48 protein-coding genes and 3 tRNA genes (2 of these 51 running past the window's edge) are annotated in these 57,671 nt (G+C 41.5%); 27 read left to right on the top strand and 24 right to left on the bottom strand.

Features of this window, described 5'->3' with window-relative positions; genetic code table 11:
* The 6 genes from N477_RS11590 to N477_RS11560 form a co-directional block, all read right to left on the bottom strand.
* Nucleotides 1–992, bottom strand: the 5' portion of a protein-coding gene (locus N477_RS11590) for an efflux RND transporter periplasmic adaptor subunit (RefSeq protein ID WP_155731869.1). It extends 187 nt beyond the left edge of the window; 992 of the gene's 1,179 nt are visible here — the first part of the coding sequence; it begins with the start codon at nucleotides 990–992; the stop codon falls past the left edge of the window.
* A 263-nt stretch (nucleotides 993–1,255) separates the two neighbouring features.
* A complete protein-coding gene (locus N477_RS11585; protein WP_155731868.1) occupies nucleotides 1,256–1,609 on the bottom strand; it encodes a hypothetical protein in 354 nt (117 codons plus the stop codon).
* A gap of 567 nt (nucleotides 1,610–2,176) precedes the next feature.
* Nucleotides 2,177–2,662: a GNAT family N-acetyltransferase gene (locus N477_RS11575; RefSeq protein WP_063360604.1), complete on the bottom strand. Its 486-nt coding sequence runs from the start codon at nucleotides 2,660–2,662 to the stop codon at nucleotides 2,177–2,179.
* Between the two features lie 18 nt (nucleotides 2,663–2,680).
* Nucleotides 2,681–3,163, bottom strand: a complete 483-nt coding sequence (locus N477_RS11570) for a GNAT family N-acetyltransferase (RefSeq protein WP_063360605.1) — start codon at nucleotides 3,161–3,163, stop codon at nucleotides 2,681–2,683.
* A 156-nt stretch (nucleotides 3,164–3,319) separates the two neighbouring features.
* Nucleotides 3,320–3,772 carry a YaiI/YqxD family protein gene (locus tag N477_RS11565; protein ID WP_063360606.1) on the bottom strand — a complete coding sequence of 151 codons (453 nt, stop codon included), beginning with the start codon at nucleotides 3,770–3,772 and terminating at the stop codon, nucleotides 3,320–3,322.
* An 81-nt stretch (nucleotides 3,773–3,853) separates the two neighbouring features.
* Nucleotides 3,854–5,737 (bottom strand): methyl-accepting chemotaxis protein, encoded by a 1,884-nt coding sequence (locus N477_RS11560; RefSeq protein ID WP_063360607.1) that lies wholly within the window; start codon nucleotides 5,735–5,737, stop codon nucleotides 3,854–3,856.
* Nucleotides 5,738–5,821: 84 nt separating this feature from the next.
* On the opposite strand from N477_RS11560, the gene N477_RS11555 reads away from it, so the two are divergent.
* Both N477_RS11555 and nfi read left to right on the top strand, forming a co-directional pair.
* A complete protein-coding gene (locus tag N477_RS11555) occupies nucleotides 5,822–6,991 on the top strand; it encodes a porin (protein ID WP_063360608.1) in 1,170 nt (389 codons plus the stop codon).
* Between the two features lie 138 nt (nucleotides 6,992–7,129).
* Nucleotides 7,130–7,801 carry a deoxyribonuclease V gene (gene nfi, locus N477_RS11550; RefSeq protein ID WP_063360609.1) on the top strand — a complete coding sequence of 224 codons (672 nt, stop codon included), beginning with the start codon at nucleotides 7,130–7,132 and terminating at the stop codon, nucleotides 7,799–7,801.
* 19 nt (nucleotides 7,802–7,820) lie between these two features.
* Here nfi and N477_RS11545 read toward each other — a convergent pair whose 3' ends face one another.
* Nucleotides 7,821–8,606: an AraC family transcriptional regulator gene (locus N477_RS11545; protein ID WP_063360610.1), complete on the bottom strand. Its 786-nt coding sequence runs from the start codon at nucleotides 8,604–8,606 to the stop codon at nucleotides 7,821–7,823.
* 126 nt (nucleotides 8,607–8,732) lie between these two features.
* Between N477_RS11545 and N477_RS11540 the strand changes: the two genes are divergently transcribed.
* The 3 genes from N477_RS11540 (at nucleotide 8,733) to N477_RS11530 (ending at nucleotide 14,024) form a co-directional block, all read left to right on the top strand.
* Nucleotides 8,733–9,137, top strand: a complete 405-nt coding sequence (locus N477_RS11540) for a hypothetical protein (protein WP_231098053.1) — start codon at nucleotides 8,733–8,735, stop codon at nucleotides 9,135–9,137.
* An 85-nt stretch (nucleotides 9,138–9,222) separates the two neighbouring features.
* Nucleotides 9,223–9,732, top strand: coding sequence for a GNAT family N-acetyltransferase (locus tag N477_RS11535; RefSeq protein ID WP_063360611.1), 510 nt, complete (start codon nucleotides 9,223–9,225; stop codon nucleotides 9,730–9,732).
* Nucleotides 9,733–9,806: 74 nt separating this feature from the next.
* Nucleotides 9,807–14,024 (top strand): DEAD/DEAH box helicase, encoded by a 4,218-nt coding sequence (locus N477_RS11530; RefSeq protein WP_063360612.1) that lies wholly within the window; start codon nucleotides 9,807–9,809, stop codon nucleotides 14,022–14,024.
* Between the two features lie 56 nt (nucleotides 14,025–14,080).
* Here the strand turns inward: N477_RS11530 and N477_RS11525 are convergent, their stop codons facing one another.
* Complete coding sequence (locus N477_RS11525; RefSeq protein ID WP_063360613.1) at nucleotides 14,081–15,262, bottom strand: hypothetical protein; 1,182 nt, start codon at nucleotides 15,260–15,262, stop codon at nucleotides 14,081–14,083.
* A 444-nt stretch (nucleotides 15,263–15,706) separates the two neighbouring features.
* On the opposite strand from N477_RS11525, the gene N477_RS11520 reads away from it, so the two are divergent.
* Genes N477_RS11520 through N477_RS11510 form a run of 3 tightly spaced genes read left to right on the top strand, consistent with a single transcriptional unit; the run spans nucleotide 15,707 to nucleotide 17,868 of the window.
* Nucleotides 15,707–16,027, top strand: coding sequence for a hypothetical protein (locus N477_RS11520; protein ID WP_063360614.1), 321 nt, complete (start codon nucleotides 15,707–15,709; stop codon nucleotides 16,025–16,027).
* Nucleotides 16,017–16,265 (top strand): hypothetical protein, encoded by a 249-nt coding sequence (locus N477_RS11515; protein WP_063360615.1) that lies wholly within the window; start codon nucleotides 16,017–16,019, stop codon nucleotides 16,263–16,265. The genes N477_RS11520 and N477_RS11515 overlap by 11 nt, the downstream gene beginning before the upstream one ends.
* Nucleotides 16,266–16,269: 4 nt before the next feature.
* Complete coding sequence (locus N477_RS11510; protein ID WP_063360616.1) at nucleotides 16,270–17,868, top strand: PepSY-associated TM helix domain-containing protein; 1,599 nt, start codon at nucleotides 16,270–16,272, stop codon at nucleotides 17,866–17,868.
* Between the two features lie 64 nt (nucleotides 17,869–17,932).
* On the opposite strand, the gene N477_RS11505 is transcribed toward N477_RS11510, so the two are convergent.
* Nucleotides 17,933–18,472, bottom strand: a complete 540-nt coding sequence (locus tag N477_RS11505; RefSeq protein WP_063360617.1) for a hypothetical protein — start codon at nucleotides 18,470–18,472, stop codon at nucleotides 17,933–17,935.
* Nucleotides 18,473–18,619: 147 nt separating this feature from the next.
* Nucleotides 18,620–20,440, bottom strand: a complete 1,821-nt coding sequence (locus tag N477_RS11500) for a cytochrome c peroxidase (protein ID WP_063360618.1) — start codon at nucleotides 20,438–20,440, stop codon at nucleotides 18,620–18,622.
* A gap of 340 nt (nucleotides 20,441–20,780) precedes the next feature.
* Here N477_RS11500 and N477_RS11495 point away from each other — a divergent pair, with 340 nt between their 5' ends.
* Nucleotides 20,781–21,146, top strand: a complete 366-nt coding sequence (locus N477_RS11495) for a hypothetical protein (protein ID WP_063360619.1) — start codon at nucleotides 20,781–20,783, stop codon at nucleotides 21,144–21,146.
* 35 nt (nucleotides 21,147–21,181) lie between these two features.
* Here the strand turns inward: N477_RS11495 and N477_RS11490 are convergent, their stop codons facing one another.
* Nucleotides 21,182–22,567, bottom strand: coding sequence for a hypothetical protein (locus tag N477_RS11490; RefSeq protein ID WP_063360620.1), 1,386 nt, complete (start codon nucleotides 22,565–22,567; stop codon nucleotides 21,182–21,184).
* 300 nt (nucleotides 22,568–22,867) lie between these two features.
* Between N477_RS11490 and N477_RS11485 the strand changes: the two genes are divergently transcribed.
* The 7 genes from N477_RS11485 to N477_RS11455 are packed head-to-tail and all read left to right on the top strand — an operon-like array spanning nucleotide 22,868 to nucleotide 31,284.
* On the top strand, nucleotides 22,868–24,136 hold the full coding sequence (locus N477_RS11485; protein WP_063360621.1) for an efflux RND transporter periplasmic adaptor subunit: 1,269 nt from the start codon (nucleotides 22,868–22,870) through the stop codon (nucleotides 24,134–24,136).
* Nucleotides 24,137–24,154: 18 nt separating this feature from the next.
* A complete protein-coding gene (locus N477_RS11480) occupies nucleotides 24,155–24,850 on the top strand; it encodes an ABC transporter ATP-binding protein (RefSeq protein ID WP_039608773.1) in 696 nt (231 codons plus the stop codon).
* Nucleotides 24,851–24,858: 8 nt separating this feature from the next.
* A complete protein-coding gene (locus N477_RS11475; RefSeq protein ID WP_063360622.1) occupies nucleotides 24,859–26,226 on the top strand; it encodes an ABC transporter permease in 1,368 nt (455 codons plus the stop codon).
* A gap of 4 nt (nucleotides 26,227–26,230) precedes the next feature.
* Complete coding sequence (locus N477_RS11470) at nucleotides 26,231–27,454, top strand: ABC transporter permease (RefSeq protein WP_063360623.1); 1,224 nt, start codon at nucleotides 26,231–26,233, stop codon at nucleotides 27,452–27,454.
* A gap of 44 nt (nucleotides 27,455–27,498) precedes the next feature.
* Nucleotides 27,499–28,833, top strand: a complete 1,335-nt coding sequence (locus N477_RS11465) for a sigma-54-dependent transcriptional regulator (protein WP_063360624.1) — start codon at nucleotides 27,499–27,501, stop codon at nucleotides 28,831–28,833.
* Nucleotides 28,833–30,182 carry a sensor histidine kinase gene (locus tag N477_RS11460; protein WP_063360625.1) on the top strand — a complete coding sequence of 450 codons (1,350 nt, stop codon included), beginning with the start codon at nucleotides 28,833–28,835 and terminating at the stop codon, nucleotides 30,180–30,182. Before N477_RS11465 ends, N477_RS11460 begins: the two co-directional genes overlap by 1 nt.
* 28 nt (nucleotides 30,183–30,210) lie before the next feature.
* The gene (locus N477_RS11455) at nucleotides 30,211–31,284 is read left to right on the top strand and encodes a hypothetical protein (RefSeq protein ID WP_063360626.1); all 1,074 of its coding nucleotides are present in this window, start codon (nucleotides 30,211–30,213) and stop codon (nucleotides 31,282–31,284) included.
* Nucleotides 31,285–31,334: 50 nt separating this feature from the next.
* Here the strand turns inward: N477_RS11455 and N477_RS11450 are convergent, their stop codons facing one another.
* Entirely contained in the window at nucleotides 31,335–33,209 is a 1,875-nt protein-coding gene (locus tag N477_RS11450; RefSeq protein WP_063360627.1) for a S8 family peptidase, read from the bottom strand.
* A 720-nt stretch (nucleotides 33,210–33,929) separates the two neighbouring features.
* On the opposite strand from N477_RS11450, the gene N477_RS11445 reads away from it, so the two are divergent.
* The 3 genes from N477_RS11445 to N477_RS11435 all read left to right on the top strand — a co-directional run bounded on the left by N477_RS11445 (nucleotide 33,930) and on the right by N477_RS11435 (nucleotide 38,972).
* Nucleotides 33,930–37,487 (top strand): hypothetical protein, encoded by a 3,558-nt coding sequence (locus N477_RS11445; RefSeq protein ID WP_063360628.1) that lies wholly within the window; start codon nucleotides 33,930–33,932, stop codon nucleotides 37,485–37,487.
* Nucleotides 37,488–37,605: 118 nt separating this feature from the next.
* Complete coding sequence (locus tag N477_RS11440; RefSeq protein WP_155731867.1) at nucleotides 37,606–38,409, top strand: hypothetical protein; 804 nt, start codon at nucleotides 37,606–37,608, stop codon at nucleotides 38,407–38,409.
* A complete protein-coding gene (locus tag N477_RS11435; protein ID WP_063360630.1) occupies nucleotides 38,406–38,972 on the top strand; it encodes a hypothetical protein in 567 nt (188 codons plus the stop codon). Before N477_RS11440 ends, N477_RS11435 begins: the two co-directional genes overlap by 4 nt.
* Nucleotides 38,973–39,213: 241 nt before the next feature.
* Here N477_RS11435 and N477_RS11430 read toward each other — a convergent pair.
* The 7 genes from N477_RS11430 to N477_RS11400 all read right to left on the bottom strand — a co-directional run bounded on the left by N477_RS11430 (nucleotide 39,214) and on the right by N477_RS11400 (nucleotide 44,046).
* Nucleotides 39,214–39,300, bottom strand: a tRNA-Leu gene (locus tag N477_RS11430).
* A 37-nt stretch (nucleotides 39,301–39,337) separates the two neighbouring features.
* Nucleotides 39,338–39,411 (bottom strand) — tRNA-Cys (locus N477_RS11425).
* 20 nt (nucleotides 39,412–39,431) lie between these two features.
* Nucleotides 39,432–39,507 (bottom strand) — tRNA-Gly (locus N477_RS11420).
* Between the two features lie 174 nt (nucleotides 39,508–39,681).
* The gene (gene pgsA, locus N477_RS11415) at nucleotides 39,682–40,227 is read right to left on the bottom strand and encodes a CDP-diacylglycerol--glycerol-3-phosphate 3-phosphatidyltransferase (RefSeq protein ID WP_063360631.1); all 546 of its coding nucleotides are present in this window, start codon (nucleotides 40,225–40,227) and stop codon (nucleotides 39,682–39,684) included.
* Between the two features lie 42 nt (nucleotides 40,228–40,269).
* The gene (gene uvrC, locus N477_RS11410; RefSeq protein WP_063360632.1) at nucleotides 40,270–42,093 is read right to left on the bottom strand and encodes an excinuclease ABC subunit UvrC; all 1,824 of its coding nucleotides are present in this window, start codon (nucleotides 42,091–42,093) and stop codon (nucleotides 40,270–40,272) included.
* A gap of 14 nt (nucleotides 42,094–42,107) precedes the next feature.
* Nucleotides 42,108–42,758 carry a UvrY/SirA/GacA family response regulator transcription factor gene (uvrY, locus tag N477_RS11405; RefSeq protein ID WP_023398753.1) on the bottom strand — a complete coding sequence of 217 codons (651 nt, stop codon included), beginning with the start codon at nucleotides 42,756–42,758 and terminating at the stop codon, nucleotides 42,108–42,110.
* A gap of 139 nt (nucleotides 42,759–42,897) precedes the next feature.
* On the bottom strand, nucleotides 42,898–44,046 hold the full coding sequence (locus N477_RS11400; RefSeq protein WP_063360633.1) for a dicarboxylate/amino acid:cation symporter: 1,149 nt from the start codon (nucleotides 44,044–44,046) through the stop codon (nucleotides 42,898–42,900).
* Nucleotides 44,047–44,244: 198 nt separating this feature from the next.
* Here N477_RS11400 and N477_RS11395 point away from each other — a divergent pair, with 198 nt between their 5' ends.
* The 3 genes from N477_RS11395 (at nucleotide 44,245) to N477_RS11385 (ending at nucleotide 48,866) form a co-directional block, all read left to right on the top strand.
* On the top strand, nucleotides 44,245–46,545 hold the full coding sequence (locus tag N477_RS11395; RefSeq protein ID WP_063360634.1) for a carbohydrate binding family 9 domain-containing protein: 2,301 nt from the start codon (nucleotides 44,245–44,247) through the stop codon (nucleotides 46,543–46,545).
* 177 nt (nucleotides 46,546–46,722) lie between these two features.
* Nucleotides 46,723–47,691 carry a cysteine synthase A gene (gene cysK, locus N477_RS11390; RefSeq protein WP_063360635.1) on the top strand — a complete coding sequence of 323 codons (969 nt, stop codon included), beginning with the start codon at nucleotides 46,723–46,725 and terminating at the stop codon, nucleotides 47,689–47,691.
* Between the two features lie 284 nt (nucleotides 47,692–47,975).
* Nucleotides 47,976–48,866, top strand: coding sequence for a substrate-binding periplasmic protein (locus tag N477_RS11385; RefSeq protein ID WP_155731872.1), 891 nt, complete (start codon nucleotides 47,976–47,978; stop codon nucleotides 48,864–48,866).
* Between the two features lie 67 nt (nucleotides 48,867–48,933).
* On the opposite strand, the gene queE is transcribed toward N477_RS11385, so the two are convergent.
* A complete protein-coding gene (gene queE, locus N477_RS11380) occupies nucleotides 48,934–49,599 on the bottom strand; it encodes a 7-carboxy-7-deazaguanine synthase QueE (protein WP_063360636.1) in 666 nt (221 codons plus the stop codon).
* A gap of 146 nt (nucleotides 49,600–49,745) precedes the next feature.
* Here queE and queC point away from each other — a divergent pair, with 146 nt between their 5' ends.
* Complete coding sequence (gene queC / locus N477_RS11375) at nucleotides 49,746–50,402, top strand: 7-cyano-7-deazaguanine synthase QueC (RefSeq protein WP_063360637.1); 657 nt, start codon at nucleotides 49,746–49,748, stop codon at nucleotides 50,400–50,402.
* Between the two features lie 150 nt (nucleotides 50,403–50,552).
* The gene (locus tag N477_RS11370) at nucleotides 50,553–50,783 is read left to right on the top strand and encodes a hypothetical protein (RefSeq protein ID WP_063360638.1); all 231 of its coding nucleotides are present in this window, start codon (nucleotides 50,553–50,555) and stop codon (nucleotides 50,781–50,783) included.
* Between the two features lie 40 nt (nucleotides 50,784–50,823).
* On the opposite strand, the gene N477_RS11365 is transcribed toward N477_RS11370, so the two are convergent.
* On the bottom strand, nucleotides 50,824–51,993 hold the full coding sequence (locus N477_RS11365; protein ID WP_063360639.1) for an acyltransferase family protein: 1,170 nt from the start codon (nucleotides 51,991–51,993) through the stop codon (nucleotides 50,824–50,826).
* A gap of 117 nt (nucleotides 51,994–52,110) precedes the next feature.
* Here N477_RS11365 and N477_RS11360 point away from each other — a divergent pair, with 117 nt between their 5' ends.
* From N477_RS11360 to N477_RS11350, 3 genes are all read left to right on the top strand, one after another.
* Nucleotides 52,111–52,950, top strand: coding sequence for a LytR/AlgR family response regulator transcription factor (locus N477_RS11360; protein ID WP_063360640.1), 840 nt, complete (start codon nucleotides 52,111–52,113; stop codon nucleotides 52,948–52,950).
* Nucleotides 52,951–53,221: 271 nt separating this feature from the next.
* Nucleotides 53,222–55,741, top strand: coding sequence for a TonB-dependent receptor plug domain-containing protein (locus tag N477_RS11355; protein WP_063360641.1), 2,520 nt, complete (start codon nucleotides 53,222–53,224; stop codon nucleotides 55,739–55,741).
* Between the two features lie 223 nt (nucleotides 55,742–55,964).
* The gene (locus N477_RS11350) at nucleotides 55,965–56,147 is read left to right on the top strand and encodes a hypothetical protein (RefSeq protein WP_063360642.1); all 183 of its coding nucleotides are present in this window, start codon (nucleotides 55,965–55,967) and stop codon (nucleotides 56,145–56,147) included.
* 77 nt (nucleotides 56,148–56,224) lie between these two features.
* On the opposite strand, the gene N477_RS11345 is transcribed toward N477_RS11350, so the two are convergent.
* The 3 genes from N477_RS11345 to N477_RS11335 form a co-directional block, all read right to left on the bottom strand.
* Nucleotides 56,225–56,452 (bottom strand): hypothetical protein, encoded by a 228-nt coding sequence (locus tag N477_RS11345; RefSeq protein ID WP_063360643.1) that lies wholly within the window; start codon nucleotides 56,450–56,452, stop codon nucleotides 56,225–56,227.
* A 117-nt stretch (nucleotides 56,453–56,569) separates the two neighbouring features.
* On the bottom strand, nucleotides 56,570–57,307 hold the full coding sequence (locus N477_RS11340; protein ID WP_063360644.1) for a hypothetical protein: 738 nt from the start codon (nucleotides 57,305–57,307) through the stop codon (nucleotides 56,570–56,572).
* Nucleotides 57,308–57,669: 362 nt separating this feature from the next.
* Nucleotides 57,670–57,671, bottom strand: partial view of a UvrD-helicase domain-containing protein gene (locus tag N477_RS11335; RefSeq protein WP_063360645.1) — a 2-nt sliver only. The gene runs 1,972 nt beyond the window's last position; just 2 of its 1,974 coding nucleotides fall inside the window; its start codon lies beyond the right edge, outside the window — the gene reads right to left on this strand; the stop codon is cut by the window's right edge — 2 of its three bases fall inside, at nucleotides 57,670–57,671.

Here is a 57,671-nt window from a genome sequence, read left to right as displayed (position 1 = left end):
TGTGCTTGGTCTCTGACCACCGCAGACTCTGGCACCAGCATAGCTTGCTCTGTCGAGTGCATTGTTAACTGCACCTCAACAAACATACCCGCATGTAACACATCACCTTTGTTATCTACTGATAATCGGATCACCTTGGTACGAGTAATGGGGTCGATTGTATGAGTTTGCTGGATCACCTCGGCAGCGTACTTTCTGTCTTTAAACACCACTTCAGCTTGGTCTATATTGTGTGGCTCTATATCAGCCTGAACGGGTAACTTAGCCTCCACCCACAGTGTACTTTCATCCGCTAGCATCATCAGCGCATACCCTGCTTCAACTCGTTGCCCTTGTGAAAAGTCGTCATCGAGCACCACCCCAACTTGCTGCGCAATCAAGGTGTATTCTCCCAAGGTCTCATTCGCTAAACTATGTAAGCGTTTAATCGCAGAATCACTTAACCCTAGAGCAATAAGCTGACCATAGGCTGCATCAAAGCGGGTTTTTCCTGCTAGCTTTTCACTTTCACTAACAGCGGTTCCTGTCAATTTCGCCATTCTCAACCACTCACTTCTCGCCAACCGATATTCAGCTTGCGCGCTGGCCACCTCTTGACTAAATAAAGTCACCAATTTTTGACCTTGTGATACTTTATCTCCCAATGTGACATGGCGATTTACCACAACAGAATCAGTTCTAGGAGAGACTATGTAACTGGTATAGCCGTTTGCTTTCACTTCAGCAGACGCAGATTGAGTTAATTGGTAGTTTGTTTTTTTGACTTCAGCAATTTCAATACCCACGATACGACGCTGTGCTTCATTGAGTACCGCATATTCATTTGTATGTTGATGAGTGTCATCTTTACCTCGGTTTACATCGACGTGATGAGAATGCTCATCCTCTTGATGGTCATGGTCATGAGCTGCAGTTAATGCACTCGCAGAAAAACTAAAAAATCCGCTCAGAATTACCACGACTAATACATATCTTGTATTTAAAAAGTTCATAATTTAAACCTCCAACTATCCTCCAATACGCTCAACTCACTCTGGTATTGGATGATAAAAGCCACGCACCAGTTCGCTGCTTACCTACCAAACAGGTATACATACTGATGTGAGGCATAACGCAACACGCTGTTTGCGTTAAAACTATGTTTGTCATTTGTACACATGTCACAATGCTCAGCAAACATGTGCTATGAACAAACGCCTAATTAATGGCTCACTAAACACGCTCTAAATTTAAAGCGAATGAGTGAAAAAAGGATTTAAGAATAGATTGGAGGTTTATATTTTGATTCCGCCCTTCTGCGGATGCGTGTATCAGGTGTATTCACCACAACCAGTGAAGTCATGAGTGTGGCATCCTCTTGCCAGTGTCGGCTAAGCCAAGAGGTATGACTGCCAGAGCAATGACCACAGTGATGGCAATCCTGAATGGCATGACCATGCTCATCGAGCTCTACTGTATTGGTCACTTGCAGATCATGTTGATGAGAATGTGTAGACTGGAGGTGCTTTACATCAACTAAATGTACATCGGATAGAGATGCCACAAAAGACACCGACTGCAATGCAATCACGGTCACGAACACCCAGTAAGCCAACATCCGACAATTCAAATCTAGCACCTTAGCATGATAAATGAGCCGTCAATATAATCATTGGCCGAATTAAAGTCAATCAAGTCAAGACCAAAAAAACAACCTAAACCATTGTTATGTAATAACATTATTAATTTTAATTGTGATTAATCGGACAATATTGACTGTTAAATGAAGTTGTTCAAAGTTCGTTGTACCACACGACCCCTTGATATGGCTTGGCTTTTAAACTACCAAGACGACTTTGCAATGACCCCACACGATACCCATCTGAGTCAAGAATATAAAGCGACTCATCTTCGCTGCGGTTCTCTAGCCAAGTATTTATATTAAGCGCTTATAATTTATGACCGAAGTTCGTTAGCTCAACTTGCGCTACAATCAAAGCCATATAGTAATAGTCACTTTTAGCACTAAAAGGGCTATGCAGTTTGTCACACTAAGATAAACATAGCCACAAATCGTCCGGTGATAAATAGACACCATTTTCCCAACGTACATGAGCCTTAGCGCCGAGAAAACGATAGAATTCAATCGATGAAATAAGATCTGGTAATGACAAAGTAATATAGTTTACACCCGTTATCATACCGGCAAACTCAGTGATTTTTTCATCACAAGCACATGATAGCCCTTTGAATGTGTCTCAAACATTGGTTCAAAGCCCAATTGACGATATAAACCGCCATCTAATCGCTCTGTTTGCAAGTAGAGCGTGTTTATCTGCGCTAATTTCGCTTGCGACACCACATAAGACATCAGCATTTTACCAATCTGCATGCCTCTCATTTGCGCGTCCACATACACTCCACCAACCCAATGTTCATATTGTGGGTAGTCATCCATTTCACGAATTTTTAGCTCCGCAGCCGCCACCAACTGGCTACCCATCATCGCGATAACAACTTTGGGTAACGCGTTTCGATTTAATGAATTGTGTAGTTTTTCGGTTATCTGCGCTAATGTGTAGCGACCACTTTGCTCACACCACTCTGAGTAATACCAACGAGCTACTGTCGAGAGGTATTCAGGTTTATCTGCTAAATAATAAAACACTAATTCCTTGTTCAAGGTTTACTCCTTCTATTTTTATGCAAGCCACTTATACATGATGTAACTATCAACAAACCCCAATTGAGGGTGACGATAAGCGTTCGGAATAGTACCGATGATCTCATACCCCAACTTTTTCCAAAGCGAAACCGCAATTTCATTACTCGAAACAACTGAGTTAAATTGCATCGCCTTAAACCCAAGCGCCAAAGCTTGTACCTGTGAGTGCTCACATAATTTTCTTGCTAACCCCTTACCACGCGCTTTCGGTGAAACCATATAACCACAATTGCAAATATGGTCACTGGGGCCCATCGCATTGGACTTAATATAATACGTCCCTAATACTTGTTCATTTTCAACATACGCAAACGCTTTTAATGGCTGCGCACACCAAATTTGGTAAGCTTCTTCTTGTGACATATTAGGATGATATGCATAGGTTTCTTGTTGTAATATAACCTCTTTAAACACAGGCCAAAATGCCACAAAGTCTTGCTGTGTCATCTCTCTTATCATATTACTCTCCTTCGATAGACTATGTGCCCTTTATTGGTTGGACATCTTACTTTACAAAAAGTGAACCGAAGATCAATACAAGTATGGGGATTAAAGAGGGTGGATGGATGGATAAGAAGAGTAAGCCTGCATCATCAGCAGGCTATAAAGCGAATTTTACTGTGTTTTGTGTTGCTGCAGCCACCGGTCTAAACAATTTGCAAATTGCTGTTTCTCACTTTGGCTCAAAGGCGGCGGCCCACCGGTTTGAACACCACTACTTCTCATCGTATCCATAAAGTCACGTATATTTAAACGCGCACGAATATTTTCAGTGGTATACATTTCACCTCGAGTGCTTAGCGCAAGCCCGCCCTTTTCTATGACTTCTGCCGCGAGAGGGATATCACTGGTGATCACCAAGTCACCTGCGTTCATACGCTTTACGATTTCATTATCTGCAACGTCAAAACCCGCACTCACCTGCAGCTTGCAAATATAAGGAGACGGTGGCGTTTTCAAATATTGATTTGCCACCAAAGTGACCGTCACCTGAGTGCGCACCGCTGCACGAAACAAAATCTCTCGAATTACGACAGGGCACGCGTCTGCATCTACCCATATGGCCATGATTTGCTCCTACAATCACTGACTATTTCAACTGAGCAAAATCATACGTGCTTTTGCTTCAGCTGAAAACATCTCACCACACTATAAAGTAAATTTAGACAGGAGTACCTCTTGCTCATGTGATTGCTCAGCCAGCTCTTGGCTCGCTTCATATTGCTGACTAGAGAAATTATCAACCTCAACGCTAATATCATTGATATTCGCAGTGTTTTTATTTATCTCTTCAATGACAACGCTTTGCTCTTCAATCGCAGTCGCAATTTGAATATTACGATCCATGATGTCTTTTACCGACTCAGAAATTTCATTCAGCATTTGCGTCGCATGCTCTGTTTGCTCAACACATAACAAAGTTTTATCTCGACTTGCCCCCATGGCATTTTGCACCTGATTTGACGATACCTGTATTTGTTCAATCATGCTTTTAATTTCGGTTGTCGACTCTTGCGTTTTGGTGGCAAGCGAGCGTACTTCGTCGGCCACAACTGCAAATCCTCTGCCCTGCTCACCGGCTCTTGCAGCTTCAATCGCCGCGTTAAGCGCAAGCAAATTTGTTTGCTCAGCAATCCCATTTATGACCGATAGAATATTTTCTATACTATGGCTGTATTCAGCAAGTTGCGTACTCATCGCATGAGACTCATTTATCTCCTCAGATAACGCTGAAATCTCTTTTTTCGTTTCTAAAAATACTTGCTGTCCATCTCGGGTTTTGTCATTCACTGTTGTAATAGAGCTGGCTGCATTTTGCGCACTGCCCGCTATCTCGCCGGAAGTTGTACTCATTTCATGCATAGCAGTTGCCAAACTTTCCACGAGCCCAACCTGCTCTTGCAAACGCGAGCTTGATTGCGTTGCCAATTCTCGGGCTGCTTGACTGCTCGACACCACCATGTCTGTTCCATGTTTTATTTGTGAAACGAGCTGATGGAGTGACCCTAAGAATATATTAAACTGCTGCGCCACCTTGCCGCACTCATCATCATTTTGAATGGTTAAACGCTGAGTCAAGTCACCACTACCCGATGCGATGTTGGTAATGGCAGCTTCTAACTCTTTTAATGGTTTTAAAAGGTGTATAGCGAGCGTTCTGATTGTTAATGACCCTAACACAACGGCAATGATTGCCAAAACAATCGTATTCAATGTCATCTTGTTGAGCACTTGATAGACTTTGTCTTTATCAAGCATCACAGCCAAATACCATGCATTACCATATTGATCATCCAGCGGGTAGTAATACATGATTTTGTCTTCACCACCGACTTCCACTTCAATCACTGTTTTTGACTGAGCCAACGACAAGTTGGGCGAGATGTCACGTAATGTCTTACCGTTTAAATCTTTTTGCTGATGCGAAATGATTTCACCTTGCTTATCCACTAAGAATGCAAATCCAGTTTCGTCAAAATCAACCGCATTGATACTATTTGCAATGGTCGTCAGGCTCAGGTCTCCACCGATCACGCCCTTAAACTGGCCTTGATAATTAATAGGGGACACGACCGAAAGTAATAGTTCACCCGTCGCGGCATCCACATAAGGGCTGGTAAATACCGTTTTGCCTTTTTGTTTTGCCAATGAATACCAAGGTCGCTGGCGAAAGTCCACGCCAGGTGGATTCTGACGATTTGGATTGTTCGACCTAAGCCCAGTTTCCGTATCCACAGTACCAAACGCCAACAAAAATGAGGTGCTAAAGTAAGGCGTGTTTAACGCTTGCTGAAAATTTTCGACACTAAAATCAACATCTAACTGTGTCTTCACTAAATGTACTTGTGAGGCTTTTTTAGACAGCCAGTTATTAATGCTGATCGCCAGCAGCTGAGTTGTGTCTCCCACATACGCAGCCGTTTTTTGCTTCATTGAATCATTGATAAACCAGTAAGTAGAGCCGCTGAATACAATAATGATGATAAACACCACCAGCGCAGAAGCGACTGAAAACTTGGTTCTAATCTTCATAGTTACTCGCCAGAAAAAAAATCAGTCAACATCGCAAAGTGTTGTCTATAATTCGCTTTATCGCAACTAATTGGTTTAAAGACTATGAAAACAGCGAGCCGTTCTTTATTTGCTCTTTTGCTATCATCGTCATTTGCATATCCGGTGATTGCAAATGATAACCGTCCCGTCACCATGGATGACATTAAGGCACTTGAAGCCCAGCTTGCGGAACTCAAACGACGATTTACAGCGCAGCACCCAGAACCTGAAAAACCAGCAGACACCAGACAATCCACCGCCACTGCCAAGGCAGCAACAAAGCCTGTACCTAAAGTGGCAGAAAAACCTGTTACGCACAAAATCGATGTCTATGCGACCATGCGACCAACCTATGGACGCATCGAAGACAATGGGGAAGATACATACGATGTGCGTGACGCATTATCCCACGCAGGGATCAAGGCCACCCACAGATTTAATGATGACTGGGCCGCAGAACTGCATGGGGAGTGGAGTATCGACATTCAAAATACAGGTGAGTTTGGCCGCTCTCGTCGCGCCTACACCGCCCTAGTAACACCAGTTGGGCGCTTTGGCATTGGTAAACAGCGACCAGCGCAATACTTGTTCATTGCCGAATACGTCGACATTTTTAATCATGCTAATAGCCCTTATGCCTATGATAACGAAAGCCTATTTTTCGTTGATAACTTGTTGAGTTACCGCCTTGACAGTGGCCCTATTACTTTTGTAGCTGTTGCACAGTACGATGGAGCAAATAACGAAAACTATGCAGACTTGTTCAATGCTGGTGTCAGTTATGACAAAGATGGATTACATGCCGCAATCACCTACCAAATGAATGATGTCTACGACCAGCAAGTCAGACAAGGAGAAAACGCCATCTGGGCAGGCTCATTAGCCTATGATTTTACTGACCGCTTTTACGCTGCAATCGCCTACCAAGACAAAACATATGAAAGAAACAACATCGCAGACAGAGATGGCTCAACACTTGATCTCTCCTTTGCGTATAAACTGACAAAATTTTATAAGTTAAAAGCGGGCTTTTTCGATTTTGACGACGGCTACAGCGATAACGACCCAGCCAATCAGAGCTACGATGGTTACAACGTCACTTTAGAATGGATGCCAACGCCACCGCTGCGCGTACACCTTGAGTACCTCACCAAATCGTATACAAACGACCAAGATTTTGACTCTTTGTCAGTTGGCTTCAGATATGACTTTAGAACGTCGATAAATTACTAGAACCCAAAGAGCCTCTGTTACTCACGATACAGAGGTTCTTTTATCCATTCATAGATCAAAAAAGTCACATAAACTATTGATAATCATATTTTACGCCCCATCATAATCAAATCATCAATACCAACATAAATCATCAGCATGATCCAATACAACGCACCCACAACACAAGAAGACGCATTGCAAATTCAAGCATCTTTAGCCAATACCGTCATTATGACTGATCAATTCAATGAGATTGATACAATCGCAGGCGTGGATGTTGCTTATGACGAAGACAATAACCAAGTGGTTGGCGCAGTGGTGCTATTAGACGCAAAAACACTGCAAGTTATCGAGTCATGCAGTGTGGTAGAGACCATCAGCTTTCCTTATATTCCAGGGTTATTTTCTTTTCGTGAAATCCCCCCGTTAATCAATGCCATAAAAAAACTTTCGATGATGCCGGATTTAATCGTCTGTGATGGGCAAGGCATCGCACACCCTAAGCGTTTTGGTATGGCAAGCCACCTTGGTGTGCTTTTAGATATTCCCACTATTGGTTGTGGTAAAACCAAGCTGATCGGTGAGTATGAAACGCCGGGTGCATGCAAGGGCAGCATGTCTGATTTAATGCATGATGAGACTCTTATCGGCAAGGTGCTGCGCACGCAAAATGATATCAAACCGGTTTTTGTCTCGGTGGGGCATAAAATAAGTATTGAAACGGCTGTGCAATGGATTGAAAAACTCACTCCCAAATACCGCTTGCCTGAAACGACACGGCAAGCAGATCAACTGGTTAATCGCAGCTTAAAAGCACTGAAGGCTTAAACGCCCATAAATTAGCACACTAGCGCTTTTGACTTTTTCGCCATGCTGCAGGCGTTTGGCCAATATATTTTTTAAATTGGCGAATAAAGTGGGTGGTATCACTCCACCCGAGTGTTTCTGCTAATTGACTGATAGGCTGCGAAGTATGCAGCAGTTGAGTACACGCCTGTGATAAGCGCTTTTGTGTGATCCATTGACCAACCGTATGCCCCGTTTCTTGTTTGAACAATTGAGCAAGATAAGGAGGCGTCACATGAACCGCCTCACTTACTTCATTGAGTCCAATCGAACGCAAATAGTTGGTTTGTATGAACATGAGCGCCCTCTCAACTTTCTCATTATACTGAGGCGAATTTGCGCCACACGAGACAGCCAGACTGAGTTCACTCAACAACAAGACAACAAAGCTGCGCTGTACTTCAAGGCTCAATTTTTGTTGCTGAGCCGCAATCAACTCATAAAATAGAGTTGTAATGAAGGCATGCCGCTCCAAGCTCGCCGCTTTCACGGGCAACACGCCTTTTTTGACCAAATCAAAAGGCGCCAGTAAATCACTGTCGGCTAAACTCAAGCAATCAGGGCAAAAACTCAGCCATAAAACCTGCAGGTTTTCACCTGTTAACAGCGTATGAGGAACTCCCGGCGGTACAATATTAAATGAGCCAGGCTTAACGTGATAAGGCTGGCGATGGGCAATGGTCATTTGACCAGATACGATAAAAGTCAGTACGCATTCTGCATGTGAGTCATGTTTTTGCTCTGTTAGCGTCTCAAAAAACGCCTCGCCAACGGCCAATGCATGCATACTGTTACCCCATTTTCTGAAAAGCTTAAAAAAAGCCGATTTTTACTAAATTCTATCAATTATCGTCCAATACATTTAGCTCTAGAATAGCCCACATATTAAAACACGCATATTTAGAGGTATATTATGGTTGACTCTCCAATGACAATAAACTTTTCTATTGCTTTGATGGGACTGACATTACATATTCTGATCTGGGAAAAGCTGCCTGATTGGGGAACGTGGTTTAACACGCTCGTCGATAAACTCCCTAAACCACTTGCTTACCTTTATGAAGCATGGCATTGCCCATACTGTTTTGGTTTTTGGGTCGCCTTAGCGCTGCATGCACTCACTCAGCAAGCAACCTTACCCGCGCTGCAAAATATGCCTGACTTTTTAGGGGTAACAGCACTGCCTATAGCTTGGTTTTTAGATGCATTAGTGACCGCCCTATTCATTTACATAGGCAGCCTACTATTAAAAGCACTCGCAGGTCCTGCACTCACAGGTCACCAAAAAATGATGGCGTTTAAGCAATCTCAACAATAAGTGCATTAGAGTCAGAAAGTAACTAACCTTTATTAATAAACCAAGCTTGCGGCACTGATACTGCCGCTTTTGGGGAGCTAAACCGATGCCCTCTTTATTCACTACGCAAAGACTCTGTGTATATCATTGCCAATCTTTATTATCAAAACCAAATCATGCTCAGCAAATTACGCGCATACTCACCCCTGCTGTCACTGCATTTTTACCTAAAGAGTGGCAATCACCGCCGCTAGATGAGCACGCAGTGCAATGGCTCAGCGACAAGCTAAAAGAAGCAGATATATTCATTGCGATGGGCAAAGAAACCGCACTCAAAGACCGTCCTCTGCCAATTGGATTAGCCATAATGCACCGCTCTGGTGACACAGCACACATAGGGTATTTGATCGCTAAACAGGCTTGGGGGCAGGGCTTTGGCAGCGAGCTTTTGTCTGGGCTAATGACGTATTTATCAGATACCTGTGCCATCAAAACAGTGTATGCTGGAGTAGACCCGCATAATAAAGGCTCTGTTCGTGCACTTGAGAAGTGCCAATTTCATCTCGATACGACAGCGAAAGACGGACAAAATGCCTTTTATGTCTATCACTTTTAGTCCCTCATAAAGCTTGTGACATTGACGACCATTTGGTACTTTTCCTGCGTCAGTCTGTACGTTTAGGAATACTCTTGCACTCACTTAATCGCCCACTCACTCTCACAACAGATACCAATGTCATCATAGAGCGACTCTATCAAGACTATTTAGCACTTGATGAAGACTACCAAACACTGGTGCAAGTACTTGCAGTGGTTTTTAAGTCGGCGTCTACCATAAAAATAAAGCAAATATTAAAGCGTTTAACAGAGCAAAAAGTCATCGCACAAGGTAGGCCTGTTTCTGCACTTAGCTCAGAACTGACAACCCTATTAGAAACAAAGCGGCTGGCTATTGTTGAGCACCTCAATGTACGGATAAACCCACTTATCGCTAACCTTGCGACACAGCATGCACAAAAGCTTGGGCGATTGTTACCGATATTAAAATATGCAGAAGAGTTTATCCCTGTGCTCAATGCCTACGAGTGGGAGCGAGACCCAGAAGATGAAAATCGTCTCACTCGCGACTTTTTGTTACTTGGCCAGCTACCTAAAACAAAAGCACGATTGGCTTTTCACAAAAACCCGCAAATAGTAAACATGCAAAACAACAGTGCACTGGTACAGTTTGTTTTTTTCCCATTCCAACTGGATACGTTTGCTGAGTTACCAGAAGACATGCAATACCAAGCATTTGCAACATTACTTGCGAACCAAAAACAGTTTGGTATCAATAACCATGTTGCGCTTGAGCTGCTTATTCAAGCGCAAAAGCACTGCCCAAATAATAGAAACTTGCGCTTTTTGCTCAGTGAAACCTTGTTACTCGATAACCACGTAGACCAAGCACAACAATTAATAAAGCCCAACGATATAACCAGTTATGCACTGCAGCTTAAAGCTAGCTTTTTACTGCTTAACAACCAAAGCGAGCATGCATGTCAGCAATTTAATAGTGCGCTTCAAGCACAGCAAAAATATTCCAAGAAGAAAGCACCCTATTTGGACGGTGTTTTTGGCTGGCTCCACCTCATTGCCCTTTTAGCGTCGGCGTCAAGTAATAATGATCATACTCAGCAAGCTATGTCCCTTGCCAGTAATCAGCTATCCGATAAAAAAGGGAGTAAAGCGAATTACTATATTGGCCAATTATTTGAGTGCTTGAGTGAGTCTTTATTGACTGCGGCCCCCTTCATTAGCCAGTTTGTAGAGCATGAACGTGACTTGCAAAACCGTCCTTTGGATTATTACGCTTGTCAGCTCTTTTCACTGTTGGCGATGCACTGGTGTAAGCAATCGCTCAATGACCAACACCTCGAAAGACTGCAAGCATGCCGCGCTTTTTTTAGTAACGCAACATTGGGCTTATTTACCGACATTACCGATCAGCTATACACCTCTGTGACGAATGAACATAAAGAGAGTGGGCTGAGTCTTAACTTCGCAACGCTGATTCAACAGCAGTCTGAATGGGATCTTGCCCTAGATAGATTGCTCGCGCTTGCGCCAAAAGAAGCCTTATCAGATGACGCTGACTCAACTGCCAATGAGCGCTTGATTTGGCTACTTGATATCACCAATGGTAAAGCTTCGTTTCAAGCAAAGGTGCAAAAACGCCAACCTAATGGTTGGAGCAAAGGCAAAGCCATGCCGCTTGAGACGCTATATCAAAATCAACAAGATTTGATCTATTTAACGGCATCAGATTTGGCCGTTATCGATGCCATGTCCATCGACAAACATTGGCAAGACACCACCTATCACCTCAATAGCGTTGAAGCGCTTCGTGCGGCAGCACTCGCACCCAATGTATTTACTACCAATGATTTGAACGAACCTCTGGACATCATCGAGTCTCCAGCACAACTCGCCATTACAGCATGTGGGGAGCAATTGTTGCTTAGCTTGACTGATTTACCCGAAGATTTTGCAAAGTACTCAACGGTCTATGCCATAAAGCACATTACATCGCATCAATATGTATTCACTTACTTTGATAAGCAACACCTTAAAATTGCGCACATCATTGGTGAAAATGGCTTACTTATTCCAAAACAAGCCAAACCAAAATTGATTGCCAGCATCGCAGCTATTGCGCCGCTACTGAATATTGCCTCTCAAGTAAGCGACATAGAGATCGGGTTAGAAACGGTTGAGCCGCAAGCTCATCTCATCATTAATGTTAGCCCTTATCAACAAGGACTAGAGTTTCATTGCCTGAGTATGCCATTTGGTGACTTGGGACCCGCATTCCCTCCAGGTGTTGGCAATGCAAGTATCAGTGCTGAAATTGAAGGTAAGCGAATAGCCACGAAACGTAACTTAGCGCAAGAGCAAGAGCTGCTCGACAGCTTAGATGCTCATTGTCCTGCCTTTTTAGCCATGGCTGATAACCGCTTGTGCATTGCTGATTTACAGGATGCTCTATGTGCCCTTGAACAGTTAGAGCTGGGCTTGCAAAGCTCGCCGCCCTTACAGGTTAAAATCCGTTGGCCCAAAGGGAAAAAGGTCAATTTATCGAAACCTTTGGAGTCACAACATTTACAATTGGCCATTTCTAAGAAAAACCAATGGTTTGACTTAAATGGCGAGCTAAAAATTAATGACCAACAAGTCATCGAACTTAAAGAGCTGCTAAAACTGGTTGAGCAAAGCCATGGTCGATTTATCGAGCTCAGTGGACAGCAAGTCGTGGCACTGTCTCACGCCCTGCATGAAAAGTTAGTGCAACTTAATCAAAGCACCGAGCAAGGTCGCTTTCATCCTCTTGCCAGCCCTATCGTCTCTGAAGCCGTCACAGGTATGCGAATGAAAACTCTGCCTGCTTGGGAAGAGCAATCACAAAAAATGCATCAGGCCAATACGCTTAAAGTAACCCCACCAGCTGACTTAAACGCAACCCTTCGGGATTATCAGCACACGGGTTTTGATTGGGCCATGCGCCTAGCGCATTGGGGAGCCGGTGCGTGTCTTGCCGATGACATGGGTCTAGGTAAAACACTGCAATCTCTAGCTGTGCTACTCGCAAGGGCAAAAGAAGGGCCCAGCTTAATCATCGCGCCAACTTCGGTATGCTTTAATTGGCAGCAAGAAGCAACGAAATTTGCCCCCACACTCAGTTTAAAATTACTGTCACACTATGGTGCCGGTGACGCCCGAGTAGCATTGTTTGCACAACTCAAAGCACAGGATGTCGTGATCATCAGTTACGGATTATTGGTGCGCGACATTGAACTGCTCAAAAGTATTAATTGGTCTTGTATCGTGGCAGATGAAGCACAAGCCATCAAAAACCCGCTGTCACAGCGCGCCAAAGCAGCTTGTGCACTCAAAGGGCAGTTTAAAATGATCACCACAGGCACGCCTATTGAGAATAACTTGGTAGAATTATGGTCATTATTTCGCTTTGTTAACCCAGGACTATTGGGTAATCTCAAGCGCTTCTCTGAACGATTCATTCAACCCATAGAGAGCAAAGAAGACAAACCAATTGCGGCGCGCTATGCACAGCAAAACTTAAAAACCTTGTTGCAACCGTTCATTCTAAGACGCATGAAACATCAGGTACTAACGGAGCTGCCACCACGCACCGAAATCAATGTCCCGATCCAACTTAGTGATGAAGAGCACACCCTCTACGAGGCACTGCGTCAAAACGCCATTGCCAATATCGCACAGGCCAATGAGCAACAAGATTCGGGCTCTCAACACCTTGCGATGTTAGCTGAGCTCACCAAACTGCGCCAAGTCTGCTGTAACCCCAATTTAGTAGCCCCTGAATTGGGGTTAAGCAGTGCCAAATTAAATAAATTAGATGAGCTGTTACAAGAGTTGAAAGAAAATGGCCACAAGGCTTTGATCTTCAGTCAGTTTGTAGGCCATTTACAGCTGCTAGCGCAACACTTGAAGACACGCGATGTGAATTATCAATACCTAGATGGTTCGACGCCTGCGGCGCAGCGCCAAGCACGTGTTAATGCATTTCAACGCGGTGAAGGTGAGGTATTCTTAATTAGTCTCAAAGCCGGTGGTTCAGGGCTTAATCTCACGGCCGCGGATTATGTGATCCACATGGATCCTTGGTGGAATCCAGCGGTTGAAGCACAGGCATCAGATAGAGCACATCGTATTGGACAATCTCGACCTGTAACCATTTATCGCTTGATTGCACAGCAAACTATAGAGGAGAAGATCATTGCCATGCATGAGCAAAAGCGCGACTTAGCGCAGCAGCTATTGAGTGGCCAAGATACAACTTACAAACTCTCAGTAAAAGAAGTGCTAGAACTACTGAAAGATACCCTCTAAGACCCTTTCAATATACGCTTTGATAGAGCAGGCTGTTGCCTGCTCTTATCTGACATTTATGGATATGTCACCGTCAATGGAGTAAGTTTTAAGGTGCCATTGAATGAATCATATATCCCGGTCATCGCAATGCTGCTCGCTTTGTTTTTCGCTTGATACTGCGCTTCCGAGTAGCCATTATTCAGTGCGTTTTCAAGGCTGCCAAGCAGATTTCTTTGTATTGCGAAGTTATACAAAAGGTATGTATTGTAATCACGTACGAACGTACCATGACTTAGAAATTCACCATGCTCTACTGGGATATCCCATGCAATAATCGACTTCATTTTACCCGTGTCTGCGTCCACGCTATGGCTTAGCGTCATAAATTGTGACAAAAAAGCTTTACTATTTGGGTGTAATGCACCTAACTGAAATGGCTCAGACACACCTGCATTCCATACGCCAATGTCTGTTGCCATCACCTTCATATCCGAGGTTATGTCTTCCCTATAAAGGATAGATGAAACATAGCCATCTAAAGTCAATTGACCTTTAAATGGCAGCGCAATACCCATTGTATCCCATCGTGCATCATCAGCCCTTGGGTGCTCATAAATAGAATAATCACAATTGTAATAACGACTATTAAGACAATACACAATGTCGTTTTCACCATGCTGCGTTTCCAAATTACTTGGGTGTGCGATAGTTAATTGATAAGGCAAAGTAGTGTCAGACTGATGATTAACTAGCTCTAATAAAGCTTGCTTATCATACGTTATTTCACTGATCCGGTCTTCCTCTACACCATTGACGTTATGAAGGCTGATCAACCATATTGCGAGTTCCCCCACCTGATTTAATATCGCCGGTACTTCAGAGAGCGGTATGTTGATAGCCCATGCAAAATTATTTTGACGCTCTGAACCATATACTTGGCCACACATTAAAGTGTGATCACCCCAATACACGTCAGCATATGCATATGTAAGTCCGTCACCACCAGCAAAGCGGGCCGTCAGGTTTTTCCCACCCCCGCTTTCGGTGATGTCAAAGCCCAAAAATCTTATACCCGATTTTTCACTAAACTGCGTGTGAGCAGCATTGATTAACATACTGTCATGTCGAAATTGCTTTGACTCAGGCTGCATTGCACCACTTGGTCCACACATATTGTCTACCTGTATGACCCTTGATTGTCCAAATGCCGAAAAGCAAAGAGCAAATAATAACAAAATACCCTGTATATATTTCATGTTCAGATCCTTGTAAATATTACGACTAAATATATCTGCGCAAATATCACTCAACTCACGCTTATATAGCCTATCTCTTTAATTAAAACAAAACACCTAACATTTACACAAAATATACATTTAAAATAATATTATTCTACTAAAAACCCTTTTACCTAATGATTAAGTGTAATATTTGTGTAATAGACTTGATTGGTAATGTATAGATAATCAGCAAAAATAATATTTACATACGGCTGAATTGTGATCATGCATACCATAGGTATCATCGGAGGTGTTGGACCCAGCGACCCCAAAACAAGAACGCTGTGGTCTTTATCATTGATTTAAGCCCTACCAATTGCCCGATTTAGCTCTGATTGTAAGATCTTCATACTTTTATTGTTGAAATTTGATTCACTTATTGAAACAATAAACAACAAAATAACAATGATTTTTATTTACATGAGCTTTCTCGCTATTATCCCCATATGGGCAGCTTCTATCCTGTTGTACCTGTCTAGCCCAAAACAGCGCTTAATGGCAAAGCCGCTGAATAAACCCGTCGGCTACCTGAGTGCGATAGCACTGTATGTAGTTGCAAATGGCCTTTTTGCAAATACCTTCCCACTTGTATCAGCACTTTTAGCGAGCATTGTGGTACTCATGTTGGGGCTGGTATCCGTCACAATTTTATCAGGTAAATCCAAACGTCTGTTTATGTCTGTATCGGTTTTACTCGTTGTACTTTGTACAACAGTTGGAGGAACGATTTATGTGGCCTAAAACCATTCTTGGCTTTTTTGCCGGGTTATTTATTTCAATTTCATTGGCCCTCAACACCAACTTGATTTTACCCTTTGCTGAAGATACGCGGCTACTCATAGGGCTCATTTTAGGCTTTCCTATTTGGGCTGGAGTTATGGTGTGGGTCTATGCATTTGATACCACACTCAAAGCTGCAAAACATGTGTTTTTAGTTCTGCTCCCATCTGCACTCCTTAACGTTATTTTACTGGTATAACACGATGAAAAACCAAACTTTAAAGACACTCACCAATGCACACGCTTGGATTGGTCTCATCATTTCATTTGTTTTATTTATCGTATTTATTGCCGGATCAATTAGCCTGTTTAGAGCGAATATCGACACCTGGGAAAAAGTCTCTTTGATAGGTGAGCATGCGCCGCATAGTAAAGGTGTGTCCTATGATGCCGTGCTCGCTAAGCTCGATGAGCAATATCACGTAGATACGCACCATGGCTTCTATTTATACGAGCCATCAGAGCGAAACCCATTCGTTCAAGTCTACTTTGCCGTTGAGCTTGATGAACCACACCCAGAAACCGGTGAAGATCACCAAGACATGTACTTATTGCTCGACCCAATAACAGGGGATGTGATTGCCGACGCCAATGACTTTCAATATGCTAACTTTGTATACCATTTACACTATGATTTAGGCCTTGGGCGCATTGGCTTATACTTTGTCGGTATTATTACCCTGTTCTTTTTTGTCGCCCTGCTAAGCGGTGTAGTGATCCATTGGCGCAAATTGTTTAAAAACTTTTATCAATACCGCTTTGGCGCAAACAAAGATAAATGGCTTGATGCACATAACTTGATTGGCACCATGGGCTTGCCATTTCATATCATGTACGCATTCACAGGCCTGGTATTCAACCTGGTGATCATCTACCAAATCTCGTACGCACTTATTTTGTATCAAGGTAGCCAAGAAAAAGTACTACAGGCCGCAGGGTTTAATGAGCCCCATATTGAAGAAGCTGACAAACGCATGGCGATGCAAGGCATTGATGCACTGTATCCCAGAGCCATGGAAGAAATGGGGGATGTTACGCTTAGGCTGATGATGATAGAACATTTTGGTGATGAGAATGCGGTCTTGATCTTTATGGCCAAAAGCAATGACGAGTTCTCTAACGAAGTGGATGTGCGTTATACCCTTAAAGATCAGCAGCAAATATATATCACCACTGACAACTACGACAATAACTTGCGTGGTGGTCTTGCAACGATTGCCAGCTTACATTTTGGCGACTTTGCTGGTTACGGGATGCGTATTGCCTTTTTCATTCTTGGGCTAGCAACCGCGTATGTTATCATCACTGGTAATCTCATGTGGATCAGCAAACGCGCCAAACAAAAGAAACAAAGCAAACGTAGTCTTACTTTTGTTACTCGTTTAACCTCAGGAGCATTTATCGGTTGCATGGCTGCTATTGCCTTAGGCGCTGTTGCAGCAAAAGTCATCCCACTTGACCTAGCAGGTCGTATGACCAGTATTCAAGCAATCGTATATATTAGCTTTTTCATTAGTATCATTGCGTCGCTGTTCATCAAACAACAACCTATGTTTTGTCACTACACCTTAAAATTATCAGGGCTGTTGTATGCATTAGCTGCACTACTCAATATGCCAAATTACCTGCAATTTGGTGATGTGTTATCAAACATGGTATTAGTGGATCTTGTGATAGTTGATGTGATGTTAATCTCGATTGCCAGCTTATGTTGGTATGGCGCGTTGAAGTTTGCGAAGAAAACGGAGCAGGTACAACAGGATATTAGCCAGCCTGACGCTGAGTTAAGTACTGCACCATAACCACGACCTACGCAAGGTAGCCCAGTTTAACAGCTGGGCTTTTTAATTAAGTGGGCCACTTTGATTACTCACATTTTTGATTCATGTTATCTGCGTTTAATTCTGCCAATAACTTCCATGAACTGGTGGTCACTAAGGCTAGTGTCCATATGACCAACCCCACAACCAAATATAACGCCTTCTCAATACCAAGAAATAACAGCACTGCAACAACGCCGAACATCAAGTAAGTTAACATCGAAAGTAAGTAGATTTTACTCGCACCAGAGACCTGTACGGCATAGTCACACTTGTCTTTCAGTTCGATCTGTAGGCCTCTTGTAGTGATAACAAATGCGTAGAGTGCAACTAAAAATAACGGTATGGTGGTGCCCAATAGACCCGCTTTAGGGATAATAAAAATGAGCGCAAATATCACCAGAAACAAAAAGGCTTTAAAGGTGTGCTGTGCCAGTCGTTTTACTCGAACAAACTCAGGATGATTTAGCAACTCATGACGCAAAGATAAACTCACGAAAAGCAAGCCTGCAAACGTTGCACTGACTTGTGACAAGACGGAGTAAAAGTCATGCCAAGTCTCTATAACGGAATTAAAATCTACCACACTACTTTCCTTAATAATTCAGGCTATTAATTGCTTATTTTTACACAATCCTAAAACAAAAAAAGATCAATAAAAAGCCAGTAGACGAAGTAATTCAGTGATTTATATAAATAGCAGGTGTACTCACACACCTGCTACAAGTTGTTTTTACAGTGCGTCTCCAGCACGATTTATGGCATCAAATTGATGGCCATCAGGTCCGCCATCTCGAAGCGGAATAAGCGCATTAATTTCATTACTACCAGCCAAGGCATCCGGGTCAGTTAACGCGTGCAAAAATGCTGCAAGGTAACTGATTTGCGTCTCAGTAAAACCACGAATAATGGCATCGTCCCCCCGATCTGAGGCCGCACGATTTTGCGCATTCAATGCCAGAACATAATCTCCTGCCTCACCAACAACCTGTTCACATTGCTCAGCACTCAAGTGCTTAAACTGCGGTAAACCACAGGTTTCGTGCTCACCATAAAAACGCTCTAACGACCCTGTCACATCTGAATAATGCTCAATAACACGCTCTAATGTGGCAAATACCCCTTTGTCTCCATACGGCGCGGTGATGCCCACATTTAATAAGCTTGGCATTCTAAATTGGTTTTTAAAGTTTCCATCTGCGACACCATGTACACCTATTTGCGGATACAACGGACCGCGAGTGCGTTCAGGTGTAAACATCACACCGTCATGACAATTTGCACAACCTGCTGAGGTATAAAAAAACAAGCCCCCCCGTTTTTGCGCTTCACTCAGTTTTTGCTTCTCGCCATCAATATAATCGAAAAATGGGTTATCTATGAACATGAATGACGCTTGGTAAGCGGCCATAGCACGTGCTATACGCAAGAAATTTATCTGCTCATCGCCAAACGCCGCTACAAAGTGAGGCTTCCAATTATCGGATAGACGCTGTGCGATAAACTCACGGTAAGCTTGTGGCGATTCAAAGCCACTGGGGTCGCCCATTTCTGCTGCTGCGGTTATCGGAAAATGAGCCTGTGCCATCAACAAACGTAATGGATCTGAGCTTTCTACCTCTTCATTCATCAAGCGTGTCACATCAAGTTCAGGTGTTTGTATATCTGCCGTTGAGACAGTACCCACCTCACTATCACGGTTCGCTTCTCGTAACCGTACCCGTTGATCCCAAAACATACTGTCAACCCAAAGTGCAGAATTACATATTGGTGGTGAATTTCTGCCAACAGCAGGAACCGTCTGCCCATCACTGCGACCCAGCCCCATTACATCAACATCTTCAGCATTCACACCAATAGATAACGATAAGCCATCACTGCCACAACCTTGCGCAGGGTGATGACAGGAAGCACAGGAGGTATCAAAGTTCTGACTTAAGGCTTTGCTAAAAAATAGGCGTTTACCAAGCTCTATCATTTGACTGTCTTCTTGTCGGCGATAGCGCGCCACATAAGCCTGCATATCCTCTAAGCCTGCTTTGAGCGTATAATGCTCGATCAGATTATCCATACAAGCATCCAGCACTTGCGTTGGTATTGCATCCAGATCATTAGTACCACAGTGATCCACCAGCCTTGCAATCCCCACTCTGATCACCGACCCATTACGCATACCATCATTGGCATCATCGGTGAGTGTTTTTACACTGTCAATATTGGAACGCTGGCTGATTTTTCTACCCTCATCTCTTGCCACAGCCACAACATGATAAGTGTGCTCAAAATTAGGGCTCGCTGACGTATCAACATAAAAGGTCATTTTAGTGCGGCCAATGCGTTTGCCATCACGAAACACGCGATAACCCGTAATGCCTTCAACACCGATAGGTGCCTGCCAACTTAGCCCTACCTCAGTTGCTGAGTGCACTTTAGCAATCAACTGAGTCGGTGCAAAAGACTCTATGGACATGCTGGCATGAAGTGATGATGCCCATATTGTCAAAGGGATGAGTAAAAGTAGATTTATCGATTGACGGTAGCTTTTTCCAAACATTGCAGTTCCTCCATAACGACTACCAGAATTTGTTGGGGTTATATCGGTAGCCTACCTGGTTTTCCACATATCTATCCCGATAATATGAACAAGCGTATTAAAATCAGGTAATTAACTGGATATAGGCCACCAGCACTGACTATAGGCATAAAATAAGGAAAAAATATGGATTTATTTAAATCAACCAAACCTTAAGTATTAATTTAAACTTCAAGATATTAAACAGCATCACTGAAAAGTATCATTTACTTTGCTGGTGGTTATACCTTTCAGCTAGCCTGCGCCACACTAATATGAAATAATTACCTCAATTGGAAACTCATTTTTTATAGATTTTTAAATGGATTCAAACTATCCCATAGAGTCTGCTTTCTTAGTCTTATCACTGTTATTTGCCATTACCCTAATACCCGCCAAAGTCACAATCCAGTTTATTGGTGCCGACTACAGCAGTATTTTGCGCTGTGCAATCGCTGTATTCATTGCCACAATCACGACCTTATATGCAATCAGTACAATTGATCATCTGATAGGGATAATATTGTTATTCACATGGTTGGTCTTTATTTTTAATCGAATCTTGGGGATGTCTAAAACTTGGAGTAGTCTATTTACAATTTGGCTGGTACTCATGCAACTTGCTGTATTGCATGGCTTAGCTCAATATGGCCTGACGTGGTATCAAACTACAAGCCAGCTTGTTTAATACCACTTTTTTCAGAAATTCAGAATTAAGTGTACTTAATCAATACGACCACTTTTATTTATGAATTTATAGTCAACTTGTATATAAGATTGGTTTTCAGCTTTTGAAAAGTCGTCTTTATCCTGAGTCGCTAAAAAGGTGCGGTAATCATTCAATGCCGCAGGGCCTTTTGGATATGCCGACAAACTGATTTGAAAAGATGGCAGCGCATTAAACTCAATGCTCTCTAAAGTGAACGCGTTACCAAATTGAAACTCTGGTATGTTACCCGCTGTACCACCCGTAATGTGCCATTGATAGCTTTCGCCTTCACTGGACGAAAACGAAAATTGCCAGTCAACCAGCTTTAATCTGTCATCCAATGCGCTAAAGTCATAGCTAAAGCTGAAATTACTGCTGTCATGACCAGACAAAAATGCCTGGCCTAAGTCATTATCTAACTCAATAAGATCGGTAAAGCTCACTTCCCCTTTAGAGGAAATTGTAGATTCTGAATAGCTAGTAAGTATCAGTTGAAAAGCATCTAAATCGATATCATCGCCAACTTGTGCACTATACTGCGAATAGTCTGCTAAGTCAGGAAAAATTACATGCGCTGTGGATGCTGGCATATTGAACAATAAATCATACCCACCCATCTCTTGCTTTCCTTTCATGTAAGAAGTAATAACTACGTTAGCACCATCATCCAATTCAGGTACCGTGACGGCCACCCCATCATAACTAAAATCTTCAGCTAACAACTGAAATACTCCGGTATTGGCATCGGTATTCGGTTCAACACGGGCAAGTTTGACTATCTCTTTGTCATCTGACACAACAGCAAACGGGATATACTTTTCACTCCTGCAAAGATGCGCTTTTTTCAAAGGCTCTCCTAACGGCGCTTTATATTCATAATTCAAAAAAGTAGAGTCTAGGTCTTTTGTTAGCATCTTATAATCGGGATATGTCACTGCAGCGTCTTCTACATCAACAAAATAGGTCTGACAAGGTATTACCGCGGCCACACTGCATTCTTGCGGTGAATCAAATACCATGGTGCCCAAACTAACATCTCCTGAGATATCCATATGCGTATATACTTTTCGCAGCGTACGACTATCTTCTCGAACAACTGTATCAACCACTGATACATGTTTAGCATTTTCGGGGATATCTCCTTGATAGGCGCCATTTTCATCTGGATTCGCAGTAGCGACAACCGCGCCACTTTTATCATGGAAAATTATTTCGATATCAGTATGGCTGTCTGCCGTGGCACACCCACCAAACACAGCTTTGAGAGATACAGAACCAAGATCAGGGGTAGGTTCCACAGGAACTACTCTCACAGTATCATCATCTGAGGAACTACAGCCCGATAGAGCCATAACTATTGCACTAGTAATAAACGCATGTTTTAGATTTATTTTTTTCATTTTATTTCCTTTTAAAACAGCTGGGTACTTCCAATTAAAATCGGAACAAACCTTAGCACGCTGGCTCCCCGGTAAAAGTTAACAAATGTTACTCTATGCTATTATTTGCAACCGAAAAACCTATGAGACATCGTCCGTTGTCCGCCTTAATTTACTGTCCGCGTACTGTCCGGTGTCCGTCCGGCTCCCAAATCCAAGCTTACCTAAAAACAAAATAACACAATAAATACAACAACTTAAATTTTGGCACATTGCTTGATATAGGAATAAAAACGACATAGCTTCAAGGAGTCGGACATCATGATCCGAAATACATCTCAGCAGGACAAGGTAATCACAAAGAGATCAACTAACAAAAAATGGATGCTCTCGAGCATTGGCGCCATTGGACTTATTAGCGCAGTGGCATTCTCGTATGACAGCTTCTCTGCGCTCTTATCGGCAGAGCAAGCAGTATCGACACAGCAGCTCAAAACAGCTCAAGTCGTACGTGGCGATATGATCCAAGATATACGCGTTGAAGGTCGCACCCTTGCCGCCGTCAGCCCGTCACTGTATGCCATTGCTTCAGGTACTGTGACACTCCATGTCAAAGCTGGTGATACCATTGCCAAAGGGCAAGTATTAGCGAGCTTAGATAGCCCAGAATTGCATAATCAGCTACTACAAGAAGAGGCCACATTAAGGCGCATTGAAATGGAAGTAAAGCGTCAACAAATCGCAATCAAACAACAGCAATTAGACAATACGCAAGCCATGGAACTCGCCAAGGTCGAACTAGAAGCTGCACAAAGCGAAATGGCTAGGGCCAATGCCAGTATTGAGAAGCAAATTATCTCCAAGTTAGAACTAGAACAAACCATGGTCGAGCTCAAACGCGCAGAGCTCAATGAGCGTCACGCAATCGATAGTTTAAAACTTTCTCAAGAGCAACTTAACTTTGAATTACAAAGTACCCAACTTGATTTAGATAGACAACGCCATCTGGTAGCTAACTTGCAAAGACAAGTTGATGCGCTCACGCTGACCTCGCCACTAAGCGGTATCGTGGGCAATTTAAACGTCCAGCAAAAACAGCATGTGCAAAGAGACAGTGAGTTAATGTCTTTAGTCGATTTAAGTGAACTTGAAGTGGAAGCTTATATTCCAGAAAACTTAGCGGATGAATTAGGCATCGGTTTAACTGCAAAAGTACAGATCAACAATCAATACTTCCCTGCAACACTGATGGCCATCTCTCCAGAAGTAGAAAATGGGCGTGTATCAGGTCGCATTCGCTTTGATAAACAACCAAAAAGCTTACGACAAAATCAACGTGTTAATGCACAGATCATTATCTCCCATAAGAAAAACATACTCAAAGTTGACCGTGGCGCATTTATTGAAACAGGATCTGCCTCAACAGCCTATAAAATAAGCAATGGCAGTGCGTATCGAACTAATATTCAGCTAGGTGTAAAAAGCATCAGAGAAGTTGAAATTAAAAGCGGCTTGCAGGTCGGTGATACCATAGTAATATCTAGCCTCACACCATTTCAACAAGCGCAACAAGTCATACTAAGTGAATAAAAATAAAAGGATAAACCCATGCTTAAAATGAATAACATCAGCAAAATTTACCGCACAGACTTAGTCGAGACACATGCACTGAGTGGTGTTAACCTCACTGTAGATGAAGGCGAGTTTATCGCTGTGACCGGTCCGTCGGGATCCGGTAAAACAACCTTTTTAAACATTACAGGCTTACTAGAAACGTTTGAGGAAGGTGAATATATCTTGGATGGTGAAGATGTCAGCCAGCTCTCAGACAAGCATCTATCAAGGCTTAGAAATGAAAAAATTGGTTTTATTTTTCAGGGCTTCAATCTAATTGCTGACCTTAACCTCTACGATAATATTGAAGTCCCATTAATATTCCGTGGTATCAACCAAAAGGAGCGAAAGCAACGCATTGAAGAAAGCCTTGAATTGGTAGGTCTAGGTAGCCGTGCCAACCACTACCCCGCCCAGCTAAGCGGGGGCCAGCAGCAACGGGTCGCCATTGCAAGAGCTCTTGCAGGTAAACCACGATTTTTACTCGCCGATGAACCAACAGGTAACTTGGACACCATGATGGCACGTCAAGTCATGGAACTATTGCAAGATATCAACCGTCAAGGCACCACACTTATCATGGTGACACATGACAATGAATTAGCACAGCGCGCGCATCGTAATATCCAGATCTTAGACGGTCAAGTCAGTGACATCGCTAAAAGCCAACTTACAGATTTAGCGGTATAGGTGAATATATGAAAGACGCACTTCACCTTGCATGGCAAGGGTTTAAACAAAAATCTAAATTAACAACCTTGATGATAGTCAACCTCGTCATCGGCATTACCTTGCTGCTCACAATGAGTACCATCATAGATCAAAGTGGCCGCTCTGCGATGTCACATAAGCTAAACGAGCTTAATCATATCAGCCTTAACTATATGGACAGCGAATTCGACAGACGCCATGCACTGAGAACACCGCCAATGACTTACCGTGATGCGCAAGCGCTGTCGATGGCCTTTGAACAAAAAGAAGTATCATTAGTAAACCTGAGCTTTAATTACACCACGTCATTTATTTTGGATCTCAATGATAATAGTGCAAGACCTCTTAATGCCACAGGCTCCGCAGTAGATGAGCACTTCTTTGCAATCATGGACGCCCCATTTTTATTTGGCAGCCCTTGGCCAGAAAATATGAATGACTCAGCAATTATAGTGCTAGAGAAAAAAGCCAATGACCACTTATTCGCAGGTCAAAACTCTATCGGCAAATTTGTCGTGATCAATAATCAACAACTCGAAGTCGTCGGCGTTGTAGATTTATCGCATCACACTTTTCGTTTTCAAAATAATAGCTTTAGCAATAGAGAAAATGATCTTGCGTTTATTCCCTTATACTATGCAATGGCAAATAACTTACCTCGAGTTGGCTACATGCCATGTATGACTAAAGAAGAGCCGCTACGCACTCAGTTCCGTCAGTCAAACATAACGGGGTTAAAAAGTGCAGAATGTGGTTTTCTGCATGCTTGGGCACAAGTCAGCACTGATAACGCGCAGCAACAATTAGACGAATTAACCCTATGGCTGAGGAATTATACCCAACAGCAAATGAGTCAGGGGCGCTTCCCGCACAGTGAGCCTTACTATGTCCAATCCTTAAAACTATTACATGACACTATTTATAGCTTTATGGACTGGGAACGTGTTTATCTCAATTTTGCTTATCTGCTTTTTGCCATCACCTTGGTCAACACCGTTGGGATTTTACTGGCTAAAAACCAACATCGTGCAAAGCTAGTGTCGTTATATCGAGCGCTCGGTGCAAATCGAATGTACATCATCAAGCTGCAAATCATTGAGCTATTAATCGGCGCAACCATTGCCATTACTTTAGGCTTAGTAGGCGCACAGTTAGGCTTATATGTCATGTACCTTTTAGCTATGTATTCGATGGATTACGTCGGTGTTGCAGAGCAAGTACAAAGACTTTACAAGATGGATATTTGGTTTGCTTTCAAGGCAGCTCTTAGCATTTATACCACTATTTTGATTGCCGGCTTGTTCCCTATCATCACTGCCAGCCGTATTGCGCCTGCATCTCAATTAAGAGGATAAATTTATGGCGATTAAACATATTTTAAAACTCATTTTAAAGCATAAAAGTATCTCTTTGCTGATCACCTTACAAATTGCCATCGCAGTGACCATTATCGGTAATACCAGCTTTATTAGTTACCGTACCTTGCAAAATTGGCTGATCCCCTCGCATATTGCAGAGCAGCAGATAGTCAATGTCTATACCCGTGTTTTCGATAAAAACCTTGATAAAGGCGCTCTCATTGAGCGAGATTTACAAACTCTACAGTCCATCGCTGGTGTTGAGAGCGTTAGCTATGCTGCAAATGAATTAGTGCTAGCCACAGTAAATGGGCGTAACTTTGCCCACGCGACACTGGATGAAGATAAGCAGGGTGAAAACGTTGCGCTTTTTGCGCAAACACCAGGAGGGCTTGAAACGCTTGGTATTCAGGTGACTCATGGTCGTCGTTTTTACGATACAGAGTATATATTTGGTCACGCTAGTGAAGGTCAAAGAGCAAGTGTTGTGATGATAAGCAATACACTTGCTAAGGCTTTATTTCCTGAGCAAAATGCGCTTGGTCAAACCGTCTATCTTCATAACGACCGTCTTCCTTATCAAGTTATTGCGACTTATCAAGACATGATGTTAGGTGAAGCAGCGGCTTACACCAACAGTTGGTACCACTCTGCGATTATTCCAGAAGCTCACTTTAGTACTAACAACCAAGTAAACTATTTGGTCAAGGTGACGGAAAATACCGACGATGCAATCTTTGAAACCATTGAGAACAAACTGTTTGAAGAAGAAGGCCGCTTAGTTCAGCAAGTAGAATTTGCAGCGCGTGCCAAAAAACGTCTATGGGATGGCCGTAGTACCTTTGCATTTATTATGATGGGGATCAGTGCCATCGCTATCCTCGTGACAGGTGTTGGGATCATCGCTCTGGTTTCATTTTCCATTTCTGTTCGTAAAAAAGAAATTGGTGTACTGCGAGCGCTGGGCGCCTCTCAAGCCAGAGTAATGAGAACATTATTGTTAGAAAATTCAATCTTAGCCATAGTGGGCATTACCTTTGGTTTATTTGCAGCCATGTGGCTTAACCAATACTTTGTAACCAACCTGCGTGTTCAAGGATTGATAGTCCCATGGCTTGCTGCGGCCGTTGCCCTCTGTGTTTGGGGACTAAGTGCCTCAGCTGTCTATATCCCAGCGCGAAAAGCAGCTAAAATATCTCCAGCACAGGTTACAAAAACCAGTTAAATAACAAGCCGGTACATGGTACCGGCAAAAATAACGATAAGAATATGCAAAATAAAATACTTGTGATTGACGACAATCAGGACGTTATAAAAGCACTTAAGCTGCTGTTTTTACTCAATGACATTGATTGTGATGGCGCAACAAGCCCAGAGCAAGGCCTCGATATGCTCAACAACCAAGCTTACGACCTAGTCATCCAAGATATGAACTTTACCCAAGACACCACCTCTGGCGCAGAGGGTCAGGCGCTTTATCAAGCGATCCGTGCCTTGAACCCTGACTTACCTATTATCCTACTCACCGCTTGGGCAAATTTAGAAACCGCTGTCGCACTAATTAAAGATGGGGCAGCCGATTATTTAGAAAAACCATGGCGAGAAGAAAAGCTACTCAAGTCAGTCACTCAATTACTCGAAATATACCGTCTAGAAAAAGCACAATTCCAACAGCAAACACATGCCCGAAATCGGGCAAATAAACTGGCAGAACACTATGACTTAGCCGGTCTTATCTATGCAGATCCAGCCATGCTTAACTTGTTGGAAATCGCGACCCAAGTCGCGCACTCAGACGCACCAGTACTCATAACAGGTCCAAATGGGGCGGGCAAAGAAAAAATCGCCGAAGTGATCGTTGCCAACAGTGCCTACCATAGCAATGCTTTTATCAAGGTCAATGCAGGTGCGCTTCCCGCTGATTTAATCGAAGCAGAATTATTTGGCGTTGTCGGTGGCGCCTATACTGGAGCTACTAAAAGTCGGATCGGAAGGTTTGAAGCGGCTGATGGCGGCACCTTATTTTTAGACGAAATAGGTAATTTGCCACTGTCTGGGCAACAAAAACTATTGCGCGTATTACAAACTGGCGAATTTGAACCCGTAGGCAGTAGCCAGACGAAAAAAGTCAATGTGCGTGTGCTGAGTGCGACTAATGCCAATTTAACAACTGCAATTGCACAAGGTACATTTCGAGAAGATCTCTACTACCGACTAAACATGATAGAGTTAAAGTTACCTGCACTGATGGAGCGACCAGAAGACATTATCCCACTCGCAAATCATTTTATAGAGGATAATAAACAGCTTAGTTCAGGTGCTGTCAGTATGCTAAAACGTCATACTTGGCCGGGTAATGTCAGAGAACTACAAAATGTGATTGGTCGTGCACAATTACTTGCAAAAAGTAACCTCATTGAAGCCTCTGATCTAGGGCTGAAAACTAAGCCTGCTAATTCTGCAGCCAATACCGAGCTATCAGCGCAGGATATACAAAGCGCATTAAGTAGCTATCAAGGCAATGTCACTCACGCAGCAAAGAGTTTAGGTCTCAGTCGCCAAGCAATGTATCGACGCATGGATAAATTTGGAATAGCGCGCTGATGAACACAACTTTCACGTCTTTGGCTGGAAAAATGGCCGCATGCTGCACAGTATTTATTGTGCTTGCAGTGTCAATTCAGGCTGTTTTTGTTTTTATAGGCGCACCTATCTTAGTTGCACTCCCTCTCTCATTACTAATCACGTTGCCGTTCATGTTTTTTTGTTGTGAGTTTATATTTCAACAACACAAAATGATTATTGATACGCTCACAAATGGCCTCAAAAGTCTCTATGACAATGATTTCTCTATCCGTATAACAGAGCAAACACACTCTGAACTAGGTGCAGCTGTACACATGTATAATAAGCTCACCACACAGTTAAAAAAGCAACGGCAGACCCTCAATCAACGAGAGATACTGCTTGATAGCATTGTACAAGCCTCCCCCATGGGTATTGTTTTAGTTGATCCCTACAAACACATTGTTTACTTTAACAACGAATCCACCCAGTTATTACAATCTACCCAACTTGATGGCATGACTTTGCACCAATGCTGTGAGAAGCTCCCACCACAACTGCAAAAGTCAATTATTCAGGCTCTGTCAGGCTTGATAAGCTTTGAACACAATGATGTAAAGCAAAGCTATTACCTAAGTTTTAAAACTGTCACCTTTAACCACCAACCACATCAATTGATGATCATCAAAAATGTTTCTGTGGAATTAGGGCAAGAAGAGCTACATATGTGGAAAGATGCCATTCGGTTAATTAGCCATGAACTGAATAATTCATTAGCCCCCATCAGCTCGCTGACGTCATCAGCCCAAAATATGCTCAAGAACGATAAGCATCTCGATTTGCTCCCTGATATATTGCAAACGGTCGACCAACGCGCACAAAATTTAAGTGAATTTATTGCACAATATGCGCGTTTTGCTCGCTTGCCCAAACCAAACTTTGACTACCATGCAATCAAGCCACTACTCGATCAAGTAAATGCACTTTATTCATTTAAATTACTTGATTCATTGCCCATCGAACAAGCTTACTTTGATAGTACGCAAATTGAGCAGGTATTGATTAACATCTTAAAGAATGCCCATCAGTCTGGCAGTGACCCCGAACAAATCGCCGTTAAAGTAGTAAAAGATTACAATCGCCTTCGCGTCGCCGTCGTCGACCGCGGTTCAGGGATCAGTAACGGTAACCTGCATCAAGCACTATTGCCTTTTTATTCGACTAAGCCTGACGGCAGTGGGATCGGTCTCAGCTTGTGTAACGACATCATTCATGCCCACCAAGGACAACTCAAATTAAAAAACCGAATGCAAGGGGGCTTGATGGTTGAATTTGATATCCCTTTAAGAGACACTCGACATCATCAAGGATCAAGCGATACAATTTAATTCGCTAGCCTATACAAGGGACTTTATCATGTTATGTTACTCTAGATTTTGGGTCAGTATTGGTGCCTTAACACTCGCAGCCTGCCAAACTACAAAAACAAATAGTACGCCTCCCTCTGTTCAAGTTCCCTGTTGGCTAAATAAGCCGGTGTCATCACAACATATCGGCTTTATTGGTACCGCCGCGCCATTCAGCGCTATCAAAGACGGCTCCATTATTGCCAGCAGACAAAGAGCAGTCTCACACTACACTCAATACTATGGACTGCCCAGTGCTCATGAAAAGATTAAACAGCTACCTGCGACACAAAATCGTTTTACGCTCAATAATGGCCAAGTACTATATTTTTCAGAACCCTATATAACCTCAGATACCTTGTATACCTATGTGAGCAACAGGCCAATCATCAACAGCAATCAATGTGAAACGGTCTCATGCAACTTCAGTTTATGTGAACCCAAATGGCTATGTAGTGGGGAGAATAATCACGTCATCGGTGCAAGTTATTATACAGCCTTTGCACATCAGCAACTCCCGATGACTGCAACTAACGCAAAAGCACTAGCTGGTTACCTAGCTCAAGCAAGTGTTAATATGCAAGAGCGCTATATTGAATCTTTTTCAGAGCAACAACACACCTCTCAATTTTTCCGACAAGGTGAAGTAATAGGTAATGAATATCACCAACCTTTGTTAATGACACAAAGCTGCCATTATGGCTCTACATTATTTGCGGCCTATCAAACCAATCAGTCGATTAACAAACAAATAACGCAACAAACATGGCGAGATATACAGCAATATCAAGGGAGAAGTGTTGTAATGGGTAACTTTGGTGAAGATGGCACCATCGCACCCGATAACTTAATAAGTAGCGCCATCAGATACGCCATTCACGATGCACTGGTTGAGATTGCAAAAAACAAAGGCGTTACTGTCTCAGCATCAAGCACTTTACTCAATCAAAATGGCCGCTACTATTTAAGCGACGCTCAATTTGATATTCAGCAGACAGTCAGTGGTCAATTGTTGGATTTACAGATCAACTACAAAGCAGGGTTTCCAATCGTCTATGTCTGGCTTCTCGAATCAGAGTCATAATAAACGTATTCCGTGTAACAGGGGCGCTTTAACGCCCCAATAAATATATTTTAACCCCCACAGGTAAGGCTAAGTCCTTTACAGCTATAAGTGGAGTTTTCATCTTCTAAGCCAGAAAAATCTAAGATACTGTATCCACCATCTGTTGACGTTGAATGTGTTTGATTACTTGAATCACACTCCCCTTGTACTTGCCACATTTTTGTTGCCTGACTAGGCGTTGCACCTTTGTTCCAGTAATAAGCACTATAAATTTTACCTTGATAAGTCACCTGCTCACCTCCATCGTAAGGCTTGTTGTGATACCAGTTTTGTGGGCAAGAAGGTGTCTTTCCTGACTCTAAATAAGTCAGCGCCTGTGCAAAATTTGGCAAGCCATGGCCATATACACTGTCTTTGCCAGCTTGACCTAAATCATGGCTAGTCGCTCTAAGCGCATCAATAATTTGCGTTCTATTCCAACTAGGATTTTGCGACCAAAGCCTCGCAATACCACCTGAAATAATCGCTGTAGCTTGAGAGGTACCAGCACCAACCACATAATCGCTGTGGTAACTGCTAATTGAAACCGACATATTTGACTCATCCACCATTACAGGCCACTGATGTACCAATAAAGTTGGGAACTCTGTATAATAATCAACACCTTTTAAGCGCCCTTCTGGATGCTGCGGGTAGTTTATCATCAGTACTTTACCGCCAGCTGAGATACAATTAGACTGTGCGTTACTCAACTGCTGACGAGTCTGATAAGACAATGTACGCTCTGTCATTTGCTGCTGCACATCACCAGCAGACAAAGTATATACGCACTGCTCAGGTAGAGTTGTTTGCATTGACTGGCTGCTAACACCGACATCAATTTGTGTATATTTCAGAACATCAGAAACAGAGCCACTGTGCTGAATTACAGCTTCTTGAACCGCATAATGGCTACGATTAGCCGTGGAAATAATTTTACTCCCCGGTGCAACAAAGTCTATATTCTGATTAGTCGGTGAAAAAGAAGCAATTGTTCCATCAGTCTCTAATGCGCCTATTGATAAAACATTATGATATGAGGCTGGATAATGTAACACATCATCATGTTGACCTTGCTGTTTCTTCTCCGATGAGCCATGATTACCAGCCGCAGCAACAAAAATCAGTCCTCTATCATAAGCTAACCTGTCAATAACAGACATCGTCATTGGAGAGAACTGCTCTCCACTTAGAGACATATTTATTACCTTGGCTCCTGAGTTAGCACAAACTTCAATTGCCTCGATTAAATTACCACCCCATATCGCTGAGTTTTTACCATTGGCTGTTTTAATTAATTTGTGAACTTGAAGGCTAGCAACCCCATCACTTAAGGCGCCCTTTACACCGAAACCATTGCTTTGAGCAGCAATGATACCGGCCATGTGTGTACCATGACTAAGTGCATCTTGATCCCAAAAGCCAGCATAAACGCTGTGATAGCCATGAATATTAATTGGTAAGTCAGGGTGATTACTGTCTACGCCTGAATCGATAACACACACTGAAATATCATTCGTTGCAGAAGGGAGCTTACTGATTGATGTTGCGCGTAACCAATAGGGCTCAAGCTCACTATTTGCTAGCACATCTAGGCTATTGGTAGCAGCATTATAATAATCAAGTGAATTACTACTTAAAGAAAGACCATAATCAGCTTCAAAGGTGACTCCTTCAATATGGCTTAACTCGTTGATTTGCCAAGATGATAATACCCCTTGAGCAATCACTTTATCGCCGCTTTGTCCTATCACCTTTAAAGAGCTCAGTATATTTTGAGATAGCTGTCCGTTCTTAAATTGTACTAGATAAGCACCATCGTGGCCTTGCTCATGTGCAATTACACTCAAGCTCAAACTACCTAATACACTTAAAAAAACTGCATTTCTTTTAAAAAAACCCATACCAACTCCTAGCAAAGCTATGTTTATATTTTTATTGTATTTATCCTTAAACCCCTGTTTTCATACATTTAACTATTAAACCTTCAATGGATATCTACTTCCTTCAATACGCCATTTGCTGCATCTACTAGATCGCAGCGTCATACCTATTTACAAAAAGTTAATTTGGGTAACCTTACTCTTAAGAGGGTTACCACTCAAGATAATTGTTAAATTTAAGATAAAACTATTCATGACTTTTTATAAAAGCGGATAAGTGACGTGCAAAATAAAGTCAAAATTAATCAATCGACGCCCTTTCCCCTCACAATTCGAGACTCAAGCCCTGAATAGAAAACAGGTTTTCAATAATTAAAAACGCCGACTTGATTAAAAAATAACAAAACAAACCTTAAAAAGTAAAAAAAAGTAGATTTATTAAAAAATTCATAGTAAGCAAATTAGAATTACAAATAGGATATTAACTTTTTCGAATAAGTCGAGAATGATATGCTAAAAAATTTCATAAAATTGAATAATATTCACTAGACCAGTACCTTTTTCTGGTGTATTGGTTTTTTTATCGTATTTGTTATTTTTTACACTGATTACACGTTTTAATAGACAGCAGGCTCACAAAACGCGACATTTATGTACTTGCCTTGCGCAATGGGTTAAAAATAATAATTAAGAGCAGTGATGGTCGTGAGACAGACGATTTACCAATAAGAGCAAAAAAAAATGCACATTCTTTTATCTGATAAGCGCTACACATATAGCCCCAAATTCAGATTTATAAAACCTAAAGATCGCCAAAAGGTAAAAGTAAAATTTGCCAATGATTTAATACTTGCACTCGGTTACAAGTTCAAAGAGCAGCGCAACTATTTTGAAATGGCAGCTGAAGCTGCTTTTATGTCTCTCAACCCATTGGATAGACAACAAAATCAGTTTTTTATTGAATTAGACTTGGTGACTAGCAACCAGCAAACGGTAAACTTACAAGAAGATAGTACCAGTGTTGGATTAGGGTATGCGCTCAGTTGCGCACTGGCATACCGCTCTCATATACAAAAAACAACCGAATTTACTAGCACCTGTTTCGCAACAGGTGAAGTTTCACCGAGCGGTAACGTCCATTCGATTGGTCATATAAACAACAAAATCGAAGGTGCACTCTATGCGATGACATACAGGCATAGTGGACCATTCATTATTTTTTACCCCCGCGCCAATCATAATGAGATCGATGAAGAGCTCATCCATAACGTCGAGTTACTAGGTGGCCAGTTATCGCCTATTGAGCATATCAATGAGGCGCTACAACTATTACTTGGTGAAGAGTATGACGGCACTCAGCAATCAGGCTCATTAACTTTTAAAGGCTTAAGAAGCTTCGAACCCCATGATGCCTATTACTTTTTTGGTCGCGATAAACTCACCTCAGATTTATTGACGCTATATAACGATAAACCATCACTCATCAAAGTACATGGTGTTTCTGGAAGCGGAAAATCAAGCTTAATTAAAGCGGGATTATTGCCTGCACTCGCCCACCAAGGTAAAAATGTAAAGTGGCATATCGGGTTACCTAAAGATTTTGATAGCAGTGCATCTTTATTAAAACATTTTATTTGCTCCAATGAAGCGGGGTTTGAAGCCGTATTAAAAACCATGTCGGTCAGCTTAGAGCAGTTTATCGAAGAGTTACTTAAATTAAATACAACATTTCTAGATGAACTAGCACTCCATCTCACTGCTCATAAAAAGACCTATATTTGGTACATTGACCAATTCGAAGAGATTTTTGAGATTGAGCCTGATAATCGCCTGCTACAGAGCTTGGCAAAATTATCAGAATATACTCCCATATCTGTGATAACCAGTATAAGAAGTGAGTACTTACATAATACAGATATGATAGGAAGAGACTTCTATGTTTCCCATAGTCTAACAGCCGAAGACTGGCTTAAAATTATAAATAATCAAGCTACTGCACTGGGAATTACACTAGAAGAAGGGCTTGCTCAAACAATTCAAACAGAGGCATTAAAACTGTCTCATGCACTGCCTGCTGTAGAATATTTGCTTGCGCAGATGCACGCACTCGCAATTGACAGTGATCAACCAAAAAAACTGACGTTCAGTCAATATAATCAACTTAATAAATTAACAGGCGTCATCTATAGACAAGCTGAATATATTTTAGGTCAATTTGAGCCTCTCACTGAGCAGTTTTTTGAGCTGTTTATTGGCGTAAATATTAATGGTACTTGCTATTCAAAACATGTTGACTTTATTGTACTTGAAAAAGAAAATCCGCAGTTACTAGAACTTGTCAATGCGCTCATCGAAAAACAACTCGTTATCCGCCACCAAGCTCATAAATTGCCCCCATACGTAAAATTGACTCATGATTGCTTAATCACGATCGCTGAAGAACGTACGCTTGATCAACAAATTTGGCCACGCTTTTTCATCTGGTTAAGTGCCAGAAAAGAATACCTTCAATGGTTTCATGGTATTGAAGCTAAATATAAGCAATGGAAAAACTTTTCAGCACAACCTGAAGAGCAAAATAACTTCACCTTAGGAAAGCATGAATTACAAGATGGTATAAAGTATCTTAGTCAGCCAGGCACTATCAGCCTACAATCGACAAAGAACTATATTCTTTCGTCTCAAAGCTTGTATCAAACAACACTAGAGCAACAGAATAAAGCGCAAAAAAGGCGCCTTCTGACAACCAGTGTGCTATTTTTATGTGCATTAGGCACCGCAACTTTTGCTTATCATCAAAAACAGCTTGTAGTCTCAGAACAACAGAAAACAGCACAAGCATTATCTCACCTTAAAGACAATGTGCTGCTTAATATAGATGCAATTGAACCGATATTGGCTCAATATTTACCTACATTCCAACGCAAATACCTTAATAGCCACATAACAAAGCTAGTTTCTAGTGTCGACAGCATACCGCTAGATGATGCTGATAAACTGCGAATTTTGCTAATTAAGGTAAAAGTTTTAAGACAAGATGATTCTACTCATATTGATGAAATACAAGAAATATTAGCAGAGTTAGAAAGTAAAATTACCAAGGTTGGGAATGGTGATCCAAAAGGCTTGCAGCTGGCCATCTCGTTCAATTATGAGTTTGGTAGTTTATTGATAAAGCAAGGCAGAAATGAAGAGGCTAAAACTTATTTAGAACGTGCTTTGGAGCAGGTACAATATTTATCTTCAGATCCAGCATCTGCACTTATAGAAGCGAGGCTTGTCTCCCAAATTGCCTTTATGGCACTTTGGGAAGGAGATCTTAACCTTGCTGCTGAGAAATACAGTGAAGCACTACAATTGCTCGACAATCAAGTTCCCTCAGATAGTCTTGAATCAGCTTATAATATTGTCAGGATTAATACTTATAGAAATCTAGCTAAAACAGCATCATCTGAACAGCAGGCCAGTGATTTTTTACTCCAGGCAAAGACCGCCTTAGAAAAGCAATTAACCAAAGATCCAAACCATTTAATCTCTCAATATAATTTACTTAGAATCTATATTAACTTAGCTGAAAATAGTAGTAATCGAGTGGAAGCGAACAGGTTCTATAATCATGCAAATGAATTAGTGACGCTCTACTCAATTAAAGATCCTGATAATATCCACGTACAAGTAGCTCAATTGCTCTTGGCAAGTAGGCTAGGTAGTAGCAAATTAAAGCAGGGCTATTTAGTAGAGGCCCAAACACACTTCTTAGAAGGTTTGGACATAACTAGAAAACTACGTGTATTAAATGACAGCAACATAGATTGGCAAGGACATAGTATAGAGCTTTACATGGCCTATGCTGATTACTTTACCCAAACAAATCAAACTGAACAAAGTGCCCAGTATTATGAAAAGGCACTTAAAGCCGCGAAACAGCTACATAGTCAGGATACTCAAAATCTTGACTTTATTAGCCTTTTGCAAGGTGCTTATTCAAAAGTGGCGATTCACTTATACAATCAAGGCGAGAAGAAATCCGCACAATCTCATCTTGAGCAAGCAAAACAGTACGCACTTTATTTAACTGAAGCGACACCAGACAACCAGGGTTATCAAGTCAGCTACCGTAAAAAACTATTTAATCTTGGTTATATTGCATCAGAAATCGGTGAAATTGATAGCGCCTGTGATTATTTTTTATCTGGGAAGACTATTTCGGACAAATTCCTGCAGTCTCACACCAGTATTCAATGGCAAAAAGCAAAAAATAAATTTGAACACTATATAGAATTACTTAAGTGTAACTAAAATGGCAACAATCCTTGATAACATCCATTAGGAATAAAAACAATATGCTGAAACTTATAGAGAAGTTGTTATATCACAAGCAATTTTCAAGCTATTCCTAGTAGTGTAAAAGAAACGAATGATAGAAGGGATACAGCAACAATCAAAGGGGGTATGGATGTGGTTTGATAACAAACAAGCCGTACAAGAAGCATATAAGTTTATAAAGTTTTTGCTTCGAAAAAAAGCGATTACTGATCATAGAATCGACACTGAAGCACTTATTCAAGAGACATTGTTAAAAGTGATAAAAGCGACTAAGCAAGAGGATAACGATAGCTCTTGTAGTAATAACGAGAAACAAAAGCTCAATGCTCAAAAAGATTTTAACCATGTTTTAAAAGCTTATACATATCGTGCATTTGAAAGCGTCTATTTAGATATGGGCAGTAATGTCACATACCGTAGGAAGTCTGCTTCGGAGCAAGCAAAAGCCCCCGAGGAAGGACGTTCAGTACAAATTGTTCACCTCTATGAGAGTAATAGTAGCGCTGATGGTTCAAGCAGTAATATTTATGAATTGATGCCAAGTGATCAGCCTTCCCCTGATCAAGTGGCTAAAATGGATAAAAATGCACGGTTATTTATCAATCTTTTATTGGAAACGATCGCACAGGAAGAAGACAAAAAAAAGCAAGCACTATTTTATGACTTTTTTTCACTGTCTTTTAGACAAAATGCACTTACTCAAAAGCAACTGGGTGAGCGTCATGGCTTTAAAGGCAATGCCGCCATCACCTATATTTCAAGGTTTGTTAGTAAACTATCAAAACGAGTCGAAGAATCCGGTTTAAGCCTAGAAATAGGCAACAGTCCGCAAGTGGACTTCGACATATACTTTCTCACTCACAGCAATAAAATAAATGAGACGATATCGGTATGAATAAGGTTAAGATCACAGACAAGGTATTAGAGTCGCTTGAAGATCACCTCATTGCAAAATCAATTACGGAGTATGAGCATGAAGAAGAGCATGCCCTCACCCCTCAAGAGATCGCAATTATTGAGCGGATCTATAATCAGCAAAAGTCAACTGAACAGGTTTTAAAAGCATTAAGCTTTGAAGTGCCATTACTTGCTGCAAGTTCCGAATTAAAGTCCTCAGACAAGCCATGGTGGGATTTTGACACCATCATCAATGATACCTTTCAGCTAGCTGTCTTCAGTTCATATGGGCAGGAGTTAAGCGAGAACGTTGACTTCGAATTAAACCCATTAAAAGGCAAAGAGCGTGAATTTAATGACTACTTTGATACTTTTAGAGGAACCAAGCAAGGTATTAGAATTTACTGGGCTAAAAATAGTCGACAAGTCGTTATGGAAGGAGAGCTTGTGCATTCATATGAAGGAGATTACGTAAGTGGTCATGGTAAGATCATATCGAGTGAATACTTCGGAACAGGGCACTTTAAACTGATGCTAGAGTTTTTCTCACTACCTAACTAAAAAGGACTGTTAGGTAACCAATTTAAATTATGCTGACTCAATTATAATTTAACAAATGACTCCTATTCGCTGTGAATTAACCAATCAACGGGGCTCACCCGTTGATTATTCACGTCTATACGCCATTCTTGATACCCGCCCGCACAATTCTTCGACAGCTATGCCTAGATGAAAAACGATTACGTAACGAGAAATACATTACATTTTGAATAATAAGAAAGAAATAAAAGGTGAAGTAAAGTGGTGCCCGGGGCCGGACTTGAACCGGCACGCTGTTACCAGCGAGGGATTTTAAATCCCTTGTGTCTACCAATTCCACCACCCGGGCATCGGGTTGCTTTCGCATGTGGATAATATTGAGAAAATGGAGGCGGAACCCGGAGTCGAACCGAGGTAGACGGATTTGCAATCCGCTGCATGGCCACTCTGCCATTCCGCCGTCAATTCAGCATCAAAAGTTGGAGCGAGTAACGAGGTTCGAACTCGTGACCTCGACCTTGGCAAGGTCGCGCTCTACCAGCTGAGCTATACTCGCAACATAATGTTAAAGCAAACTAATGTGCTTTAATTACGTTTCGTTTTGATGACTGTTGTCTCTCAACACGGACGCATTCTACAGAACTTCTTGATTGCGTCAATATAAAAAATGAATGTTTTTAACTGTTTGCTTATTTTTTATCTAAACCGACCTATAATTGCTCAATATCAATTAAGATTTGAGCAATTCGCCCTTGGCAGCATTCAAATACTGCATCATAGAGACTACCGTCAATATGGTCGCTGTTGCTAATAGCATATAACTAAGCATCAACATCCAAGGTGAAAACTGCCAAATTAATCCTATTATCGCCAGCATCTGCGCGGCAGTTTTAAACTTACCCAAAGAGGACACAGCTACGCTCGCTCTTTTACCAATTCCAGCCATCCACTCTCGAAGGGCTGATATGACTATTTCACGACTAATAATCACAACTGCAGCAAATGTGATCCATACATTTTGATAATGAGCAGCAATCATCACAAGCGCAACGCTCACCATGACCTTATCAGCGACTGGATCTAAAAAAGCACCAAAAGGTGTAGACTGATTTAATTTACGGGCCAAATAACCATCTAAAATATCTGTCACTGATGCCAACCAGAAAATAAATGCCGCTGCAAAAAATGCCCATGAATACGGTAAATAAAACACCACAGCAAATACTGGGATGAGAAACAACCTAAATGTTGTTAGCGTGTTTGGAATATTCCACATAACTACTTAAAGAAAACTTTTTTTATATGTTCGCATGAAGTATCAAGCTTTGTCATGCAAATGGTTAAATATCTTTTCAGCCAACTGCGGACTGATCCCAGGTACTTGCCCTAATTGTTGAATATTTGCAGATTTAACGCCCTGTAATCCTCCTAAATACTTCAATAACGCTTGACGACGTTTATTACCTACTCCACCTATTTCTTCTAATACAGACTGAGTTCTTTGCTTTTGTCTCTTATTGCGATGACCGGCAATAGCAAATCGATGCGACTCATCTCTAATGTGCTGTATTAAGTGCAGTGCGGGTGAGTCACTTTCTAAATTAATTGTTTTACGGCCAGCGTCAAACAACAGTGTTTCCAATCCCGGTTTGCGACTAGTGCCTTTAGCAACACCAATTAGCATAGGTATTTTTTCCAATTGCCAGTGTTCAAAGAAGGCTTCAGCTCTCGCTAATTGACCTTTTCCCCCATCGATAAAGATGATGTCAGGTACTTTGGACTCATCTGTGACTTTTGAGTAACGCTTCTTCAAAGCAAAGTCCATTGCAGCATAATCATCTCCTGGCGTGATACCGGTGACATTATAGCGGCGATACTCTTTTGTATTGGGGCCTTGAGCATCAAATACAACACAAGAGGCAACGGTATTTTCACCCATTGTATGACTGATATCGAAACACTCCATGCGATTAATATCAGTTAACCCCACCGCTTCTTTCAATAACGCGTAGCGTTTGCTAACGGCATCTTGCGTGCTTTGCTTAACCATAATGCTATTGATGGCATTTTTAGTTGCTAATGCTAAATAATTTGCACGCTCGGCCCGAACATTGGTTCGCACATGTACTTTACGCTGTGCAAGCTGCGTGAGCGCCTCGGTTAGCTCTTTTTGCTCAGACAACTCAAATGGCAACACGATATCATTTGCAATTCGTGCATTAGAACCATTTGACACATAATACTGTCCAACAAAAGAAGTTAAGATTTCATCCTCTGAAGAGTCCTTTGGTACCTTTGGAAAATACGTTTTACTGCCTAAAATCTTATGATCGCGGATCATCAACATATGGATTGCAGACAAACCATTACGCTGTGCAAAACCAACCACATCCATTTCTGCAAAATTACCAGCAACAGATTGCTGTTCCTGCATTTGTCTTAATAGCGCTATTTGGTCTCGATACTTAGCGGCCGCCTCAAAGTTGAGTGCTATACTCGCACTTTCCATTTTGCTCACCAGGGACTCTATAACTAAATGAGACTTGCCACTCAAAAACTGCCTAACTAAATCGACTTGCTCTGCATATTCACCTTGCGACACTTTATCAACGCACGGCGCTGAGCAACGCTTTAATTGAAATTGCAAACAAGGCCTGCTTCGAGCGCGATAATACGCATCTTCACATTGGCGAACTGGAAATATTTTTTGCATTAGACGCAAGCTTTCTGAAACAGCTGCGCTACTAGGAAACGGGCCGAAATATTCGCCCTTTTGTTTTCGGGCCCCACGATGAAATGCAATCCGTGGATGTTTATGGTCAGTGAGAAGAATGTAGGGATACGACTTATCGTCTCGAAGTAAGATATTGTATCTAGGTTGGTATTTTTTTATTAAATTATTTTCGAGTAACAGCGCTTCAGTTTCAGTATTTGTCAACGTAACTTCGATATTATCGATGTTACTCACTAATACACGCGTTTTACTATCAGGTATGTTCGAGCGAAAGTAACTACTTACTCGCTTTTTTAAATTTTTAGCTTTACCAACATATATCACCTGGTGCTCTTTATCATACATACGATAGACACCAGGTTCTGTAGACAATGTTTTTAAAAACGATTTGTGATCAAAATCAGCCATTCAAATGAAGTTGATTAACGTGAACTATCAATATCAATCATTTTATGACGAATCGCTAAATGAGTCAGCTCTACATCGCCACTGACATCTAATTTTTCAAACATTCTATAGCGGTAGCTATTCACTGTTTTGGAACTTAGATTTAATCGTTCGGCAATATCTTGTGCTTTCTCACCTTTAGTGATCATGAGCATAATTTGCAGTTCTCGATCTGACAACGACTGGAATGGATTTTCATCCACTTTGCCACTAAACTGCGCCAATGCGATTTGCTGTGCAATTTCAGGTGCAATATAACGCTGTCCTGAGTTGACAGAGCGGATCGCATTGATCATTTCATCTGGACCTGCACTTTTAGTTAAATAGCCGTGTGCGCCAATTTGCATCACTTTGCTCGGAAATGGGTCTTCACAGTGCACTGTGAGTACTATTACTTTCACATCAGGACAATAACGACAGATTTTCTTCGTCGCTTCTAAGCCACCGATCCCCGGCATATTCATGTCCATTAATACGATATCAGGTTCATTTTGGCGGCAAAAAGTAACCGCTTCTTCCCCAGTTTTAGCCTCTCCGACCACCTTGAAACCACGCACATCATCTAAGATACGCTTAATTCCAGTCCTTACAAGTTCATGATCATCAACTAAAAGTACGTTAATCAATGGAACATCCTCACGCTAGCCCTTGGTAAAAAATCTTTTCGATTTGCTTTGCGAGATTAACATATAATTTCACAAAGCATAATCAGTTACATTAAGCCAATCTATTAATATACGACTATATTACTAGATTTGATATTGGCTACTCTGCTTTTTCAGAGAATCGGTTCACCCACAATGCAATCACACCATCCCCCGTCACATTACAAGCAGTACCGAAGCTGTCTTGCGCAAGATAGAGTGCAATCATCAATGCAATCGCACTTTCATCAAAACCCAGCATCGACGTTAACAAGCCCAGTGCCGACATGACCGCGCCACCAGGTGCGCCAGGCGCTGCAATCATAACAACCCCAAGCATAAATATGAACGGCAACATTTCTAGTAATGATGGAATGGCCATCGTTGGTGATAAAAACATCACCGCCATAGCACATGTCACAATCGTTATCGTTGAACCGGATAAATGAATTGTAGCACATAAGGGAACAGAAAAGTTTGCCACTTCTTCTGAAACACCATTTGCTTTGCTCGCTCTTAACGAAACCGGGATGGTTGCTGCACTAGACATAGTACCAATTGCGGTGAAATAAGCCGGCAACATATTTTTGACCAATTCCAACGGGCTTCGTTTTAGCATAAGCCCTGTTACAATGAACAATGTTGTAAGCCATAGCCAATGCATACCAACCGCAGCCACTAATACCACACCAAATGTACTAAGAGTATCAACAACCGTGCCAGCAACGGCCATTTCAGCAAAAACACCCGCAATATAAAACGGCAATGCAGGAATTATTACTTTAGCCAACAAAGCATCAATCACATCTCGGCCTTGATCGACTACATCTTTCAACTGGCCTAAGTTTAATTGACTAATGCCAATACCAAAAATAAACGCAGCTGCTAATGCAGTCATTACACTCATAATTGGTGGAATTTCTAACTGAATATACCCTTTGAGCTCAGCGCCTTTAGCCGCTTCATAGACGATGCTGCCTTCAAAGAAGCCAGTAGCAAATAATACGAGTAATACAGCAAGCGTACCGGCAATGACCGTAGAACTATATGCAAAGCCCACCGTCTTACCTAAAAGGTGCCCAGATGTTTTAGGTAAACCGGCAATACCAGAAGCGATAAAAAATAAGATAATCAAAGGAATTGTAAAGCTAATTAGCTGGCCTATAATCACTTTTGCTGTATATAGCAGCTCAGTCAGACCCAAAGGCAAGTACAAACCTGCCAAGATACCGCCAAGGATACCGGCGATGAGTTTTATTATTAGAGACATAGTTTGCCCGATCTACATTTAAACCAAACCCCTTTTTACCAGCTTTTACCTCATAGGTATACAAATTCGATACTTTAAGTTCAGTGTGTTCACTTGATTTCACCTGATATTAACGCTGTTCAACGATAATGAATTGTTGCTTTTATACTATTATTATTAAATTAACACCCTAAAGTTTCTGCGAAAAAATCACCTATCATGTTCAGAAGTACCACCCTTACATGTGCTTTACTGTTGTCATTTAATATTGCAGCAGCACCACAAGCCATTGAAATCCCGTTTATTGCGCAAGCAGCTTCTATTGATGGCAAAATCGATGAATCTGTTTGGCAATCAGCAAAGGAAATTACAATAAACAATGTCACTTGGCCTCATGACAACATACCAAGTCCAGTATCAACAACAGCATATATATATGAAAATGGCGAAGCACTCTATATCGCCTTTATTGCTAAAGATGCAAAACCGGCAGAAATTAGAGCCCATTACAGAGATAGGGATAAAATTTGGAACGACGATTTAGTTGGTATAAAAATAGACTCTTTAAATACTAGCCAAAATGCTTATCAGTTTTTTATTAATCCACTTGGCGTGCAGATGGACTCAATTGAAAATGAGCTAACCAAAAACGATAACGCGTCATGGCATGGTATCTGGTCAAGTAAAGGGGAAATTACAGAAGACGGTTATCGCGTAGAGGTCAAGATCCCGCTTAGAGTGCTCAACTTCAATGATTCACCGGGCAGTAAAAAAATGGCGATGGAATTTTTACGCTTTTTACCGAGGAGTGAGCGCCTGAGAATTTCCAATATGCAGCTAGATCATAATAATAGCTGTTGGATATGCCAAATGCCTACGGTAAGCGGATTTGCGTCTGCCAAGCAAAGTAGCAACCTCACTATTACACCCGCACTCGCTGTCACACACGCTCAAACTCGCGATATTGATGGTGCAAGTGTCCCAGACTTTGAAAGTGAAACAAGTTACGACCCAGGTTTAGATGTAAAATGGGCAGTCACCCCCGACACCACGTTAAATTTAACCCTTAACCCAGACTTTTCTCAGGTCGAAGCAGATACAGGGCAACTGAGCGTTAATAATAGTTTTAGTTTATTCTTCCCAGAAAAGCGTGCGTTTTTCTTAGAAAACAGTGACTATTTCTCGTCTCATCTCAACTTAGTCCATACACGTAACGTATCTGCACCAGACTATGGTGTAAAGGCGACTAGTAGCCAAAGCGGACATACGTTTGCTGGGTTTATTGCTAATGATGATGCGACACATGTGTTAATCCCAGGCAACCTTGGCTCAAGCATCGTGTCTCTTGAGCAAAAGAGTGAAAACGCTGCTTTTAGATATCGCTACGATAAGGGAGATGGACTCTCTGTCGGTGCCACCAGCACATTAAGGCAAAGTGAAGACTACCAAAATCACCTTGTAAGTATTGACGCAAAATACCGCCCTACCAAACACGATACAATTAAATTGCAGGCCATCGGCACTGACACGCAATATGACCAACACTTTATAAATGAGTTATGTGATGACGACCCAATCGAGTCATGTGATATTGACGAAAGTGTTTTGCGTGTCCAAAACCAAGATGAGCAAAGAGGTACTGGTTATTACGCCAGCTATGAACATAACCGTAAATACTGGCGAGCATTTGGCTCTTACCGCAACTACGACAGCGCAATGCGTGCTGACTTAGGCTTTGTTTCTCAAGTCGACTTTAATAAATTCGTGACCGGATTTGAGTATCGCTGGTATGGAGACGAGAGCAATTGGTGGAACAGAGCAAATTGGTATAGTGATTGGGATATCACTCATAATGAAGATGGCGAGCTGTTAGAAAAAGAAGTTCAATCCAATTTCAAAGTACAGGGCCCATTGCAAAGTACCATTCAATTTGGTTTTGATCACAGAAAACGTACTGGCCAGCGCCATGACGAATCACTGCTCAATATCGATGGCAATACCGATATGTTTACTGAAAATTTTCAGTGGATGTATCTAGAAATGAAGCCCAAAGCGGGTGTATTTGCAGGCCTGACACTCAACACAGGTAATAAGTTAGACATTGCGAATAACCGGTTAGGTCAGCGATATATTGTCAAGCCTACACTCGACTTCAATTTAGGCCGCCATTTTGAAGTCAAGCTGCGCCACACCTATGAGCGATTAGAGCATGAAAGCGACAATGTCTACACAGCGAATTTATCAGATGCAAGATTTACTTATCAATTTGGCATCAACAGCTATGTGAGATTAGCCTTGATCAATCTAGACATAGAGCGCAATCAGCAAAAGTATATCGACGATGTTGATAGCCAATACAAAAAGCTAAGCACACAATTATTGTATGCCTACAAGCTCAATCCAGAAACTGTGCTATTTGTTGGCTACTCTGACAGCGGCTATAAAGATGATGACCTGAGTAATATCACCAAGGACAGTAAAACCTTCTTTGCCAAATTCAGCTATGCGTGGTTACGTTAAATTGCCAAACTGCTAATTCCTCATAGTAATTAATAGTTTGTTTTTTATTCATTATAGCTATAAGCTTTTTTAATATATCTTATAGCCATTCTTTACTTCTTGTTTTGCTATATGACCAGTAAAGTGTGGCTATATTAAATATTACGAATAGTCCTAAGCTCATTTCAAGGGAACATTATGTCAAAAGTATTTTCAGATAACAGTCTAGCAATAGGCCAAACACCAATCGTTAAACTTAATCGTGTTACTGGTGGTAACGTGTACGCAAAAGTTGAGTCACGCAACCCAAGCTTCAGCGTTAAGTGCCGTATCGGCGCTTCTATGATTTGGGAAGCTGAAAAACAAGGTTTACTTGGTGAAGGGAAAGAACTAATCGAGCCAACTTCTGGCAACACAGGTATTGCGCTGGCTTTTGTTGCTGCATCTCGCGGTTACAAGCTTACATTAACTATGCCAAATACGATGAGCCTTGAGCGTCGTAAGCTATTAAAAGCATTAGGCGCGAATTTAGTACTGACTGAAGGTGCTAAAGGCATGAAAGGCGCAATCGAAAAAGCGAACGAAATCTTAGCAAGCGATCCTGAAAAGTACGTACTTTTACAGCAGTTTGAAAACCCAGCTAACCCGAAAATCCACTTCGAAACAACAGGTCCTGAAATCTTCGATGCACTAGAAGGCAATATCGATTATTTCGTAGCAGGTGTTGGTACTGGTGGTACTATTTCAGGTGTGAGCCGTTATCTAAAAACTGAAAAAGGTCTCGATGTTAAATCAATCGCTGTTGAGCCAAGTGACTCTCCAGTAATTTCTCAAACACTTGCTGGCGAAGAAGTAAAACCAGGTCCTCACAAAATCCAAGGTATCGGTGCAGGCTTTATCCCAGGTAACCTAGATTTAGAATTAATTGATGGCGCAGAGCTAGTATCCAATGAAGATGCAATCGCGATGGCACATCAATTAATGAAAGACGAAGGTATTCTAGTAGGTATTTCTTCTGGTGCCGCTGTGGTTGCAGCAAAACGTATTGCAGAAAAACCTGAAAACGCTGACAAAAACATCGTCGTCATTCTACCAAGTGCAACTGAACGTTATTTATCTAGCCCAATGTTTGCTGATGAATTCAGCGAGCAAGAGCTTGTTCAGTAAGCAACTGATAAATCTCAAGGCCAGCTACTCGCTGGCCTTTTAATCTGATTACATTCTCTTTCACCTTTCTCAAGATCCTGACTAGACTAAGTAAATAAACAATACACCTGTCATCACAGCTAATCGTTGTCTATGTTTTTACTGTGAAAATTAAAACACTTATATCAATGGCGTCATGAAACTCTGTTTATATTGTACAGTTGTCGACTTATCGCCTACTCGGCACTGATATGTAGAACAGAAAAAGTAGTATTTAAATAGGATTTAGTCACATGAAGTTTGTAATGAGCCTAATTTTTGGCTTTTCTATTCTGTTTTCAGCACTTGTGAATGCAAATTTACAAGTCGGCTTCTTCAAATCTGGGCAATATCAAATGATTGCTGGCGAGTCATATAAAAATGGCTACTTATTCAGTAAAACCCCAAGCAAAGAACAACTTCATCTCGTTACCCTAGACTGGCCGCCCTATATCGGCGATCAATTATGTAATAAAGGCTGGGTGTTTCAGTTTACTATCGCGTTGCTGGTTGACCAAGGTTACCCAGTTTATGTCGAGTTTTTACCATGGGCCAGAGCGGTCAAGGCTGTAGAGTCTGGCCAAGCTGATATTTTGTTTCCTGAATACTTCATCGAAGATGCATCCCCATCTGATAATTTCCCAAAGAAAACCAGAAGAGAGCTACTGGCATTATCGAATGCATACCCAGGTGGAGAAATTGGTTTTATTAAACGCCGTGGCGAGCGCGACAAGTTTAAAGGGAATCTCAATGATCTAAAAGGAACTACCATAGGGGTGGTACGAGGTTATCAAAATACACCTGAGTTTGACGCTATGATGGACAATGGTGAATTTGTGATAGTCAAAGCCGTGGATGACTTACAACTGGTTAAGCTATTGGTAGGCAAGCGGGTTGATCTGATCATTGGGGACCCTAAAGTCTTGCGCTTTACTGTAAGTTACTCAAACCTTTCTAAATCAGAAAAGGTCACCCTGTTACGTGCACTAGAAGATGTTGAACCCGCACTGCGCTATAACAACTTATTTTTTGCCCTGAGCAAAAAGAAAGACAATTGGCGCCAAGTACTCAACGATATTAATAAAGGCTTATATATTTTTAATAACAGCGGAGAAACCGAACGCATAATCGAGATGGGAAGTTCTGAGTGCTATTAAGCAAAAAAGCGGTATTTCACCGCTTTTAAATACACTCTGTACACCAGCTTTGCCCGATGTGTAGTCGTTAGTTGATCCCGATATACTTATGTACTTGAATTGATAAGCGCCAGTTTTTCTTAACACACGTGTCTATGGCCAATTTAGTTGCTTTGGCTTTTTGACTTATGGGTTGCAAGTAAATCAGCTTAGGCCTTACCCCTGTTTGCTCAAACAAAGCTTCTAGCTCATCAATGTGCTTTTGCATGGCAACTGGGTGTTTTATCTCATCCGCTCTTTGCATCGCTGACGTCAGTACGTCATACCCACCACGCATATTAATCTTGGGTGACACGGTTACCCAAGTTTCTTTCGGTACCAAAATCTCAAACGTACCACTGGTCTCGACCTGTGTGGTGTATCCTGCGTCATGCAGTGAGTTACACAGCTCATGCAAGTCGTACATGCAAGGCTCCCCGCCAGTGATCACGATATGCTTTGCTGTATAGCCACGCTCTTCAAATTGAGTAATTATCTCCTGCGGTGTGGCATTCGCCCACCACTCTGAGTCTGCTTTTTTCTCAACCGTTTTCTCCAAGCTCACCAAATACGTTGGATTCACATCCCAGGTTTGCTTTGTGTCACACCAAGCACATCCAACAGGACAGCCTTGTAAGCGAACAAAAATAGAAGGGGTGCCCGTAAAGCTTGCTTCACCTTGGATGGTTTCAAAAACTTCATTAATTTTGTACAAAACAGCTCCAAACTACTCAATATATTTTGCGAAAATAACCTGCTAAAATTGTCATTTTTTCAGCGGCCGTGTATTATATCGCGCCCTGAAGCAAACCTCTATTAAAATCGAGGCAAAACCTGAGGCATTTATCCGAGGTATCTCTTATGAGCGAAAAAGTCGTTGTTATCTATTCTGGTGGCATGGATTCTTACACCGTGCTAAACAAAGCCCTCCAAGAGGGTCATGAAGTCTATGCGCTGTCTTTCAATTACGGACAACGACATGTCAAAGAGTTAGAAGTCGCTAAAAATGTCTGTGACAGTTTAAACGTAGCACATAAAATTGTTGATATATCTGCAATCAACCAGCTTCTTGCAGGATCATCGCTAACCGATGACATCGAAGTGCCTGAAGGCCACTACGAAGAGGAAAGCATGAAGAGCACAATAGTGCCGAATCGTAATATGATCTTACTGTCTCTGGCTGTGGGCTATGCGGTGTCTTTAAAGGCCAATAAAGTTTTTTATGGTGCTCACTCTGGTGATCACGCTATCTATCCAGATTGCAGACCTGAATTTGTCAAAAAGATGGATGATGTGTGTCGTATTGCTAACTACGATGAAGTAGAAATCGTCTGCCCATATTTAAACAATACTAAAATCGATATATTAACCGATGGCTTAAATATGGGATTAGACTACAGCCACACATGGACTTGTTACAATGGCCGTGAAAAAGCGTGTGGTAAATGTGGCGCATGCCAAGAACGCTTGGAAGCATTTGAACTCAATAAAGCTACAGATCCACTTACTTACGAGTAAAGCATTCTGATTTTGCTATACCCTAAATACGCAGGGTATAGCAAAGCCTCCACCTTTCATTTTCTCTTACATTTAATCTGACACTTGTCACTATACTCAACACACATATCAGCTATTATTAAAGCAATTAAAGTTAAGGAGATTAGGCTTATGTCTGGTACAACTATGGTGTTTTTAATCGTACTTGTTAGTGTCGGCTTTGGCGTGATAAGCGATCTATATGGCAAGTACTTACAAGCTAAAAAACAAAGCGGGATTAATAAACAAGAGAGCGATCAGCTCAAAACTGAGCTCGCACATTTAAAAGACCGTGTTGCAGTCCTTGAGAGGATCGTAACGGACGAGGGCTACCAAGTAGATAAAAAAATCAAAAGCCTGTGAATTTGCTACTCGCCAGCAATATTGCTGGCGATATGAAAATCTATTTAGATAAACTCGGTAAACCAAAAAGTATTTTAATTGGACCTGATCGCTTTATTATCTCATATCCCACATAGCACCCCATCACAGTGAATAAAACAATCAATACCCCTTCCCAAATGATTGATATACCATAGGGCTTAAGCCAAACAGCAGCAATCATAATCAGTGTTTGGTGTAATATATACCAAGGCAAAATAGCCCCAGTTGCATACGCCAGCTTATCGCTAGATTTATCCAAATGCTTGGCACCATAACCAATCAACATCAATATCCATGCCCAGTGATTGATACTGAGTATCACGCCATACAAGCACTTTACCCAAATGCTCGTATCGAAGTGCTGCGCGAGTTCATATAAAACCCCGTGCTTGTCCATAATAATAAAGCTATATCCCAATAAGGCGAGTATCAATAAAGTATGGCGCTGTGCAATCACGCTCGCTTTAAACTGGGGCAATAGCGCAAAGCAATATCCAGAAAAGAAGACGCAAAAGTACTTGCCATGATTATACCAGTCATCAATCAATGCATGTGTTGATGGGTAATTGGCTCGCAAACTGAACCAGACACAAAAAATAAAGCTGACCACAAGCACAAATGCAAACGCTGGCGATAATCGCGTCAGACATAGATGAAAGAAATGGTGAACGGGAAGCAGTTTAAAAATCAGCAACAAACAGACGCAATATGTCCACAAATAAGCTAAAAACCAGAGGTGATTCCATGTTAGTAACCCAATGATAGATTGATATTCAGGTAACAGCACCGTATTGGGATTGATATAAGCGAACCAAAATTCAATGAATGTCATATCTATCAACCCCTTGCCAGACGCTTCTAGATACAATTGCGGCGCAACCACGATATACATGGAAAATACCAGCGGTATAAACAGACGGATAAATTTAGCCTTAAACAGAGTCCATGTCGACATCTTCCGCTCGCAGTAGGCAAAGACAATGCCCGAAATAAAAAACAGTAAAGACATACGCCAAGGGTTAGTTAACAACATCAAATCTTGTAATAGCACAGAAGTGTTCGCACTTTTAATATGAAACGCCCACCCTTCTACATAGTACATCCCGACATGATATAAAATGAGTATTGCAAACGCCCCCACTCTTACCCAGTCTAGATACCACTGTCGAGAAAAGTTCGACTCAATCATACATCCTCCGATTACATTAAGGTGTTTATATGTTTAAATAACGACCTAAGTAAATCACCTAGCTTATTGAAATTCATGGATATAGTGATAAGCGGTGGGAATTAGGGATAAGTTGAGATGTGGATAACAAAAATCATAAAGCAACATACAACTTGGTGTGGCTACGCAGCCATTGTGCTCTACGTTTTGATTAATAACACCATCAATGCGTTTTCAAATTGGACAGAGCAAAATAGAAATGGAACACCAACCATACAACTTTGGGAGCCCTTTGCATGGCAATATTCAAGCGCCTTATCATTATTCTTGTTACTGCCTGCATTATTTATTTTTTTTAAGCGATTTCCGCCTCGTGCAAATGGGCTTTTGAAGCAGGTCACTGTTCACATCAGCACCTCTTTTTTATTTTCTATCTGTCATGTGCTGCTTATGGTCTTATGCCGACATGTCGTATACATATTGCTTGGAAGAGACTATGACTTTGGAAATTACTACACTGAATTTATTTACGAGTACCGTAAGGACGTACTTACTTACATTAGTATCTATCTCTGCTACCACAGCGCAAAGTGGATAATTAGCACACAACTCAACATGATTGAACAGCCAGAAGCCACTGCGTCAATTATGCAATTTATTGTTAAAAAGCAAGGTAGTGAATACCAAGTCAAAGTAGCCGATATCGAGTGGTATGAAGCATGTGGTAACTACGTTAATTTACATAGCCGAGGCCGAGTTTACCCATTGAGACACACACTAAACCGCCTATGCACTGAATTAGAAAATAGTCATGTGACGCGTGTTCATCGCAGTTTCGCCATCAATAACCAATCCATAAGGTCTGTGCGCTATACATCGAGTGGTGATGGCGTGATCACCTTAACTTCAGGGGATGAAATTAATTTATCGAGGCGATATAAAGAAGACTTTAGAAAAATTTACAAAGCATCTCTGTAGATAAAATAATACGGTATTCCAAATATCAACAAGATTATAAATGTTAAAATTAACCACGAAAGACGCCAAACCATTTAATTTTATTAATTATTTGAAACCAAGTGGTAGCACTATCTTTCTAATAAAATAGCCAAAAGTTAGAAGTTATAAACTATAACAAAAATGAATTTAACGACGCATAAATTACTCTTTAGTATCCCCTCCTCTATAAAGAATTAGTCTCATTCATTGAGCTTCTCAGAATACCGAAATCAACTTGCTAGGATATACAATGTTAAAACCAAGCTTCTTGGCAGCGTCAGTCAGCCTGATATTAGCTTCTGCACCTGCTTTCACATTTAAGGCACACGCATCATCAAGCCAGTCTCCTGAGCTTAAGCCGGAAGTCATCGAAGTCACGGGTACCAGACGAAGCTTACGCAGCATAGCTGAAAGCACGGTACCAGTAGATATCATCAGTTTGGATGAAATTAACAGCTCTGGTCAGCTTGAATTAAGCCAAGTATTAACCACCCTTATTCCTAGCTTTAACTTCCCTAATTCACAACTAGCAGATGGCACAGATCATGCTCGCCCAGCTGTTTTAAGAGGTTTGGCACCCGATCACACCCTCGTACTAGTTAACGGTAAGCGTCGTCACTCAAGTGCCCTATTAAATCTAAATGGTACTGTGGGCCGAGGCTCCTCTGCTGTTGATTTAAATATGATCCCAACTGCGGCGATTAAAAGAATTGAAGTACTGAGAGATGGCGCAGCAGCACAATATGGCTCAGATGCGATTGCTGGTGTCATTAATATAGTCTTAAAAGATGCTGACGAAGGCGGTTCACTCAACTTTACCTACGGTAAATATGACACCCAAATGGCAGGGGCAAAACAGTTAGAGCGCGTATATCAAGGTGATGATGGCGAGCTTGCATTCGATCTTGGTGAAGATCGCCGCATCAGCGACGGTAATACAGGTACCTTAAGTGGCAATATTGGCCTACCTCTTGGTGATAATGGATTTGTCCATTTAAGTGCTGAGATGCGTAACAAAGCGCCTTCTAACCGTTCTGGATTTGACCCACGAGCACAATACGCCAAAGATGATGCGGGTAATTTTGACCCGAGAGAATTTGATGCCGAGCGATATAATCACAGGTTTGGTAAAGCGGATATAGAAGATGTCGCTTTCTTTTACAACGCAGGGTATGACCTAAGCGATACATTATCCCTATACTCTTTTGGTAGCTACTCCGAGCGCGAAGGTAACTCAGGTGGTTTCTTCCGTCGCCCTCAAGATGGCAGAAACGTTGTTGAAATATACCCAAATGGATTTTTACCACAGATCACTACGCAAGTAGACGACTTTGCTGTTGCAGCGGGTATCACATCTCATACCGCAGGCTGGGACTTAGACAGTAGTATTAACTACGGCCGTAACCAATTTAGCTTTGGTGTCACTAACAGCTTAAATACATCAATGGGTGCGCAAAGCCCAACAGACTTTGACAATGGTGACTTAGTCTATGATCAATTAACGCTGAACTTTGATGCTAAAAACAGTATTGATTTAGGTTTATATGAGGAAGTATTCATCACTGTCGGTGCTGAATATCGCAATGAGTCATACCAAATTAAAGTCGGTGAAGAGGCCTCTTACCTCACTGTTTTAGATGCGCAAGGTATCCCTGTTGCCGCAGGCGGCGCACAAGTTATGGCCGGCTTTTCACCAGCCAGTGCGGTTGATGAATCTCGTCACAACATTGCTGTATTCACAGAGCTGGATACCTATTTAACGGCAAAATGGAACCTTGTTGCTGCAGCACGCTTCGAAGATTACAGCGATTTTGGCTCTACATTGACTGGTAAACTTGCCACGCGTTATGAGTTTAATGACGCCTTGTCATTTAGAGGTGCGATTAGCACAGGATTTAGAGCCCCATCACTTGCGCAATCAACATATAAGTCCGTCAGTACTGTATTCGAAAATGGCATACCAAATGAAGTGGGCCTTTTTCCTGTAGACACACCAGCGGCACAAGCACTGGGTGCAAAAGCACTCGATGCTGAAGAGTCAATTAATTTAACTGCTGGTTTTATTTATACTTATGATGCTTTCAGTTTTACTGTCGATGCATATCGAATTGATATTGATGACCGCATCGTATTATCAGAGAACTTAAGCGGTGATGCTGTTGAAGACATTTTGAAAAGTGCGGGTGAGCATAATGTACAGCGTGTTAGGTACTTCACCAATGCCATTGACTCTCGCACACAAGGTGTTGATATTGTAGCAACTTATAGCTTTGATTTGAGCGCCTTAGGTGAGCTGAGCTTAAGTGCGGCTTTGAATCTTAACGATACAGAAGTGACGCATGTTAAAGACAACCCTGCTGAGCTTGCTGCATTGGGTGATGAGTACCAGTATTTCGCTCGCAGAGAAATTGCACGCTTCGAAGATGGTACGCCAAAAGATAAGCTTAATCTCGTTGCCACGTGGCAATACCAAGATTGGACAGCTATTTTAAAGGCAACCCGCTATGGTGAAACAACAGATTCATCAAGCACGCTAAAAAAAGATGAAGTGCTAGATGCAAAATGGATAACAGATTTAGAAGTCGCTTATCAAATGACCCAGCAATGGCGTATTGCTGTTGGCGCGAATAACTTATTTGACCAATACCCGCAAGATACTGTTGGCAACATTGGTTTTAGTAACTTCAACCAAATTTTCCCATATTCAGCGTTTTCTGCGTACAACACAGATGGCCGATTTGTATACGCAAAAGCATCATTTAATTTCTAATATGTTTTTTTGTCGCCAGCATTATCTGCTGGCGACAAACCATCCCTCTGCAACACTATCTCACCCAAACACTCATGTGATTACTTACTCTAAAAATCACCCTTGATTTCTTTGTAACAAATATGTTATCAACGTATTTGGGGTAATAATTTACCAATGGAAATTTGTTTTATACCCTGCGCAAGACCCTTAAATAATTTAAATTAATAGAAGGAAACTAATCATGAACTTAAAATTAAATAAAAAGAGTATTAAAAAACTCAACTCAGATATCAATACATTGCCAAAAGCAGCAACGCCACAAATAGGCGGGGGTACTATCCAACCGACTGACATATGCAACTCGAACGGTGTTTGCTGGACGCAAAGAGGTCCTGGCAGACCATGTGAAATCTTTCCGGAATAAAAGCGCACTTTAGCTGTGCACTGAATAAGTGCGCCGTGTAAAGTAATAAAAAACCGCGACTATCGCGGTTTTTTAAATTACCAATAATGGATCATTTGATGTCTATAATTCATAAACTTATTTCGATACTTGCATGAGCCAATGGCTTTATATTCAACACCATAAAATCCCGGGGCGCTATGCGTTCTAGTTACTTGCCAGCTACAATTATCAGTAAAACTGGGGTCATTTGAAGTCCAAGCCAGCGCTTGACCCGAAGCGACTAATAAAGCCGCCAATGCAGTGCTTTTTAAAACCTTATACATATTTTTCTCCTTAAGATGAATATTGGCCATAAGTCATATATTTATACCTATGGTTGATAAATTAACTTGGATACAGATACCAGCTCATTACCTCTTATTTTTCTTTTGCTATTATCATTATTTAGCACCAGACAAATTAAACCCCTTCAAGGTTCTTGCTATATAAACAGTAAAGTGATCTGAATCTGGATCTCGCTCAATCATCACAGGCAACGCGCCGTGTCCTTGAGACTGTTTATCCAATACTGAATTTAAATCTTCAGATAATGCATGTATCTCATCATCGCTTTGCAAAAATACTTTAGTTGCACATTGATTGCTGCGACATTGGGTATTCTCAAATGGGTAAATACTTAACGCATCTTCATTGAACAACTCACCATATTTTTGCTCTTGTCGTTGAGCCCACTGATGATCTATCGGTTCATCAGAAAAACGCTTAGCAGCACTGACTCGCTTGCCATCTTGGTTCTTTATAGCTTGCATATATAGCTCAAAATCTTTTATCGCAAGTTCAGCCTCCAACTGCATAATTGTGAGCTGCTCTGGCGCATCCGCGCTTGGGGTCATATCCTGATAAGGATGCTGATTTGCTATATCTACTAAATTGGCTGGCGTGAACATATCTGTGGAATCCGCAACGAACTTGAACTCTTCCGCAGCTTCTGTCTCAGTCTCTACAACATGCTCGTCGAGAGGATTGCTAAAGACATGTTCTTGATCATGCTTCTTCTGCGGTATAGCGCTAACACTGTCACTTTTAATTGAAAAATCAGTAAGGTATAAACCTAACAGTAAAGCTAACACATATTTTATAGAGATTTTTGCATCTAAAAAAGCTGCGATTGTCTTCATTGTTGTTTAACTAAATTTATTAACTAAGCCATTTTTATCGTCTAGAAGTTCAAAAAACAACCAAAAAGTTTACATTTGGTAGAATAATATTGAAATTGGCTTGATACCGCATTGTTTGAGCATGCTAAAGTTGTGTATTGCAGCTTACTTATGGCGTATCACCTTAGCTTTAATCACACTATTGGTAAAATAGAGTCCATGAAATAGTTTATCATCCCTAGGGCTTATTTACTGCGTGTTTTATCTCATTAAGCATCAAGCATATAGGCCTGATTTTAGATGTTAAACTTAATATCGAGGGCACCGAATAACTTTAAACTCTATAAATTTAGCCATTCTGTATTTTTAGTTGGACTATAAAGTT

Origin of the sequence: Pseudoalteromonas luteoviolacea H33-S (genome assembly GCF_001625695.1) — a bacterium.
GTDB classification, from domain to species: Bacteria; Pseudomonadota; Gammaproteobacteria; order Enterobacterales; family Alteromonadaceae; genus Pseudoalteromonas; species Pseudoalteromonas luteoviolacea_B.
The sequence above is the reverse complement of the archived record's forward strand: the minus strand, read 5'-3'. Positions and strand labels throughout refer to the sequence as shown.

Bases quoted from the DNA above. Each gene is read 5' to 3' on its own strand.
- N477_RS11570 (WP_063360605.1), bottom strand. From the start codon at position 3,163: ATGATAAGAGAGATGACACAGCAAGACTTTGTGGCATTTTGGCCTGTG.
- N477_RS11565 (WP_063360606.1), bottom strand. From the start codon at position 3,772: ATGGCCATATGGGTAGATGCAGACGCGTGCCCTGTCGTAATTCGAGAG.
- N477_RS11560 (WP_063360607.1), bottom strand. From the start codon at position 5,737: ATGAAGATTAGAACCAAGTTTTCAGTCGCTTCTGCGCTGGTGGTGTTT.
- N477_RS11555 (WP_063360608.1), top strand. From the start codon at position 5,822: ATGAAAACAGCGAGCCGTTCTTTATTTGCTCTTTTGCTATCATCGTCA.
- nfi (WP_063360609.1), top strand. From the start codon at position 7,130: ATGATCCAATACAACGCACCCACAACACAAGAAGACGCATTGCAAATT.
- N477_RS11545 (WP_063360610.1), bottom strand. From the start codon at position 8,606: ATGCATGCATTGGCCGTTGGCGAGGCGTTTTTTGAGACGCTAACAGAG.
- N477_RS11540 (WP_231098053.1), top strand. From the start codon at position 8,733: ATGGTTGACTCTCCAATGACAATAAACTTTTCTATTGCTTTGATGGGA.
- N477_RS11535 (WP_063360611.1), top strand. From the start codon at position 9,223: ATGCCCTCTTTATTCACTACGCAAAGACTCTGTGTATATCATTGCCAA.
- N477_RS11525 (WP_063360613.1), bottom strand. From the start codon at position 15,262: ATGAAATATATACAGGGTATTTTGTTATTATTTGCTCTTTGCTTTTCG.
- N477_RS11520 (WP_063360614.1), top strand. From the start codon at position 15,707: ATGAGCTTTCTCGCTATTATCCCCATATGGGCAGCTTCTATCCTGTTG.
- N477_RS11515 (WP_063360615.1), top strand. From the start codon at position 16,017: ATGTGGCCTAAAACCATTCTTGGCTTTTTTGCCGGGTTATTTATTTCA.
- N477_RS11510 (WP_063360616.1), top strand. From the start codon at position 16,270: ATGAAAAACCAAACTTTAAAGACACTCACCAATGCACACGCTTGGATT.
- N477_RS11500 (WP_063360618.1), bottom strand. From the start codon at position 20,440: ATGTTTGGAAAAAGCTACCGTCAATCGATAAATCTACTTTTACTCATC.
- N477_RS11495 (WP_063360619.1), top strand. From the start codon at position 20,781: ATGGATTCAAACTATCCCATAGAGTCTGCTTTCTTAGTCTTATCACTG.
- N477_RS11490 (WP_063360620.1), bottom strand. From the start codon at position 22,567: ATGAAAAAAATAAATCTAAAACATGCGTTTATTACTAGTGCAATAGTT.
- N477_RS11485 (WP_063360621.1), top strand. From the start codon at position 22,868: ATGATCCGAAATACATCTCAGCAGGACAAGGTAATCACAAAGAGATCA.
- N477_RS11480 (WP_039608773.1), top strand. From the start codon at position 24,155: ATGCTTAAAATGAATAACATCAGCAAAATTTACCGCACAGACTTAGTC.
- N477_RS11475 (WP_063360622.1), top strand. From the start codon at position 24,859: ATGAAAGACGCACTTCACCTTGCATGGCAAGGGTTTAAACAAAAATCT.
- N477_RS11470 (WP_063360623.1), top strand. From the start codon at position 26,231: ATGGCGATTAAACATATTTTAAAACTCATTTTAAAGCATAAAAGTATC.
- N477_RS11465 (WP_063360624.1), top strand. From the start codon at position 27,499: ATGCAAAATAAAATACTTGTGATTGACGACAATCAGGACGTTATAAAA.
- N477_RS11460 (WP_063360625.1), top strand. From the start codon at position 28,833: ATGAACACAACTTTCACGTCTTTGGCTGGAAAAATGGCCGCATGCTGC.
- N477_RS11455 (WP_063360626.1), top strand. From the start codon at position 30,211: ATGTTATGTTACTCTAGATTTTGGGTCAGTATTGGTGCCTTAACACTC.
- N477_RS11450 (WP_063360627.1), bottom strand. From the start codon at position 33,209: ATGGGTTTTTTTAAAAGAAATGCAGTTTTTTTAAGTGTATTAGGTAGT.
- N477_RS11445 (WP_063360628.1), top strand. From the start codon at position 33,930: ATGCACATTCTTTTATCTGATAAGCGCTACACATATAGCCCCAAATTC.
- N477_RS11440 (WP_155731867.1), top strand. From the start codon at position 37,606: ATGATAGAAGGGATACAGCAACAATCAAAGGGGGTATGGATGTGGTTT.
- N477_RS11435 (WP_063360630.1), top strand. From the start codon at position 38,406: ATGAATAAGGTTAAGATCACAGACAAGGTATTAGAGTCGCTTGAAGAT.
- pgsA (WP_063360631.1), bottom strand. From the start codon at position 40,227: ATGTGGAATATTCCAAACACGCTAACAACATTTAGGTTGTTTCTCATC.
- uvrC (WP_063360632.1), bottom strand. From the start codon at position 42,093: ATGGCTGATTTTGATCACAAATCGTTTTTAAAAACATTGTCTACAGAA.
- N477_RS11400 (WP_063360633.1), bottom strand. From the start codon at position 44,046: ATGTCTCTAATAATAAAACTCATCGCCGGTATCCTTGGCGGTATCTTG.
- N477_RS11395 (WP_063360634.1), top strand. From the start codon at position 44,245: ATGTTCAGAAGTACCACCCTTACATGTGCTTTACTGTTGTCATTTAAT.
- cysK (WP_063360635.1), top strand. From the start codon at position 46,723: ATGTCAAAAGTATTTTCAGATAACAGTCTAGCAATAGGCCAAACACCA.
- N477_RS11385 (WP_155731872.1), top strand. From the start codon at position 47,976: ATGAGCCTAATTTTTGGCTTTTCTATTCTGTTTTCAGCACTTGTGAAT.
- queC (WP_063360637.1), top strand. From the start codon at position 49,746: ATGAGCGAAAAAGTCGTTGTTATCTATTCTGGTGGCATGGATTCTTAC.
- N477_RS11370 (WP_063360638.1), top strand. From the start codon at position 50,553: ATGTCTGGTACAACTATGGTGTTTTTAATCGTACTTGTTAGTGTCGGC.
- N477_RS11365 (WP_063360639.1), bottom strand. From the start codon at position 51,993: ATGATTGAGTCGAACTTTTCTCGACAGTGGTATCTAGACTGGGTAAGA.
- N477_RS11360 (WP_063360640.1), top strand. From the start codon at position 52,111: ATGTGGATAACAAAAATCATAAAGCAACATACAACTTGGTGTGGCTAC.
- N477_RS11355 (WP_063360641.1), top strand. From the start codon at position 53,222: ATGTTAAAACCAAGCTTCTTGGCAGCGTCAGTCAGCCTGATATTAGCT.
- N477_RS11350 (WP_063360642.1), top strand. From the start codon at position 55,965: ATGAACTTAAAATTAAATAAAAAGAGTATTAAAAAACTCAACTCAGAT.
- N477_RS11345 (WP_063360643.1), bottom strand. From the start codon at position 56,452: ATGTATAAGGTTTTAAAAAGCACTGCATTGGCGGCTTTATTAGTCGCT.
- N477_RS11340 (WP_063360644.1), bottom strand. From the start codon at position 57,307: ATGAAGACAATCGCAGCTTTTTTAGATGCAAAAATCTCTATAAAATAT.